Source organism: Pseudomonas sp. FW305-3-2-15-E-TSA4, from assembly GCF_058787295.1.
Map to the genome: position 1 here is coordinate 108,096 of NZ_JBYSZP010000009.1, position 57,671 is coordinate 165,766.

46 protein-coding genes, 1 other RNA gene and 1 pseudogene (1 of these 48 only partly in view) are annotated in these 57,671 nt (G+C 61.3%); 28 read left to right on the top strand and 20 right to left on the bottom strand.

The features are described 5' to 3' along the window. Nucleotides 1-500 precede the first annotated feature (500 nt). Entirely contained in the window at nucleotides 501-1,178 is a 678-nt protein-coding gene (locus AC3WMV_RS14270) for an alpha/beta family hydrolase (RefSeq protein WP_103368401.1), read from the bottom strand. A 95-nt stretch (nucleotides 1,179-1,273) separates the two neighbouring features. Between AC3WMV_RS14270 and ccoN (AC3WMV_RS14275) the strand changes: the two genes are divergently transcribed. The 8 genes from ccoN (AC3WMV_RS14275) to ccoP (AC3WMV_RS14310) all read left to right on the top strand — a co-directional run bounded on the left by ccoN (AC3WMV_RS14275) (nucleotide 1,274) and on the right by ccoP (AC3WMV_RS14310) (nucleotide 8,175). After that, nucleotides 1,274-2,698: a cytochrome-c oxidase, cbb3-type subunit I gene (gene ccoN / locus AC3WMV_RS14275; protein ID WP_103368400.1), complete on the top strand. Its 1,425-nt coding sequence runs from the start codon at nucleotides 1,274-1,276 to the stop codon at nucleotides 2,696-2,698. 10 nt (nucleotides 2,699-2,708) lie between these two features. Next, a complete protein-coding gene (gene ccoO / locus AC3WMV_RS14280) occupies nucleotides 2,709-3,317 on the top strand; it encodes a cytochrome-c oxidase, cbb3-type subunit II (RefSeq protein WP_003223389.1) in 609 nt (202 codons plus the stop codon). A gap of 5 nt (nucleotides 3,318-3,322) precedes the next feature. Beyond that, nucleotides 3,323-3,520 carry a cbb3-type cytochrome oxidase subunit 3 gene (locus AC3WMV_RS14285; protein ID WP_027613249.1) on the top strand — a complete coding sequence of 66 codons (198 nt, stop codon included), beginning with the start codon at nucleotides 3,323-3,325 and terminating at the stop codon, nucleotides 3,518-3,520. Then, nucleotides 3,517-4,467: a cytochrome-c oxidase, cbb3-type subunit III gene (gene ccoP / locus AC3WMV_RS14290; RefSeq protein WP_103368399.1), complete on the top strand. Its 951-nt coding sequence runs from the start codon at nucleotides 3,517-3,519 to the stop codon at nucleotides 4,465-4,467. The genes AC3WMV_RS14285 and ccoP (AC3WMV_RS14290) overlap by 4 nt, the downstream gene beginning before the upstream one ends. 485 nt (nucleotides 4,468-4,952) lie before the next feature. Beyond that, nucleotides 4,953-6,395, top strand: coding sequence for a cytochrome-c oxidase, cbb3-type subunit I (ccoN, locus tag AC3WMV_RS14295; protein WP_007969186.1), 1,443 nt, complete (start codon nucleotides 4,953-4,955; stop codon nucleotides 6,393-6,395). Further along, complete coding sequence (gene ccoO / locus AC3WMV_RS14300) at nucleotides 6,395-7,003, top strand: cytochrome-c oxidase, cbb3-type subunit II (RefSeq protein WP_024164411.1); 609 nt, start codon at nucleotides 6,395-6,397, stop codon at nucleotides 7,001-7,003. The genes ccoN (AC3WMV_RS14295) and ccoO (AC3WMV_RS14300) overlap by 1 nt, the downstream gene beginning before the upstream one ends. 6 nt (nucleotides 7,004-7,009) lie before the next feature. Beyond that, nucleotides 7,010-7,195 (top strand): CcoQ/FixQ family Cbb3-type cytochrome c oxidase assembly chaperone, encoded by a 186-nt coding sequence (locus AC3WMV_RS14305; protein WP_003175465.1) that lies wholly within the window; start codon nucleotides 7,010-7,012, stop codon nucleotides 7,193-7,195. Continuing rightward, nucleotides 7,192-8,175, top strand: coding sequence for a cytochrome-c oxidase, cbb3-type subunit III (ccoP, locus tag AC3WMV_RS14310; RefSeq protein WP_103368398.1), 984 nt, complete (start codon nucleotides 7,192-7,194; stop codon nucleotides 8,173-8,175). The genes AC3WMV_RS14305 and ccoP (AC3WMV_RS14310) overlap by 4 nt, the downstream gene beginning before the upstream one ends. Nucleotides 8,176-8,231: 56 nt before the next feature. Here ccoP (AC3WMV_RS14310) and AC3WMV_RS14315 read toward each other — a convergent pair whose 3' ends face one another. After that, entirely contained in the window at nucleotides 8,232-9,236 is a 1,005-nt protein-coding gene (locus AC3WMV_RS14315; protein ID WP_103368397.1) for a metallophosphoesterase family protein, read from the bottom strand. Nucleotides 9,237-9,620: 384 nt separating this feature from the next. On the opposite strand from AC3WMV_RS14315, the gene AC3WMV_RS14320 reads away from it, so the two are divergent. From AC3WMV_RS14320 to hemN, 8 genes and pseudogenes are all read left to right on the top strand, one after another. Further along, nucleotides 9,621-9,896 carry a type II toxin-antitoxin system Phd/YefM family antitoxin gene (locus AC3WMV_RS14320; RefSeq protein ID WP_178083309.1) on the top strand — a complete coding sequence of 92 codons (276 nt, stop codon included), beginning with the start codon at nucleotides 9,621-9,623 and terminating at the stop codon, nucleotides 9,894-9,896. After that, nucleotides 9,875-9,997: pseudogene (locus tag AC3WMV_RS14325) on the top strand (VapC toxin family PIN domain ribonuclease); the annotation flags it as partial. The gene AC3WMV_RS14320 and the pseudogene AC3WMV_RS14325, both read left to right, overlap by 22 nt. A gap of 222 nt (nucleotides 9,998-10,219) precedes the next feature. Then, nucleotides 10,220-11,635 carry a cytochrome c oxidase accessory protein CcoG gene (gene ccoG, locus AC3WMV_RS14330; protein ID WP_098967982.1) on the top strand — a complete coding sequence of 472 codons (1,416 nt, stop codon included), beginning with the start codon at nucleotides 10,220-10,222 and terminating at the stop codon, nucleotides 11,633-11,635. An 11-nt stretch (nucleotides 11,636-11,646) separates the two neighbouring features. After that, entirely contained in the window at nucleotides 11,647-12,186 is a 540-nt protein-coding gene (locus AC3WMV_RS14335; protein WP_103368395.1) for a FixH family protein, read from the top strand. 196 nt (nucleotides 12,187-12,382) lie between these two features. Next, nucleotides 12,383-14,833, top strand: a complete 2,451-nt coding sequence (locus AC3WMV_RS14340) for a heavy metal translocating P-type ATPase (protein ID WP_103368394.1) — start codon at nucleotides 12,383-12,385, stop codon at nucleotides 14,831-14,833. Nucleotides 14,834-14,855: 22 nt separating this feature from the next. Further along, nucleotides 14,856-15,068, top strand: coding sequence for a cbb3-type cytochrome oxidase assembly protein CcoS (ccoS, locus tag AC3WMV_RS14345; protein WP_007965536.1), 213 nt, complete (start codon nucleotides 14,856-14,858; stop codon nucleotides 15,066-15,068). Beyond that, a complete protein-coding gene (locus AC3WMV_RS14350) occupies nucleotides 15,061-15,744 on the top strand; it encodes a sulfite exporter TauE/SafE family protein (protein WP_103368393.1) in 684 nt (227 codons plus the stop codon). The genes ccoS and AC3WMV_RS14350 overlap by 8 nt, the downstream gene beginning before the upstream one ends. A 195-nt stretch (nucleotides 15,745-15,939) precedes the next feature. Next, nucleotides 15,940-17,322, top strand: coding sequence for an oxygen-independent coproporphyrinogen III oxidase (gene hemN, locus AC3WMV_RS14355; protein WP_103368392.1), 1,383 nt, complete (start codon nucleotides 15,940-15,942; stop codon nucleotides 17,320-17,322). Here the strand turns inward: hemN and AC3WMV_RS14360 are convergent. After that, nucleotides 17,319-17,801 carry a hypothetical protein gene (locus AC3WMV_RS14360; protein WP_103368391.1) on the bottom strand — a complete coding sequence of 161 codons (483 nt, stop codon included), beginning with the start codon at nucleotides 17,799-17,801 and terminating at the stop codon, nucleotides 17,319-17,321. The two genes, hemN and AC3WMV_RS14360, sit on opposite strands and share 4 nt — an antisense overlap. Nucleotides 17,802-17,956: 155 nt before the next feature. Between AC3WMV_RS14360 and fnr the strand changes: the two genes are divergently transcribed. Both fnr and AC3WMV_RS14370 read left to right on the top strand, forming a co-directional pair. Then, on the top strand, nucleotides 17,957-18,691 hold the full coding sequence (fnr, locus tag AC3WMV_RS14365) for a fumarate/nitrate reduction transcriptional regulator Fnr (protein ID WP_003223347.1): 735 nt from the start codon (nucleotides 17,957-17,959) through the stop codon (nucleotides 18,689-18,691). Nucleotides 18,692-18,769: 78 nt separating this feature from the next. Next, entirely contained in the window at nucleotides 18,770-19,318 is a 549-nt protein-coding gene (locus AC3WMV_RS14370) for an adenine phosphoribosyltransferase (protein ID WP_003223345.1), read from the top strand. A 110-nt stretch (nucleotides 19,319-19,428) separates the two neighbouring features. Here AC3WMV_RS14370 and AC3WMV_RS14375 read toward each other — a convergent pair whose 3' ends face one another. From AC3WMV_RS14375 to dnaX, 5 genes are all read right to left on the bottom strand, one after another. Further along, a complete protein-coding gene (locus AC3WMV_RS14375) occupies nucleotides 19,429-20,577 on the bottom strand; it encodes an acyl-CoA dehydrogenase family protein (protein ID WP_103368390.1) in 1,149 nt (382 codons plus the stop codon). A gap of 209 nt (nucleotides 20,578-20,786) precedes the next feature. Further along, the gene (gene recR / locus AC3WMV_RS14380; protein ID WP_007965550.1) at nucleotides 20,787-21,389 is read right to left on the bottom strand and encodes a recombination mediator RecR; all 603 of its coding nucleotides are present in this window, start codon (nucleotides 21,387-21,389) and stop codon (nucleotides 20,787-20,789) included. A gap of 66 nt (nucleotides 21,390-21,455) precedes the next feature. Then, on the bottom strand, nucleotides 21,456-22,490 hold the full coding sequence (gene curA, locus AC3WMV_RS14385; RefSeq protein ID WP_103368389.1) for an NADPH-dependent curcumin/dihydrocurcumin reductase: 1,035 nt from the start codon (nucleotides 22,488-22,490) through the stop codon (nucleotides 21,456-21,458). A gap of 263 nt (nucleotides 22,491-22,753) precedes the next feature. Beyond that, complete coding sequence (locus AC3WMV_RS14390) at nucleotides 22,754-23,092, bottom strand: YbaB/EbfC family nucleoid-associated protein (protein WP_003223337.1); 339 nt, start codon at nucleotides 23,090-23,092, stop codon at nucleotides 22,754-22,756. Between the two features lie 67 nt (nucleotides 23,093-23,159). Further along, complete coding sequence (dnaX, locus tag AC3WMV_RS14395) at nucleotides 23,160-25,241, bottom strand: DNA polymerase III subunit gamma/tau (protein ID WP_103368388.1); 2,082 nt, start codon at nucleotides 25,239-25,241, stop codon at nucleotides 23,160-23,162. A gap of 143 nt (nucleotides 25,242-25,384) precedes the next feature. Here dnaX and AC3WMV_RS14400 point away from each other — a divergent pair, with 143 nt between their 5' ends. After that, entirely contained in the window at nucleotides 25,385-26,134 is a 750-nt protein-coding gene (locus AC3WMV_RS14400) for a substrate-binding periplasmic protein (RefSeq protein ID WP_027613266.1), read from the top strand. A 121-nt stretch (nucleotides 26,135-26,255) separates the two neighbouring features. On the opposite strand, the gene AC3WMV_RS14405 is transcribed toward AC3WMV_RS14400, so the two are convergent. From AC3WMV_RS14405 to AC3WMV_RS14435, 7 genes are all read right to left on the bottom strand, one after another. Then, on the bottom strand, nucleotides 26,256-28,205 hold the full coding sequence (locus tag AC3WMV_RS14405; RefSeq protein ID WP_103368387.1) for a hypothetical protein: 1,950 nt from the start codon (nucleotides 28,203-28,205) through the stop codon (nucleotides 26,256-26,258). A 227-nt stretch (nucleotides 28,206-28,432) separates the two neighbouring features. Beyond that, nucleotides 28,433-28,529, bottom strand: an RNA gene (gene ffs / locus AC3WMV_RS14410) — signal recognition particle sRNA small type. A 111-nt stretch (nucleotides 28,530-28,640) separates the two neighbouring features. Then, entirely contained in the window at nucleotides 28,641-29,807 is a 1,167-nt protein-coding gene (locus tag AC3WMV_RS14415) for a zinc-binding metallopeptidase family protein (protein ID WP_103368386.1), read from the bottom strand. A gap of 252 nt (nucleotides 29,808-30,059) precedes the next feature. Continuing rightward, the gene (gene ligA / locus AC3WMV_RS14420; RefSeq protein WP_103368385.1) at nucleotides 30,060-32,417 is read right to left on the bottom strand and encodes an NAD-dependent DNA ligase LigA; all 2,358 of its coding nucleotides are present in this window, start codon (nucleotides 32,415-32,417) and stop codon (nucleotides 30,060-30,062) included. Nucleotides 32,418-32,564: 147 nt separating this feature from the next. Next, complete coding sequence (zipA, locus tag AC3WMV_RS14425; protein WP_103368384.1) at nucleotides 32,565-33,428, bottom strand: cell division protein ZipA; 864 nt, start codon at nucleotides 33,426-33,428, stop codon at nucleotides 32,565-32,567. Nucleotides 33,429-33,687: 259 nt separating this feature from the next. Continuing rightward, a complete protein-coding gene (smc, locus tag AC3WMV_RS14430; protein ID WP_103368383.1) occupies nucleotides 33,688-37,176 on the bottom strand; it encodes a chromosome segregation protein SMC in 3,489 nt (1,162 codons plus the stop codon). A 2-nt stretch (nucleotides 37,177-37,178) separates the two neighbouring features. Further along, the gene (locus tag AC3WMV_RS14435) at nucleotides 37,179-37,838 is read right to left on the bottom strand and encodes a GntR family transcriptional regulator (RefSeq protein ID WP_007961062.1); all 660 of its coding nucleotides are present in this window, start codon (nucleotides 37,836-37,838) and stop codon (nucleotides 37,179-37,181) included. A gap of 267 nt (nucleotides 37,839-38,105) precedes the next feature. Here AC3WMV_RS14435 and xdhA point away from each other — a divergent pair, with 267 nt between their 5' ends. The 4 genes from xdhA to guaD all read left to right on the top strand — a co-directional run bounded on the left by xdhA (nucleotide 38,106) and on the right by guaD (nucleotide 44,247). After that, nucleotides 38,106-39,560 carry a xanthine dehydrogenase small subunit gene (xdhA, locus tag AC3WMV_RS14440; protein WP_103368382.1) on the top strand — a complete coding sequence of 485 codons (1,455 nt, stop codon included), beginning with the start codon at nucleotides 38,106-38,108 and terminating at the stop codon, nucleotides 39,558-39,560. Then, a complete protein-coding gene (gene xdhB, locus AC3WMV_RS14445) occupies nucleotides 39,553-41,952 on the top strand; it encodes a xanthine dehydrogenase molybdopterin binding subunit (RefSeq protein ID WP_103368381.1) in 2,400 nt (799 codons plus the stop codon). Before xdhA ends, xdhB begins: the two co-directional genes overlap by 8 nt. 119 nt (nucleotides 41,953-42,071) lie before the next feature. Continuing rightward, the gene (gene xdhC, locus AC3WMV_RS14450; protein ID WP_103368380.1) at nucleotides 42,072-42,929 is read left to right on the top strand and encodes a xanthine dehydrogenase accessory protein XdhC; all 858 of its coding nucleotides are present in this window, start codon (nucleotides 42,072-42,074) and stop codon (nucleotides 42,927-42,929) included. Between the two features lie 13 nt (nucleotides 42,930-42,942). After that, nucleotides 42,943-44,247 (top strand): guanine deaminase, encoded by a 1,305-nt coding sequence (guaD, locus tag AC3WMV_RS14455; protein ID WP_103368379.1) that lies wholly within the window; start codon nucleotides 42,943-42,945, stop codon nucleotides 44,245-44,247. Nucleotides 44,248-44,429: 182 nt separating this feature from the next. Here the strand turns inward: guaD and AC3WMV_RS14460 are convergent, their stop codons facing one another. Continuing rightward, a complete protein-coding gene (locus AC3WMV_RS14460; RefSeq protein ID WP_103368378.1) occupies nucleotides 44,430-45,194 on the bottom strand; it encodes a GntR family transcriptional regulator in 765 nt (254 codons plus the stop codon). Nucleotides 45,195-45,553: 359 nt separating this feature from the next. Here AC3WMV_RS14460 and AC3WMV_RS14465 point away from each other — a divergent pair, with 359 nt between their 5' ends. After that, nucleotides 45,554-46,750, top strand: coding sequence for a benzoate/H(+) symporter BenE family transporter (locus tag AC3WMV_RS14465; protein ID WP_103368377.1), 1,197 nt, complete (start codon nucleotides 45,554-45,556; stop codon nucleotides 46,748-46,750). 37 nt (nucleotides 46,751-46,787) lie between these two features. Here AC3WMV_RS14465 and AC3WMV_RS14470 read toward each other — a convergent pair whose 3' ends face one another. Continuing rightward, a complete protein-coding gene (locus tag AC3WMV_RS14470; RefSeq protein ID WP_003223308.1) occupies nucleotides 46,788-47,132 on the bottom strand; it encodes a YggL family protein in 345 nt (114 codons plus the stop codon). Between the two features lie 235 nt (nucleotides 47,133-47,367). Here AC3WMV_RS14470 and dacB point away from each other — a divergent pair, with 235 nt between their 5' ends. Beyond that, complete coding sequence (gene dacB, locus AC3WMV_RS14475; protein ID WP_103368376.1) at nucleotides 47,368-48,828, top strand: D-alanyl-D-alanine carboxypeptidase/D-alanyl-D-alanine endopeptidase; 1,461 nt, start codon at nucleotides 47,368-47,370, stop codon at nucleotides 48,826-48,828. Nucleotides 48,829-48,986: 158 nt separating this feature from the next. Here the strand turns inward: dacB and AC3WMV_RS14480 are convergent, their stop codons facing one another. Further along, the gene (locus tag AC3WMV_RS14480; RefSeq protein WP_103368375.1) at nucleotides 48,987-51,374 is read right to left on the bottom strand and encodes a sensor domain-containing diguanylate cyclase; all 2,388 of its coding nucleotides are present in this window, start codon (nucleotides 51,372-51,374) and stop codon (nucleotides 48,987-48,989) included. Between the two features lie 148 nt (nucleotides 51,375-51,522). Continuing rightward, nucleotides 51,523-53,793, bottom strand: a complete 2,271-nt coding sequence (gene rlmKL / locus AC3WMV_RS14485) for a bifunctional 23S rRNA (guanine(2069)-N(7))-methyltransferase RlmK/23S rRNA (guanine(2445)-N(2))-methyltransferase RlmL (RefSeq protein ID WP_097087615.1) — start codon at nucleotides 53,791-53,793, stop codon at nucleotides 51,523-51,525. A gap of 533 nt (nucleotides 53,794-54,326) precedes the next feature. On the opposite strand from rlmKL, the gene rmf reads away from it, so the two are divergent. Further along, on the top strand, nucleotides 54,327-54,542 hold the full coding sequence (gene rmf / locus AC3WMV_RS14490) for a ribosome modulation factor (RefSeq protein WP_003223300.1): 216 nt from the start codon (nucleotides 54,327-54,329) through the stop codon (nucleotides 54,540-54,542). A gap of 245 nt (nucleotides 54,543-54,787) precedes the next feature. Here the strand turns inward: rmf and AC3WMV_RS14495 are convergent, their stop codons facing one another. After that, a complete protein-coding gene (locus AC3WMV_RS14495; RefSeq protein ID WP_103368374.1) occupies nucleotides 54,788-55,807 on the bottom strand; it encodes a quinone-dependent dihydroorotate dehydrogenase in 1,020 nt (339 codons plus the stop codon). 222 nt (nucleotides 55,808-56,029) lie between these two features. On the opposite strand from AC3WMV_RS14495, the gene AC3WMV_RS14500 reads away from it, so the two are divergent. Continuing rightward, complete coding sequence (locus AC3WMV_RS14500) at nucleotides 56,030-57,241, top strand: CmpA/NrtA family ABC transporter substrate-binding protein (protein ID WP_103368373.1); 1,212 nt, start codon at nucleotides 56,030-56,032, stop codon at nucleotides 57,239-57,241. A 15-nt stretch (nucleotides 57,242-57,256) separates the two neighbouring features. Then, nucleotides 57,257-57,671, top strand: partial view of an ANTAR domain-containing response regulator gene (locus tag AC3WMV_RS14505; protein WP_027613283.1) — the 5' portion only. The gene runs 161 nt beyond the window's last position; the window shows 415 of its 576 coding nt (coding positions 1-415); its start codon is at nucleotides 57,257-57,259; the stop codon falls past the right edge of the window.

The window sequence follows — 57,671 nt, forward strand, 5'->3', positions numbered from 1 at the left end:
GCAGTCAGTAAGAGAATAGTCGGCTGTCAGGCCGCCTTCGCGAGCAAGCCCGCTCCCACAGTGGGGCCGGGTGCATCAGCAAGGAACTGGTCGGCTGTCAGGCCGCCATCGCCAGCAGGCGGGCTCCCACACAAAGGCAAGAGCAGAACGCGCACCGCTCTTGCCCCTCACCACTCAACAGGATGAGCGCAAGCTCGGCTGCAGCTCTTGATCTTGATCCACGGGCGACATCGGAAGGCTGAGTGGAGGGATTCATCCGGGGGTGGGAGCGCAGCGACCGTTTGGCGAAGCCAAACACAGCGAGAGGAGGTGCAGCGAAGCAAACCGTAGGCGCTGCGCCCGGATGGAGCCCGGAGCGAAGGGACCCCGAGCTCCGGCGAGCGGGCCGGACGTAGGAGCAAGCCTTTTTGGTTACTTTTTCGGCGTCTGGAAAAAGTGACCCGCCGTAAGGGCGGAACCCTAAGCCGCCGTGACCGCAGCAACGGATATACACCCAAATTTCATCGAAGAAACGAAGCAACCTTCTGCGCAGCACTGGCCAAATGATCCGAATGCGTAAACCCGGAAACCTTCAACGGCTTCAAATCATGATCCCCAGAGGCCAACCAAAACACCTCAATACTCGGCGATAGATCATAAGCCTCGACAGCGTCCCGATTTCCGAGAGCATCCCGCTCCCCCTGAACAATCAACGTCCGAGTCCGCAAAGCAGCCAAATGCTCAACCCGCGGTTTCTCAGGTTTCCCAACCGCATAAAACGGATATCCAAGACAGACAAGCGCATCGGCGCCCAACTCGTCAGCTAAAAGACTGGCCATCCGCCCGCCCATGGACTTACCACCGATGGCCAAAGTCCCAGCGACATGACGTCGCACTTCAGCGAACACTTCGCGCCAGCACTCAAGCAGTTTCGGCGCCGGATTAGGCGGCCGTTTACTGCCATCCACCCGCCGCTGCGCCATATACGGAAACTCAAACCGCAACACATTCACCCCAAGTGCAGCAAGGCGCCCAGCCATATCCGTCATCCACTCACTGTCCATCGGCGCCCCTGCCCCATGCGCCAGGATCAAAGTCGCCGAAGCCTCGCCCGACGCGGCATCCCACAACCACCCATGATCCCGCACGCACTGCGCCCATTGATCCCCGTCAATACTGGCCTTGTGCTGTTTGTCCATGCTTGCCTCGCTTTTAGTCTGCCTATAACTCCAGGCGAAGGATTCGCGGCGTTTTCTGCGCGCGCTCACTTCGGCTGAACCGTGGATGGGGAACCATGAACACTTCTATCAGTACCGCCTACAACTACAAGGTGGTCCGCCAATTCGCCATTATGACGGTGGTGTGGGGCATCGTCGGCATGGGGCTCGGGGTTTTTCTCGCGGCCCAATTGGTCTGGCCTGAACTCAACTTCAATTTGCCCTGGACCAGTTTCGGCCGTCTGCGCCCGCTGCACACCAACGCGGTGATCTTCGCCTTCGGTGGCTGCGCGCTGTTCGCCAGTTCGTTCTACTCGGTGCAGCGCACCTGCCAGACGCAATTGTTCGCGCCGAAAATCGCCGCGTTCTGCTTCTGGGGCTGGCAGCTTGTGATTCTATTGGCGGCGATCAGCCTGCCGCTGGGTTACACCAGTTCCAAGGAATACGCCGAGCTGGAATGGCCGATCGACATCCTGATCACCATCGTCTGGGTCGCCTACGCCATCGTGTTCTTCGGCACGATCATGCAGCGCAAGACCAAGCACATCTACGTCGGCAACTGGTTCTTCGGCGCGTTCATCATCACCGTGGCGATCCTGCACATCGTCAACAACCTTGAGTTGCCGGTGAGCCTGACCAAGTCCTACTCGGTGTACGCCGGTGCGACCGACGCAATGGTGCAATGGTGGTACGGCCACAACGCCGTGGGCTTTTTCCTCACCGCCGGGTTCCTCGGGATGATGTACTACTTCGTGCCGAAACAGGCGGAACGTCCGGTGTATTCGTATCGTCTGTCGATCGTGCACTTCTGGGCGCTGATCACCCTGTACATCTGGGCCGGCCCCCACCACCTGCACTACACCGCGCTGCCGGACTGGGCACAGTCGCTGGGCATGGTGATGTCGCTGATTCTGCTGGCACCGAGCTGGGGCGGCATGATCAACGGCATGATGACCCTCTCGGGCGCCTGGCATAAGTTGCGCAGCGACCCGATCCTGCGCTTCCTCGTGGTGTCGCTGGCGTTCTACGGCATGTCGACCTTCGAAGGTCCGATGATGGCGATCAAGACTGTAAACGCCCTCTCCCACTACACCGACTGGACCATCGGCCACGTTCACGCCGGCGCACTCGGCTGGGTGGCGATGATCTCGATCGGCGCGCTTTACCACATGATCCCGAAAGTCTTCGGCAAAGAGCAGATGCACAGCATCGGCCTGATCAACGCGCACTTCTGGCTCGCGACCATCGGCACCGTGCTCTACATCGCCTCGATGTGGGTCAACGGCATCGCCCAGGGCCTGATGTGGCGCGCAGTCAACGAGGACGGCACGCTGACTTACTCCTTCGTCGAAACCCTGGTGGCCAGCCACCCTGGCTTCATCGTGCGTCTGGTGGGTGGGGCGATCTTCCTCAGCGGCATGTTGCTGATGGCTTACAACACCTGGCGCACCGTGCGGGCCTCGCAGCCTGCTGACGTCGTTGCTGCCGCGCAGATGGCCTGAGGAGTCCGCCATGAAACACGAAACGATTGAAAAGAACGTCGGCCTGCTGATGCTGCTGATGGTGTTCGCCGTGAGCATCGGCGGCCTGACCCAGATCGTCCCGCTGTTCTTCCAGGACGTCACCAACAAACCGGTAGAGGGCATGAAGCCCTATACCGCGCTGCAACTGGAAGGCCGCGACATCTATATCCGCGAAGGCTGCGTCGGTTGCCACTCGCAGATGATCCGGCCGTTCCGCGCCGAAACCGAACGCTACGGGCACTACTCGGTGGCCGGTGAGAGCGTATGGGATCACCCGTTCCTGTGGGGTTCCAAGCGTACCGGGCCAGACCTGGCCCGGGTCGGCGCGCGTTACTCGGACGACTGGCACCGCGCGCACCTGTACAACCCGCGCAACGTGGTACCGGAGTCGAAAATGCCGGCCTACCCGTGGCTGGTGACGCAAGCGGTCGACAGCAGCCACACCGAAACCAAGCTCAAGACCATGCGCACCCTCGGCGTGCCGTACACCGACGACGACATCAGCGGCGCGGTCGCCAGCCTCAAGGGCAAGACCGAAATGGACGCCCTCGTCTCCTACCTGCAAGTGCTCGGCACTGCGATCAAGAGCAAGAGGTGAGCACGATGATCATTGAAATGAGTGCAGGCCTGATTCGCGGCCTCGGCACCGTCGTGGTGTTCGTCGCCTTCGTCGGCCTGACGATCTGGGTGTTCAACCGCAAGCGCACGCCGGAGTTCGCCGAAGCGCGCCTGCTGCCGTTCGCCGACGAGCCGCAACCCGACATTACCCAAGCACCTGAAACAAGGAGTACCCGGCCATGACCACCTTCTGGAGTACGTGGATCTGCGTACTGACCATCGGCAGCCTGATCGGCCTGACCTGGCTGCTGATCGGCACCCGCCGGGGCGAAACCAAGGGCAGCGTCGACCAGACCATGGGCCACAGCTTCGACGGCATCGAGGAGTACGACAACCCGCTGCCGCAGTGGTGGTTCATGCTGTTCGCCGGCACGCTGGTGTTTTCCGTGGGCTATCTGATCCTGTATCCGGGCCTGGGCAACTGGAAAGGCATCCTGCCCGGCTACGAGGACGGCTGGACCGGCGTGCACGAATGGGAAAAGGAAATGAACAAGGCCGACGCCAAATTCGGGCCGATCTTCGCCAAATTCGCTGCCATGCCGGTGGAGGAAGTGGCGAAGGATCCGCAGGCGCTGAAAATGGGTGGCCGGTTGTTCGCCTCCAACTGCTCGGTGTGCCACGGTTCCGACGCCAAGGGCGCGTTCGGCTTCCCTAACCTGGCCGACAAGGACTGGCGCTGGGGCGGCGATGCCGAGACCATCAAAACCACCATCATGGGTGGCCGGATGGCGGCGATGCCGGCCTGGGGCGAAGTGCTCGGCGAGACGGGTGTGAAGAACGTCGCCGCATATGTGCGTCACGAACTGGCTGGCCTGCCGCTGCCTGCCGACAGCAAGGCTGACCTGCAAGCCGGACAGCAAGCGTTCAGCACCACCTGCGTAGCCTGTCATGGGGCAACCGGCCACGGCACTGAAGCCATGGGTGCGCCGAATCTGACGCACCCGGCCGGATTTATTTATGGCACGAGTCTGACGCAGCTTGAGCAGACCATCCGCCACGGTCGCCAGGGCCACATGCCAGCGCAGAACGAACTGCTGGGCAACGATAAAGTGCAATTGCTAGCTGCCTATGTGTACAGCCTGAGCCATGGATTGAATACAGATAAGCTGATTACTGAAGACAACAAATAGTAATCATTGCACACACCTCTGCCGCACCATTCTCGGTGCGGCAGCATCCCGCCCCTTTGCGACGCATTGTCGCACCCCGTCACACCCTCTCCTTTCGGTTCCCCGGATTCGGGTCTACGCTTGCTCGATGCGGACTGGCTTGTGCTGGTTCCAGGTCAACGCTGACTGCTGTGTTCTGCGAACCGGCTGACTGATGTGGCCGCAAACGCCGGTAGATACCGGCTGTCGTGCCATTTACCGTCCGTCACCCGAACTGAGCGTTTGAACACACCCCGTTACAAGCGACCTGATCCCCTCGCTTTTTTCGTCCGCTGCGACATTTTGTCCGAGGCCAATTTTGACCTTACGCGGCGTATGGAAAGGCCGCAGAATCAGCGTTGGAAAGCATTGACCCAGGTCATGGCGCGTTGCAATGACCCCCTGCTCTCTGCATACTTGCGGCCGATTTTAATCCTAATAAAACACCCAAACCGTGGAACCTTAGAATGAGCACAGCAATCAGTCCGACTGCTTATAACTATAAGGTAGTCCGCCAGTTCGCCATCATGACGGTGGTCTGGGGGATCCTTGGCATGGGGCTCGGTGTCTTCATCGCCTCGCAACTGGTCTGGCCGGAGTTGAACTTCGGTCTGCCGTGGACGAGCTTTGGACGCCTGCGCCCGTTGCACACAAACCTGGTGATTTTCGCCTTCGGTGGTTGTGCACTGTTTGCCACTTCCTACTATGTCGTGCAGCGAACCTGCCAGACGCGACTGATCTCCGACAGCCTTGCCGCCTTCACCTTCTGGGGCTGGCAGGCGGTCATCGTCGGCGCCATCATTACCTTGCCGCTGGGTTACACCACCACCAAGGAATACGCCGAACTGGAATGGCCGCTCGCCATTCTGCTGGCCATTGTCTGGGTCTCCTACGGGCTGGTGTTCTTCGGCACCATCACCAAGCGCAAGACCAAACACATCTATGTCGGTAACTGGTTCTACGGCGCGTTCATCGTCGTGACCGCAATGCTGCACATCGTCAACCACGCCTCCCTGCCCGTGAGTTTCTTCAAGTCCTACTCCGCCTACTCGGGCGCGACTGACGCGATGATCCAGTGGTGGTACGGCCACAACGCCGTGGGCTTTTTCCTGACCACCGGCTTCCTCGGGATGATGTACTACTTCGTGCCGAAACAGGCCGAACGTCCGATCTACTCCTATCGCCTGTCGATCGTGCACTTCTGGGCACTGATCACCCTGTACATCTGGGCCGGTCCGCACCACCTGCACTACACCGCACTGCCGGACTGGGCACAGTCGCTGGGCATGGCGATGTCGATCATCCTGCTGGCGCCAAGCTGGGGCGGCATGATCAACGGCATGATGACCCTCTCGGGCGCCTGGCATAAGCTGCGCACCGACCCGATCCTGCGCTTCCTCGTGGTGTCGCTGGCGTTCTACGGCATGTCGACCTTCGAAGGTCCGATGATGGCGATCAAGACCGTCAACTCGCTCTCGCACTACACCGACTGGACCATCGGCCACGTTCACGCCGGCGCGCTGGGCTGGGTGGCGATGATCTCGATCGGCGCGATCTACCACATGATCCCGAAACTGTTCGGTCGTGCGCAGATGCACAGCGTCGGCCTGATCAACGCGCACTTCTGGCTCGCAACCATCGGTACCGTGCTGTACATCGCCTCGATGTGGGTCAACGGCATCACTCAGGGTCTGATGTGGCGTGCAATCAACGATGACGGCACCCTCACCTACTCGTTCGTCGAAGCGCTGCAGGCCAGCCACCCGGGCTACATCGTCCGTGCCCTGGGCGGTGCTTTCTTCGCCAGCGGCATGTTCCTGATGGCTTACAACGTCTGGCGCACCGTGCGCGCCTCGAACGCGGCTGAAGCCGAAGCCGCCGCCCAGATCGCTGTTGTTGGAGCTCACTGATGAAGCATGAAGCTGTCGAGAAGAACATTGGCCTGCTGGCCTTCTTCATGGTCATCGCCGTCAGCATTGGCGGCCTGACCCAGATCGTTCCGCTGTTCTTCCAGGACGTCACCAACAAGCCGGTCGAAGGCATGAAGCCGCGTTCGGCACTGGAACTGGAAGGCCGCGACGTCTATATCGCCAACGGTTGTGTCGGCTGCCACTCGCAGATGATCCGTCCGTTCCGCGCTGAAACCGAACGCTACGGCCACTACTCGGTCGCCGGTGAAAGCGTCTGGGACCACCCGTTCCTGTGGGGTTCCAAACGGACCGGCCCGGATCTGGCTCGCGTGGGCGGTCGTTACTCCGATGACTGGCAGCGTGCGCACCTGTACAACCCGCGCAACGTGGTACCTGAGTCGAAAATGCCGGCTTACCCGTTCCTCGTGGAAAACAAGCTCGACGGCAAAGACACGGCCAAGAAAATGGAAGTGTTGCGCACGCTCGGCGTCCCTTACACCGACGAAGACATCGCCGGTGCAAAAGATGCCGTGAAGGGCAAAACCGAAATGGACGCGCTGGTGGCCTACCTTCAGGGCCTGGGCACCATCATCAAAAGCAAACGGTGATTCTTCATGGATATCGGGATGATTCGCGGCCTGGGCACCGTCGTCGTGATGGTGGCCTTCATCGGTTTGGCGTTGTGGGTATTCAGCCCCAAGCGCAAGTCGGAGTTTGAAGACGCAACCTTGCTGCCTTTTGCGGATGATCCCGAAGCCATCAAGCACGTCGAGCAAGCTTCTAGGAGTAACAAAGAATGACTACATTCTGGAGTCTGTACGTCACAGTCCTCAGTCTCGGTACGATCTTCGCCCTGACCTGGCTGCTGCTGTCGACCCGCAAGGGCCAGCGCAGCGAACAGACGGACGAAACGGTCGGCCACTCCTTCGACGGGATCGAGGAGTACGACAACCCACTGCCGAAATGGTGGTTCATGCTGTTCGTGGGCACCATCGTGTTCGCCCTGGGTTATCTGGTGCTGTACCCGGGCCTGGGCAACTGGAAAGGCCTGCTGCCGGGCTACAACTACCTCGATAACGACAAGCAGACCGCGTTCGCCAACGGCCAGACCGGCTGGACCGGCGTGCATGAGTGGGAAAAGGAAATGGCCCGCTCGGACGCCAAGTTCGGTCCGATCTTCGCCAAGTTCGCGGCGATGCCGATCGAGGAAGTGGCCAAGGATCCGCAAGCACTGAAGATGGGCGGCCGTCTGTTCGCCTCCAACTGTTCGGTATGCCACGGTTCCGACGCCAAGGGCGCCTATGGCTTCCCGAACCTGACCGACGCCGACTGGCGCTGGGGCGGCGAGCCGGAAACCATCAAGACCACCATCATGGGCGGTCGACACGCGGTGATGCCGGCCTGGGCCGAAGTCATTGGCGAACAAGGCGTAGCCGATGTCGCAGCCTTCGTGGTGACCCAGCTCGATGGCCGCAAACTGCCGGAAGGCACCAAGGCTGACCCGGCCAACGGCCAGAAACTGTTCGCCGCCAACTGCGTGGCCTGCCACGGTCCGGAAGGCAAAGGCACCCCGGCGATGGGCGCGCCTAACCTGACCCACCCGGCCGCGTTCATCTACGGTTCGAGCTTCGCGCAACTGCAGCAGACCATCCGTTACGGCCGTCAGGGCCAGATGCCGGCGCAGGAACAACTGCAAGGCAATGACAAGGTGCACCTGCTGGCAGCGTACGTGTACAGCCTGTCCCACGGTGAAAAAGCGCCGGAGGCCGAGGCGCAATAAGGCCAGGGCTTGATGTAATGAAGAATCCCCCGCCAGTGCTCTGGCGGGGGATTTTTTTATGGGTTACTGGCCCAGATCGACTTCACCGGCACGGTGGCCACCGGCGTACGTTTGCGCCACTGATTGTCCTCGACCAGACTCACCTCCAATTGCTTGCGATCCTTGGAAAAAGTGGCGGTCAGGTACGTCTGCTGAGAAGCTGAACCGCTGAGAAACATCGGCACGCTCCCCATATAGGTCTGGCTACCACCCTCGTCGTGGAAGTGGCCGGCGAACATCGCCGTCACCTGATACTTTTCAATCATTTCGCGAAAGCGCTTCTCTTGATCCCAACTGCCTTTCCACTCATAGGGCTTGTGCATGTTGATAATGATCGCGTAGCCCTGCGCTCGCGCTATTCGCAAATCATTTTCCAGCCAGTCCAGCGACGCCGTGATATCGAATGTGGTCGGATTCAACGCGTGAGAAATCTTCACCGCATAAGTGGGTTCATTGTTCAACTGCACCAGATGCACTTCACCCACATTCTTTGAATAAGCCAGACTACCCAGATAGTGTTTATTCACAAAGCTGCCGGTGACTTCCAGATCAAATTCATCGACTTTACCGACATGATGATCACGGTAATCAACAATACTGCCCGCTGCGCAACTTTCACTGAAACAGTCATTCACGTTGTTCTGGTAGTCGTGATTGCCCAATCCGTAGAGCACGTGATCGCCAAAGTGTTTCTTCAGCATCGAACCGATGAAAGAGCGCTGCCAGCCGTGGCCAAACGCGGTCATGTCACCGTTGATCATCAATGGCACCGCAGCCTGCCCGCCCATCTCGGTGCGGAACTGGGCAATGCTCGCGAACTGGGTTTCCACCAGCCATTTCGCGCGTTTTTCGAAATCCGCGCTCGACTCATCCTCGCCACTGTCCGACTTTTCTGTCCACGGGTATTGCGGGTCTGATGCAAATACCATGTGCTGCGGCATACCTTCGTTGGCACTGGCGAGAGAAGTCAGGGACACCAGACACAGACAAGCGAAAAGCTTTTTAACTTCCTTGATTTTCATAACACTCCATTATTCCGTTAAATTTAAAAACATGAACATGCAACTAACACGCTGCAGAACAGCCAATAAGTTATTCGAAAAAAACAAGAAAACAAAACCCATTAATTAACTAATGATATTTCTGGAATATTAAAATTGCCTTCGAAATTAATACTTTGAGACACAAGCCTGATGGACTCGATTCGCTATGCTCTGTAGGGTCGTCCACAGCCCGTTGCCCCTCATCGGAGCCACTTCAAGGATGAAGACGCTATGTTGAATGACGACAAAAACCCTATCCCGCCACGGACCGACCAGCGGACGGCTGAGTTCTGTCTTCCTCGATTGCCGCCCCCAGGCGAAGTAGTAACGTTGCTGCATCTTTATTGCGAGAGGTCAACCATGATGGCAATCACCACCATCTCCAGCGGTGAATTCAATCAGGACACCAGCAGCGCCAAAAAGGCTGCGCGTCTGGGACCAGTGATCATCACCGACCGTGGCAAGGCCTCTCATGTCCTGTTGAGCATTGAGGAATATCAGAAACTGAGCGGCGCAAACACGAGCATTGTCGATTGGTTGGTCATGCCGGAGGCTGCCGACATCGATTTCGAAACCGACCGCGCAGTCATCATTAATCGCCCCGTGGATTTGTCCTGGCCAATGAAAGCGATGCATTGATAGCTGCCACGGCCCTGGTGCATGGACTCACAGTGGTCACGCGCAATGTCGGTGATTTCCGCTCGAGCGGCGTCGCCCTGATCAACCCGTGGGAACATTGAATTAGCCGCCACTCCAAAACCGTCCATACTCAACAAGTCAATTGATCTGCATCAGGCTTTGCTGCATTCGCTACACCAATAATGCTTTTTCCCCAACGCGACCAAAGGTCGCACCCTTGAGTTAGAGCGACAGGCGTATCATTGCGCCACTGCGACACCCCTTTCTGACCGCGGTCGGCACGTATCGACCGAGGCATTTGTCCACTGCCGTGGGATGCAATGATGAGCAACCAGATTCCGGTACACGACGTCACACCACCGAGCAAAAACGCGAACAACAGCGTCGATCTTTACGCCTCTCGAGAAAAAATCTACACCCGTGCTTTCACCGGCCTGTTCCGCAATCTGCGGATGATCGGCGGCGCCGCGCTGTTCCTGTTGTATTTCGGTACGGTGTGGCTGAACTGGGGCGGGCATCAGGCGGTGTGGTGGAACCTGCCGGAACGCAAGTTCTTCATCTTCGGCGCCACGTTCTGGCCGCAGGACTTCATCCTGCTGTCCGGACTGCTGATCATCGCGGCGTTCGGCCTGTTTTTCATCACCGTTTACGCCGGCCGCGTCTGGTGCGGCTACACCTGTCCGCAAAGCGTGTGGACGTGGATTTTCATGTGGTGCGAGAAGGTCACCGAAGGCGACCGCAACCAGCGGATCAAGCTCGATAAAGCGCCGATGACCGGCAACAAATTTCTGCGCAAGCTCGCCAAGCATTCATTGTGGTTGCTGATCGGCTTCGTCACCGGCATGACCTTCGTCGGCTACTTCTCGCCAATCCGCGAACTGGTGTTCGAATTCTTCACCGGTCAGGCCGATGGCTGGTCGTATTTCTGGGTCGGTTTCTTCACCCTCGCCACCTACGGCAACGCCGGCTGGCTGCGCGAGCAGGTGTGCATCTACATGTGTCCGTACGCACGTTTCCAGAGCGTGATGTTCGACAAGGACACCCTCATCGTTTCCTACGATCCGCGTCGCGGCGAAAGCCGTGGCCCGCGCAAGAAAGGTGTCGACTACAAGGCCATGGGTCTGGGCGACTGCATCGATTGCACCATGTGCGTTCAGGTGTGCCCGACGGGTATCGACATCCGTGACGGCCTGCAGATCGAGTGCATCGGTTGCGCCGCGTGTATCGACGCCTGCGACGCGATCATGGACAAGATGGATTACCCGCGCGGCCTGATCAGCTACACCACCGAACACAACCTGTCCGGCCAGAAAACCCATAAACTGCGGCCACGCCTGATTGGCTACGCTGTGGTGCTGCTGGCGATGATCAGCCTGCTGGTGACCGCGTTCTTCATGCGCTCGCTGGTCGGTTTCGACGTCAGCAAGGACCGCGTGCTGTACCGCGAAAACGCCGAAGGCCGGATCGAAAACGTCTACAGCCTGAAGATCATGAACAAGGATCAGCGCGACCACACCTACGTGCTGGAAGCCGCCGGCCTGCCGGATCTGCGCCTGCAAGGCAAACGCGAGATCAAAGTGCCGGCCGGCGAAATCTTCAGCATGCCGGTGGAGTTGTCGAGCGCACCGGAACAGTTGCCGTCGAGCACCAACGAGGTGAAATTCATCCTCAAGGATGCCGACGATGATAGCGTCCACGTTGAAGCCAAGAGCCGATTCATCGGCCCACAAACCCGTTGAGAGAACTGAACATGCCCGCAGCAAACGCCGCCAGCCCTTGGTACAAGCACCTTTGGCCATGGATCATCATCGGGATTCTGGCCTGTTCGGTGACCTTGACCCTGTCGATGGTGACCATTGCGGTGAACAACCCGGACAACCTGGTCAACGACAACTACTACGAGGCCGGCAAAGGCATCAACCGCTCACTGGATCGCGAGCTGCTGGCGCAGGATCTGAAGATGCGCGCCAGCGTGCATCTGGATGACCTGACCGGCGAAGTTGACCTGCGCCTGAGCGGCGACAGCCAGCCGAAAACCCTGGAACTGAACCTGATTTCGCCGACCCAGCCGGAGAAGGATCGCAAGATCGTCCTGACCCGCAGCGAAACCGAAGCCGGCCGTTACATCGGTCAGTTGGGCGACAAGGTCGAAGGCCGGCGTTTTGTCGAATTGCTGGGCACGCAGGACGACCACGTGTGGCGCATGTTCGAAGAGGAACAGGTCAGCCACGACAAGGATCTGCTGCTCGGTGACGAACCGCTGCAGGGCGCCGAAGACCTGGATAAATAAACTGCAGAAGCCCCTCATCCGGAGGGAGAGGGGACTGATTTCGGCCGCTCGCATGCCTTGTGTATGGCAGTGACGATATCCGTGGATGCACCTCTTTTCCGGCCTCCATCAATCGGCTCCCTCTCCCTCCGGGAGAGCGCTGGGGTGAGGGCAAGCGGACAACCCCAATGCAAGGGCTTACCCCCTCAACGATGCCATGACCACCCCACTCCCCTGCTACCACTGCGCTCTGCCCGTCCCGTCGGGCAGCCGCTTCACCGCCGTCGTGCTCGGGGAGTCCCGCGAGTTCTGCTGCCCCGGCTGTCAGGCCGTGGCCGAAGCCATCGTCGCCGGTGGTCTGGAAAGCTATTACCAACATCGCAGCGAAGCCTCGGCCAACCCCGAAGCACTGCCGGTGCAATTGACCGATGAACTGGCGCTGTACGACCGCGCCGACGTGCAACAACCCTTCGTCCGTCACGCGGGCGAACTCGCCGAAACCACCCTGTTGATGGAAGGCATCAGTTGCGCCGCCTGCGGCTGGCTGATCGAGAAACACCTGCGCAGCCTGCCGGCGGTGGCCGAGGCGCGGCTGAACCTGTCCAACCATCGCCTGCACGTGCAATGGGCCGACGCACAATTGCCGCTGAGCCAGATCCTCGCCGAGCTGCGCCACATCGGTTACGCCGCCCACCCCTATCAGGCCGACCGCGCCAGCGAGCAACTGGCCAGCGAAAACCGTCTTGCGTTGCGTCAGCTCGGTGTCGCCGGGCTGCTGTGGTTTCAGGCAATGATGGCGACCATGGCGACCTGGCCGGAATTCAACATCGACCTCAGCCCCGAACTGCACACGATCCTGCGTTGGGTCGCGCTGTTCCTGACCACGCCGATCGTGTTCTACAGCTGCGCGCCGTTCTTCAAGGGCGCCATGCGCGATTTGCGCACCCGACATCTGACCATGGATGTCTCGGTGTCGCTGGCGATCGGCAGTGCCTACATCGCCGGGATCTGGACCTCGATCACCGGCATCGGTGAGCTGTATTTCGATGCGGTCGGGATGTTCGCGCTGTTCCTGCTCGCCGGCCGCTATCTGGAACGCCGCGCCCGCGAGCGCACCGCCGCGGCCACCGCGCAGCTTGTGAACCTGTTGCCAGCCTCGTGCCTGCGCCTCGACGCCGACGGCCAGAGCGAACGCATCCTGCTCAGCGAACTGCGCCTGGGTGACCGGGTGCTGGTGCAACCGGGTTCGATCCTGCCGGCGGACGGCAAGATCCTCGATGGCCAGTCGAGCATCGACGAATCGCTGCTGACCGGCGAATACCTGCCGCAACCGCGCACGCTGGGCGATGCGGTCACCGCTGGCACGCTGAATGTCGAAGGCGCACTCACCGTCGAGGTACTGGCACTGGGTCAGGACACGCGCCTGTCGGCCATTGTCCGCCTGCTCGATCGCGCCCAGGCCGAGAAGCCGCGACTGGCAGAAATCGCCGACCGCGCCGCGCAATGGTTCCTGCTGTTGTCGCTGATTGCGGCCGCAGCGATCGGCCTGTTGTGGTGGCAGCTGGACTCGTCGCGGGCGTTCTGGATCGTGCTGGCGATGCTGGTCGCGACCTGCCCTTGCGCGCTGTCGCTGGCAACCCCGACGGCGTTGACCGCCGCCACTGGCACCCTGCACAAACTCGGTCTGTTGCTGACGCGCGGCCATGTGCTGGAAGGCCTGAACCAGATCGACACGGTGATCTTCGACAAGACCGGCACCCTCACCGAGGGGCGGCTGGTTTTGCGTTCGATCCGTCCACTGGGCACGCTGAACAGCGACCAGTGCCTGAGCCTTGCCGCCGCATTGGAAAATCGTTCGGAACACCCGATTGCCCGCGCCTTCGGTCGTGCGCCACTGGCGGCTGAAGAAGTGCACAGCACGCCGGGACTCGGCCTCGAAGGGCTGGTTGGCACACAGCGTTTGCGCATCGGTCAGGCAGAATTTGTCTGCGCCCTCAGCGGTTCGCCGCTGCCGGCGATGCCGGATGAACCGGGTCAGTGGCTGCTGCTCGGCGATGACTCGGCAGCGCTGGCGTGGTTCGTTCTCGACGACCGCCTGCGCGACGATGCGCCCGCCCTGCTCGCCGCCTGCAAGGCCCGTGGCTGGCGCACGCTGCTGTTGTCCGGCGACAGCTCGCCGATGGTCGCCAGCGTCGCCGCCGAACTGGGTATCGACGAGGCCCGAGGCGGTCTGCGTCCGGACGACAAATTGCAGGTGCTGCAACAGCTTCATCAAGAAGGACGCAAGGTCTTGATGCTCGGCGATGGTGTGAACGACGTGCCGGTGCTGGCTGCTGCCGACATCAGCGTGGCCATGGGGTCGGCCACCGATCTGGCGAAAACCAGCGCCGACGCGGTGCTGCTGTCCAACCGCCTCGACGCGCTGGTGCTAGCCTTTACCTTAGCGCGCAGAACCCGTCGGGTAATCATCGAGAACCTGCTGTGGGCGGCGCTGTACAATGGCCTCATGTTGCCGTTCGCCGCCCTCGGCTGGATCACCCCGGTGTGGGCTGCGGTCGGCATGTCGATCAGTTCGTTGACCGTGGTGCTCAACGCCCTGCGCCTGACTCGCCTGCCGAGCGCGCCGGTCGCCGGCACCCGTTCAGAAACCCGTCCGTTGCCGGCCTGAGCCGCTCGGGCCTGGAGTACCGATGCCAGCTCTTTACGTGATGATCCCGGCCGCCCTGCTGATCGTGGCCATCGCCGTGTACATCTTCTTCTGGGCGGTGGACAGCGGGCAGTACGACGACCTCGACGGCCCGGCCCACAGCATCCTGTTCGATGATCAGGACCCGAACCACACCGCCGCCGTGGACGAAGCTAAAGCCGACAAACCGCAGGACAAGGCGCCACCCCATGCTTGAGCTGGCGCCGCTGCTGGTTTCCGCGCTGATCCTCGGCCTGCTCGGTGGCGGGCATTGCCTGGGCATGTGCGGCGGCCTGATGGGCGCGCTGACCCTGGCGATCCCCAAGGAACAGCGCAGCCGACGCTTTCGTCTGCTGCTGGCGTACAACCTCGGACGGATCCTCAGTTACGCGACCGCCGGTTTGCTGATCGGCCTTGCCGGTTGGGCGGTGGCGAACAGCCCGGCGGCGATGGTCATGCGAATTCTCGCCGGGTTGCTGCTGATCGCCATGGGCCTGTATCTGGCCGGCTGGTGGAGCGGCCTGACCCGCATCGAAAGCCTGGGTCGTGGTTTGTGGCGTTACATTCAGCCGGTGGCCAATCGCTTGCTGCCGGTGTCGACACTGCCCCGTGCGTTATTGCTCGGCGCGCTATGGGGCTGGCTGCCGTGCGGACTGGTTTACAGCACGCTGCTGTGGTCGGCGAGCCAGGGCAATGCGCTGGACAGTGCGTTGTTGATGCTGGCGTTCGGGCTGGGCACATGGCCGGTGCTGCTGGCTACCGGGCTGGCGGCCGAGCGGGTTACGGCGTTGCTGCGTAAACGCAGCGTGCGCATGGCCGGCGGTCTGCTGGTGATCCTGTTCGGCATCTGGACCCTGCCGGGGCCGCACCAGCACTGGCTGATGGGCCACTGACCGGCGGCGCGGCCTTCGCCAGCAGGCTCGCTCCCACAGGTTTTGTGTACGCCACAAATCTCCTGTGGGAGCGAGCCTGCTCGCGATGGGGCCGCGTGACTTATACGAATCCTCCCCGTTGATACAAATCAAGATGCCCCGCCGCGCCCTCCCCTAGACTCGCCACACTGCCAGCCTATCCGGGGGAATGCCCGCATGCTCGACGCCATTCGTTGGGACACTGATCTGATCCGCCGCTACGACCTGGCGGGGCCGCGCTACACCTCGTATCCGACCGCCGTGCAATTCAACAGCCAGGTCGGCACCTTCGACCTGTTCCACGCCCTGCGCGACAGCCGCAAGGCGTTGCGCCCCTTGTCGCTGTATGTGCACGTGCCGTTCTGCGCGAACATTTGCTACTACTGCGCCTGCAACAAGGTCATCACCAAGGATCGCGGTCGCGCACAGCCGTATCTGCAGCGGCTGGAGCAGGAAATCCAGTTGATCGCCTGTCACCTGGAACCGGCGCAGAAAGTCGAGCAACTGCACTTCGGCGGCGGCACTCCGACCTTTCTCAGCCACGACGAACTGCGGCAGTTGATGGCGCACCTGCGCAAACACTTCAATCTGCTGGATGACGATTCCGGCGACTACGGTATCGAGATCGACCCACGCGAGGCCGACTGGTCGACCATGGGGCTGTTGCGCGAACTCGGCTTCAACCGGGTCAGCATCGGCCTGCAAGACCTCGACCCGGCGGTGCAACGGGCGGTCAATCGCCTGCAAAGCCTGGAAGAAACCCGCGCGGTGATCGACGCCGCGCGCACCCTGCAATTTCGCTCGATCAACATCGACCTGATCTACGGCCTGCCGAAGCAGACCCCGGAGAACTTTGCGCGCACCGTCGAGGAGGTCATCAGCCTGCAACCGGACCGGCTCTCGGTGTTCAATTATGCGCACTTGCCGGAGCGCTTCATGCCGCAGCGGCGGATCAACAGCCACGAGCTGCCGAGCCCTGCGCAGAAACTCGAAATGCTTCAGCGCACCATCGAACAACTGACTGCCGCCGGCTACCGTTACATCGGCATGGATCACTTCGCCCTGCCCGACGACGAGCTGGCGATTGCCCAGGAAGAGCAGACCCTGCAGCGCAACTTTCAGGGCTACACCACCCACGGTCATTGCGACCTGATTGGTCTTGGGGTGTCGGCGATCAGCCAGATCGGCGACCTCTACTGCCAGAACAACAGCGATCTGAACCAGTACCAGAACACCCTCGCCGCCGCGCAACTGGCAACCAGCCGTGGCCTAGTGTGCAATGCCGACGATCGCCTGCGCCGCGCGGTGATCCAGCAACTGATCTGCAATTTCAGCCTGGAATTCGCCGAAATCGAGCAGGCGTTCAACATCGATTTTCAGGGTTACTTCGGCGCGCTGTGGCCGCAACTGCAAGGCATGGCCAACGATGGATTGATCACGCTGGAACGCGAGCGCATCGAGGTGTTGCCGGCCGGGCGTCTGCTGGTGCGTTCGGTGTGCATGGTGTTCGACGCGTATCTGGAACAGCAGAACCGCCAGCGCTTCTCGCGGGTGATCTAGTTTTTCGTCAGCAGTGAGCCGAGTTTGAGGTTCTGCTCGGAGGTGAGGCCGGACTGATCCATGACTTTGGACAGGGCCAGATTGGCGCTGATCAGCCCGGTATTCAGGGCGGCGATGGCACCGCGCAGCGCGGCGAGCATATTGACCTTGGCTTCGTTGGTCAGTGTTCTGTCGGACATGACCGCCGCCATCCGGGCTTTCTTCTCGGCGATCTCTTTTTGCAGTTTGCGGATCATCTTCAGCAACTGCTGGACGTTCTCGGGCAAGCCGCTGTCTTCGATGTCGCTGTTCTCACCACCGACGCTGAAGGATTTTTCGATCGAGGCGCCGGACAGCGACACTTTGACGCCCTCGACCAAGGTCGGGATTGCCAACGGCGCAGAGGCGGCATTCTGCTCGCTGTCGGTGCCTGTCCTGGCGGTGCTCGGCACAGACGCAACGCCGCTGCTACCGGGGTTCAGCGTGTCAATGGCGGCCATCGAAGCGATTCCTTGCATGCGTGGTGATACCCCTTTATCGGCCACTTGCCCTGCGGCTTAACGCCCGTGGGACAAACTCGCCGCAGACTGGCCTGAATGTCCTCCCGTGGGTTACCCTTACGGCTTATGTGTGTTTTCCCACAAGGATTTAAGAAATGTCCGAGCCAGTCAAACTGCGCGCTCACAACCAGGCCCATTGCAAGGATTGCAGCCTGGCCCCTCTCTGCCTGCCACTTTCTCTGAATCTGGAAGACATGGATGCGCTGGACGAAATCGTTAAACGTGGCCGCCCGTTGAAAAAGGGTGAGTTCCTGTTCCGCCAGGGCGACACCTTCGATTCCGTTTATGCAGTACGCTCCGGCGCCCTGAAGACCTTCAGCCTGAGCGACAGCGGCGAAGAACAACTGACCGGTTTCCACTTGCCGAGCGAACTGGTCGGCCTGTCCGGCATGGACACCGAGAAACACCCGGTGTCGGCCCAGGCCCTGGAGACCACCTCGGTCTGTGAAATTCCTTTCGAACGCCTTGATGAACTGGCCCTGCAACTGCCGCAGCTGCGCCGTCAGTTGATGCGGGTGATGAGCCGCGAGATCCGTGACGACCAGCAGATGATGCTGCTGTTGTCGAAAAAAACCGCCGACGAGCGCATCGCCACGTTCCTGGTCAATCTGTCGGCCCGCTTCCGTGCTCGCGGGTTCTCGGCCAACCAGTTCCGCCTGAGCATGTCGCGCAATGAGATCGGCAATTACCTGGGCCTGGCGGTGGAAACCGTGTCCCGGGTATTCACCCGCTTCCAGCAGAACGAACTGATCGCCGCCGAGGGCAAAGAGATCCACATCCTCGACCCGATCCAGCTCTGCGCCCTGGCCGGCGGCTCGCTCGAAGGCTGATCTCGATCCGCGGTTGAGCGAAGCGTTTCAGCCGCGGGTATACTGCGCCGTTTGCAGCCCTGCCAGGACACCTCGACGATGGTCTTCGACTCCTTCGACATCAAATCCCTGATCCGCCCCGTGATCGACTTCCCGAAACCGGGCGTGATCTTTCGCGACATCACCCCGCTGTTCCAGTCGCCCAAGGCCCTGCGCCTGGTGATGGACAGCTTCGCCCACCGTTATGTGGAAGCCGATTTCACCCACATCGGCGCGATGGATGCGCGCGGTTTCCTGATCGGTTCGGTGTTGGCCTACCAGCTGAACAAGCCGCTGGTGCTGTTCCGCAAGCAAGGCAAACTGCCCGCGGACGTGCTGGCCGAAGGTTACGCGACCGAGTACGGCGAAGCGTTCCTCGAAGTGCACGCCGACAGCCTGTGTGAGGGCGATTCGGTGGTGATGTTCGATGATTTGATTGCCACTGGCGGCACGCTGATCGCCGCGGCCAACCTGATACGCCGCATGGGCGCGCGGGTGCATGAGGCGGCGGCGATTATCGATCTGCCGGAGTTGGGGGGTTCGCAGCGTCTGGAAGATATGGGCATCCCTACCTTCTGCCTGACGCAGTTTGCCCTGACTGATAAGTAAGTAGCGCCTGTCAGACCGCTTTCGCGAGCAGGCTCGCTCCCACATTTGGAATGCATTCTCCTGTGGGAGCGAGCCTGCTCGCGAAGGGGCCGGCCGCCTCAACGCAGAACCTAAAGCCCCATCTGCTTGCTGATAATCTCGTTCATCACCTCCCGCGTCCCGCCGCCAATCGACAGAATGCGGTTATCCCGATACAGCCGCTCCACCAGGCTTTCGCGCATGTAACCCAGGCCGCCAAGAATCTGCACTGCCTCGGTGGTAATCCGGTCCGAGGTGTCCGTGGCGACGTTCTTGGCCATGGAAATCTCCTTGATCACGCTCTGCCCCGCCGCCATTTTCGCCGCCTGGCGGTAGGTGAACTCGCGCGATACTTCCAGCGCCGTGGCCATTTCGGCCAGCCGATGCTTGATCACCTGGAACTTGCCGATCGGTTTGCCGAACGCCTCACGCTCGCGCGCCCACTTCAGCGCCTCTTCGAGCGCGAGCTGCGAGGTCATGTTGGCCATCAGCGCCAGCGCCAGCCGTTCACTCTGGAAATTGCCCATGATGCAGGCGAAGCCCATGTTCTCGGCGCCGACCAGATTGCCCACAGGCACCCTGCAATCGTCGAAGAACAGTTCAGCGGTGTCCGAGGCCCACCAGCCCATTTTCTTTAGCTGGCGGCCTACGGTGAAGCCTGGGGTGCCCTTCTCGATCAGCAACAGGCTGATGCCGCCGAAACCCGGCGCCCCGGTGCGCACTGCGACGGTATAGAAGTCGGCGCGTACGCCACTGGTAATGAAGGTCTTGCTGCCGCTGACCCGGTAGACGTCGCCGTCACGCACGGCGCGGGTTTGCAGGTTGGCGACGTCGGAACCGCCGCCGGGCTCGGTGACCGCCAGCGCGCTGATTTTCTCGCCACTGAGCACTGCCGGCACCACGCGCTCGCGCACCTCGGGCCGGGCCCATTTGACGATCGGTGGCAGGCCGATATCCAGCGATCCAAGGCCGGCGACCAGACCACCGGAACCGCAGCGCATCAGTTCTTCGCTGGCGGCGATCTTGGCGAACACATCACCTTCGTGGCTGCCGCCCAGCGCTTCTGGATAACCGATGCCGAGAATTCCCGCCGCCCCGGCCTTCAGGTACAGCTCACGGGGAAAGCTTTCGGCTTCTTCCCACGCATCGATGTCCGGCAGGATCTCGCGCTCGACGAAACGTCTGACGCTGTCGCGGACCATTTGGTGGCTGGGGTCGAAGTAATCCTGGAAAGCAGGCATCGGCGAACTCCACTGAGGGGTTTACCGAACTTAACCGAGCGCTTGCTTGGTTTTCAATAAGTTTGTGTGAATCAGTCAGACCGAGGTGCGCCCATCGCTGGCAAGCCAGCTCCCACAGGTTTTTTTGGTGTGCACAACATTTGTGAACGACCGAAGTCACTGTGGGAGCTGGCTTGCCAGCGATGGGGCCAGTTCAGGCAACACACCTGTCAGAGGGAAATCGGCTTACGCCCGGCAAACGAATGGGCCAGTGTCCCGCCATCCACCAACTCCAGCTCCCCACCCAACGGCACACCGTGGGCAATCCGCGAGGCGATCAGGCCTTTGTTGGCCAGAAGTTGAGCGATGTAATGCGCAGTAGCTTCACCTTCCACCGTCGGGTTGGTGGCGAGGATGACTTCGGTAAACGTGCCCGCCTCTTCAATGCGCGCCATCAACTGCGGAATACCGATAGCTTCCGGCCCCAGGCCGTCGAGCGGCGACAGGTGGCCCTTGAGCACGAAGTAGCGCCCACGGAAACCCGTTTGCTCCACCGCATAAACGTCCATCGGCCCTTCCACCACGCACAGCAGCGTGTCGTCGCGGCGCGTGTCGGCGCATTGCGGGCACAAATCGTCTTCGGTCAGCGTGCGGCACTGACGGCAGTGACCCACCCCTTCCATGGCCTGGCTCAAGGCCTGGGCCAGGCGCGTGCCGCCGCTGCGATCACGCTCGAGCAACTGCAACGCCATGCGCTGGGCGGTTTTCTGACCCACGCCCGGCAAAGTGCGCAGGGCGTCGATCAGTTGGCGAATCAAAGGGCTGAAGCTCATTGGTAAAAAGTCCGACAAAACAACGAGACGCGGTTTATACCCGCGCCTCTGGCCAGCGTCAAATGCTCAGTCCTGGGCAACCTTCACCACCAGTTTGCCGAAGTTGCGTCCCTCCAGCAGACCGATGAACGCCTCGGGTGCCTGCTCCAGACCTTCCACCACGTCTTCGCGGAATTTGACCTTGCCGTCGCGCACCCACGGCACCATGTGGCTGATGAATTCCGGCTGGCGGTCACCGTAGTCGTCAAACACGATGAAGCCTTGAATCCGCACGCGCTTGGTCAGCAACGTACGCTGCAATATCGGCAGACGATCCGGGCCTTGCGGCACCTCAGTGGCGTTGTAACCGGCAATCAGCCCGCACAGCGGGATTCGCGCCTTGGGATTGAGCAACGGCACCACGGCATCGAACACATGCCCGCCAACGTTTTCGTAATAGATGTCGATGCCGTTCGGGCAGGCCTTGGCCAATTGTTCGGCAAAGTCCGGCGCCTTGTGATCGATGCAGGCATCAAACCCCAGTTCTTCGACCACGTATTTGCATTTGTCGGCTCCACCGGCCACACCCACGGCGCGCAGGCCCTTGATCTTCGCCACCTGACCGACCACTGAACCGACCGCACCGGACGCTGCAGCCACCACCAGGGTCTCGCCTTCTTTCGGCTGACCGATGTCGATCAGCCCCATGTACGCGGTCATCCCCGGCATGCCCAACACGCCGAGCGCCATCGACGGGCTCGGCAGGCCGGACGGAATCGGCATGATGTTGCGGCCGTCGCTGATGCTGTGGCTCTGCCAGCCGGTGAGGCCGACCACCAGATCGCCCTGATGGAATTTCGGATGACGGGAATTCTCGACACGGCTGACAGCGCCACCGGTCATCACTTCGCCGATTTGTACCGGCGCGGCGTAGGACGGTGCATCGCTCATGCGCCCGCGCATGTACGGGTCCAGCGACAGGTACAGGGTTTTCAGCAGCACCTGGCCGTCTTCGAGATCAGGCAACGCTTCGCGCTCCAGACGGAAGTTTTCCGGAGTCGGCGCGCCGACCGGGCGCGAGGCGAGGACGAAGCGTTGGTTGAGGGTCAGAGGGTCGGACATGTCAGCGTCTCCTGTGAATGATGAACTCGGGGGTATAGGGAGCAGACCTTTGTGGCATTGGGGCGTTCGATGTTTATTCAGTTGTACCGAGGTGAGTTCATTCGCGAGCAGGCTCGCTCCCACAGGGAAATGCATTCCAAATGTGGGAGCGAGCCTGCTCGCGAAGGCGGCATCAAAGACACCGCACCTCCAGGAGCCAGAAACAAAAATGCCAGGCGCGATGCCTGGCATTTTGTGTAGCTCATCCAACCCGCATTGGCGAATCAGAATGGCAGTTTCATACCTGCTGGCAGGTTCATGCCGGCGGTCATGCTGCCCATTTTTTCCTGGCTGTTGGCTTCGATCTTGCGCACGGCGTCGTTGACGGCGGCGGCGACCACAGCTTCGAGCATTTCCTTGTCGTCTTCGCTCAGGCCTTCAACCAGGCTTGGATCGATGCTGACGCTTTTCACGTCGTGACGACCGGTCATTACCACGGTGACCATATCGCCACCAGCCTTGCCGGTGACTTCGGCGTTGGCCAGTTCTTCCTGCATCTTGGCCATTTTTTCCTGCATCTGCTGTGCCTGCTTCATCAGGCCGGCCATGCCACCTTTCATCATGGGAATCACCTCAAAAGTACTTGGATCAAAACAGCGCCCGGCACTTAACGCCGAACGCCCTCTGTTATTAGCCTTGGGCGACCAAGGCGTCGACAGGTTCAATAGTATCGTGTCGCACCACTGCACCGAACTGCTGGACCATCTGCTGGATGAACGGATCACCGTGGATCGATTCTTCCGCCTCGCGCTGACGGTTGGCCCGGCGACGGGACGCGGCCTGCGCCGGGGTTTCCTGCTCGGGCTTGATCAACTCGATGGTCAGGGTCAGCGTGCGACCGTGGAACTGGTTCAACGCATCGTTCAGGCGCCGCTGTTGCGTGGCGTTGAACAGCGCGCTGTGCGCCGGGTCCAGGTGCATCAGCCAGTGGTCGCCATCGACCGCGATCAGCGTGCAGTTGGCGGCGATGCTGCCGGTCATGCCCGAGATCGGCAATTGCGGGAACAGCTCCAGCCATTGCAACGCCAGACCGGTGGCCGGCGCGGCGGCAGGCTCCGGCTCGGGTTCCGGGGCTGGCTCGGCAGTGTGTTCGCTGGCCAGATCGTCGAGGTAGCTGTAGGCCGAATCCATGTCCGGCTCAATGTAGTCTTCGTCCAGCGGCGGCTCATCGTCGAGGTCCATGCCTGGAGTGGCGGCATCGACTTCGGCGACCGACGGCTCAGGAATCGGCGCGGCAGCCCATTCCGGCGCATCCGGCACCACGCTGTCCGGGGTCGGCAGCGGCATCGGCGGCAACTCGGGCTGCTCGCTGGCGGTTTCCAGTACCGGCTCGACGGCTGGTTGCTGCACCGGCTCAGGTTCTGGCTCGGGTTCGACCGGGTCGTTCCACGGCAGGTCGACCAGCGCTTCGGCGACGACCGGTTCAGGTTCTGCTTCTGGCGCAGGTGCCGGCGCAGCCACCACCACAGGCGCTGGAGCCGGCGCTGGCGCAACCACCGGTGCAGGCGCAACAGCCGCAGCGACTACCGGCGCAGGCTTGGGCGCGGCAGCCACTGAGTTTACGGAATCAACTGTGGCCTGGCTGATCCCCACTGGCTTTAGCGGTTGCCTCGGGGCGTCCGCCGTATCCGCCGGCCGGAAGGCCAGCATCCGCAGCAGGACCATCTCGAAACCACCACGCGGGTCCGGCGCCAGCGGCAAGTCGCGGCGACCGATCAGGCCCATCTGGTAATAGAACTGCACGTCTTCGGCCGGCAGCGCCTGAGCCAATGCCAATACGCGGTCACGGTCGCCATGACCGTTGTCGACACCTTCAGGCAAGGCCTGGGCGATGGCGACGCGGTGCAGCACGTTGAGAATTTCCGAGAGCACGCCGTTCCAGTCCGGGCCTTGCTCGGCCAGGTGGCGCACGGCTTCGAGCAACGCCTTGGCGTCGCCTTCGATCAGTGCATGCAGCACGTCGAAGACCTGGCCGTGATCCAGCGTGCCGAGCATCGCCCGCACATCGGCGGCCAATACCTTGCCTTCACCGAAGGCGATGGCCTGGTCGGTCAGGCTCATGGCGTCACGCATCGAGCCGTCAGCGGCGCGGCCCAGCAACCACAGCGCGTCGTCTTCAAACGGCACGTTTTCGGCGCCGAGCACGTGGGTCAGATGCTCGACCACGCGCTCGGGCGTCATGTTCTTCAGCGAGAACTGCAGGCAACGCGACAAAATCGTTGCCGGAAGTTTCTGCGGATCCGTCGTCGCCAGGATGAACTTGACGTACGGCGGCGGCTCTTCGAGGGTTTTCAACAGCGCATTGAAGGAATGGCTGGAGAGCATGTGCACTTCGTCGATCAGGTAGACCTTGAAGCGCCCACGGCTCGGCGCGTACTGCACGTTGTCGAGCAGCTCGCGGGTGTCTTCGACCTTGGTCCGGCTCGCGGCGTCGATCTCGATCAGGTCGACGAAGCGCCCTTCATCGATCTCGCGGCACACCGAACACTCGCCGCAAGGGCTGGAAGTGATACCTGTCTCACAGTTCAGGCATTTGGCAATGATCCGCGCAATGGTGGTCTTACCGACCCCGCGGGTACCGGTGAACAGGTACGCGTGGTGCAGCCGCTGGCTGTCCAAGGCATTGATCAGAGCCTTGAGCACATGGGTCTGGCCGACCATTTCGCGGAACGAGCGCGGACGCCATTTACGTGCAAGAACCTGATAACTCATCGAAAACCGTCGCAACGAAGGAAGCTGAAGCGGCTAATGCTAGCGGAGCAAGGGCAAAATTGCATCCGGTGTGCTCGTCTAATCTGGCTAAGCTGCTGTTGGCGGGGAAATTTCGCTCGTGATCGGGACTCATCGGAGCATGTATGCGTTGGGCCTTGGGAGCTTTGTTGGGGATCAGTCTGAGCGTGAGCGCGGCCGAACCGCCGCTGCGCTTCGTCGTGGCCGACAGCTGGGCGATGCCGATGGTGCAGATCGACCACGGCCGCCCGACCCAGGGCATCCTCCACGACATCATGCTCAGCCTTGCGACGCAGGTCGGCGTGCCGGCCGAATTCCACGTCCTGCCGCGCGCCCGGGTGCAGAACGCCATGGAGCACGGTGAAGTCGACGTGCGCTGCTATGCCGCACAATCGTGGCTGCCGAATCAGTCCGGGGACTATATCTGGAGCCTTCCGCTGCTGTTCCAGCGCGATTTGCTGATCAGCCGCGACGCTCAGCCGCCCCGCGTCGACCCTGCCGACCTGCCCCGCCAATCGATCGGCACCGTGCTCGGCTATACCTATCCGACCCTGCAACCGCTGTTCGACGCCGATCGCCTGCAACGCGAGGACGCGCGTAATCAGGAACAAGTGCTGGAAAAACTCCTGGCCGGCCGCTACCGCTATGCGGTGAGCAATCAATGGACACTCGACTGGTTCAATCAGCGTCTGCTGCCCGGGCAGCAACTGCACGGCGTCGCGGTGCTGCAGGAGCAGCATGTGGGCTGCTACGTGAGGAATGATCCTCAGGTGCCGGTGCAGCGAATCTTGCGCACGTTGTTGCGGATGAAAATGTCGGGGGAGATTGATGACATCATCCGGTTGTATACCGGGTCCGCTGAAGCCACCCCATAACCCATTGTGGGAGCGGGCTTGCTCGCGAAGGCGTTGTGTCAGTCACCTGATTCGTTAACTGGCACACCGCCTTCGCGAGCAAGCCCGCTCCCACAGGGGGACATTTCCGACAGAGAATTATTCAGTAGCCGTGCGACTCGCGGAACTTCTGGTAGTCGTGAAATTCGATCCATTCGACCACATCGTACGGCAGGTAAAGCTGCTGCCGGGCGCGGGAGATGGCGATGTACACGGCGCAGATCCGCTGATCGAACGCGTAGGCGTCCTTGAACTGCACGTTGGTCAGCAGCTCGGGCGTCAGCAGAACGCGGTCGAACTCCATGCCGCCCGCCTCGTGCGCCTGCATCAGCAGGCAGCTTTTGCCGGGGCCGCCGATCATCCGGTTGAGCCGGGTCAAGTCAGCGACCTTGAAGCCCTTCTCCAGTTCGGCCTCGACCCACAGAAACGCCTCGTCGAACTGGTTGGCATCGCGCACCTGCTGCCACTTCGGCAGATCGCTGAAATAGCGATGCGGGCCCTTCTCGCTGTGTTCGGCACTGTAGAAGTCGACCCTGAACAGTTCGATGGCGGTGATCATGAAGTGCTCGAGGTCGCGCTGGGCTTTCGTGTCGGCAAAGCTGAACAGGCAATTGGCATCGTGCAGTTGCATGGCCCACTTCATGGTGTCCCAAGGGGACGCCGTCAGCACCACGCAACCTTCGGGCGGGACAAAGCCCTGCGGATAAAACTCGATGCCGACGTCAGCTTCACGCGCGCCTTCGAACGGCACCTTGCTCTTTTCCGAGTGCCGGGAAATCAGCGGATTGACCAGACGCTCGACGTTTCGTCCCGAGCGTACCGAGTAGGTGATATCGCTCTGGCGCACCTCACGCTTTCTCTTCACCAGATCACGCTCGGCGTGCTGGTACTCATCGCCCAGCGTGATCAGCACCTGTCGGCCACGCTCGATAATCTGCAGCAGCGAAGCGGGAATGTCCTGACTCTCGTCGATCAGCACGTGGGTATAACGCGGCGGCACCACGCAGCCCGCAAGGCTTGCACGCTTGATCAGCAACAAGGCTTCAAAGCCGCTCTGCCGGCCCCACGCCGGGTTGGCCTCAAGGTAAGTCCAGACGCGGCTCGAATACTCCAGCAACACTTTGGACTCAAGGCCGGACAAGGACAGTTTGAAATACGGCAGATGATGCGCCGACAGGCTGTAGTCCCGGGAGTGGCAATAGCGCTCGAGGGTTTCCAGGCAGACGTTCAGGGTGCGTTGCGCGTCATGCTCGCGAAAGCCGAGGATGTTCAGCTCCTGCGCCAGACTCTGTTTACTCGCGACTCGGCCGGCGGCGCTTGCCGGCTGTGGCTTGCGCCCATAAATCAGCCCGCGCGCGAACGCCTCAAAGGTGATGCCTGGCTTGCGTTCACTGGCAACGCCCATGCGCTGGCACAGGGTCGCGAGTTTTTCCGGGGTGCGTGCCAGCAACAGGGTTTTCCCCGGGTCCAGGCACTCGGTCAAGGCACCGACCAAGTGGCTTTTGCCGATCCCGGCATAGCCTTGCACGTGCAGGTCTTCATCGAGGTTGGCGCGGAAGGTTCTGACCAGTTTGTCCTGCGCGGCGCTGAGCCAGCGCTCGCGGTGCGCGGGGCTGATCATCTGCTGGCTGAACGGATTGTTGATCGCGTGGTGGCGCGTCTTGAACTCGTCATCCCACTTGCCATCGGGCAGCAGGTAATCCTGCGCCGCCACCTCTTCGGCCAACAGCAATCGCAGGTTCAATCCCCTGATGGCGTTCAGGCCGAAGTACAACTGGCGCGGGTCGAACAGCCGTTGCGCCTCGGACAGCAGCCCTGCCCCGCCATCGACCGCCCAGGCGATCAGGCGCGCAAGCACCTTCTCCGCCGCTGCGGCGGTGAGATCCTTTTCGGTGGCCTGAGCCAGATTCTGGATGACCAGCACGGCGGCCAGCTGCGCATCCGTCAACTCGCCGAGGGTTTTTGCGCCATCGGGCTGCAACAGGCTGGCGCAGGTCTCATCCGTCACGGGCAAGTACACGGCGGTGGATAAATCGTGATGTTCCGGGTGCATACAACCTCGTAGCCAGGGCGCGAACTTGTCAAAGACGCGCGCAGCAAGACGGTGGAGTATGCCACTGTTCAACCTTGGTGACTGAACAGGCATCGGGGGCAGCCTTCGCGAGCAGGCTCGCTCCCACAGGGGCTGGCGTGAAAGCCCAAATCGCGGGCATAAAAAAACCGCAGTGGGCGAAACCCATGCAGTTCTGTTGAAGCGTTCTTCGTTCGTTAAGGTGGTAACCCCACCAGCCACACCCCGGCACACAATGTTCCCGCTGTGGCTGCTGCCTTCCGGCTCTGACCAGGTTCACGGGTAATCGTTGCGGGGGGACCGATGGGGTCACCATAACGACACTCACCTGTCGGCGAGCCGCGCCATTGTACCTATCTGAAGCGAAGTTACAACCGTTGGTTTCAGATTAAAAATATGAAGGGCTTCAAGCACTTGCTATTGCGCCTGCAACACCTCGTCCGCCTTGCCGCCCGCCTGCTGGATCACCAGATGGATGAAGTGCAACTTGGCAATCGCCGCCGCCGGCAGCACGAACGGGTAGAAATCCGGCTGCCCCATGCTGCGTGACAGCTCGTTGAGCATGCCCGCCAGTTCGATCCACGCATTGACGAACGACAGGAACGCCGCGCCGCCGGGGTGCTCCGGGTCGTACAGCGTGCTGGACGGGAACGGCTGGTAGTCGAAGTCCATTTCCCGCGCGCTCATGCCGAAACCCAGCGCGGTATCCACCGCATCCATCATGTGCAGGTAATGCGCCCAGGTTTCGGCCCAATCTTCCCATGGGTGCATGGTCGCGTAGGCGCTGACGTAGTGTTGCGGCCAGTCCAGCGGTGCGCCTTGCTGGTAGTGACGGTCGAGCGCTTCGGCGTAACTGGCGCGCTCGTCGCCGAACAGGGTGCGGAAAGGTTCAAGCCACGGCCCATTGGCGATCAGACGATCCCAATAATAATGCCCGACCTCATGCCGGAAATGCCCGAGCAGCGTGCGATAGGGTTCATGCATTGCCGCCCGCACCTGCTCGCGATGGGCGTCGTCGGCTTCTTTGATATCGAGGGTGATCAGACCGTTGGCGTGGCCGGTCATTGGCGCGTTGCCTTCGAGGTCGACGCCGATGAAGTCGAAGGCCAGACCGGTGGCCTCATCCACGGTTTTCGGGATGACCGGCAGGCCGAGGGTGATCAGTTGCGCCACCAGCCGGCGCTTGGCGATTTCGACTTTGCGCCAGCGTTCGGGGTTTTCCGGCACTGAGAGGTCGGGGATGGTGCGGTTGAGGCTGCAGGCGATGCACAGGCTGTCGTGGCCGTTATCCGGCAGCAACCAGTTGCACGCGGCGGGAGTGTCGAGGTTGGCGCAGCGACGAAACAGCCCGGCGTCGGGATCGGCATCGAGTGTCCAACTGCCGTCCTGTGGCCCGGGCTGCAACGAGGTCAGGCGACTTTCTTCAGGCTGATAGCCCAACAAGGCGCTGCAAGCCAGACACTGACTGTTGCGAAAGAACAGCGACTGGCCGCAGCGGCACGGCCAGATTTTGCTGTTGCGTGAAGATTCGCCCATGAACGGCGCGACGATGCGAGAACTGAGCTGCTCGAAAAAGCGGTACATGGCGATCTCTCCCTGGGGCTTGCCAAGACTAGATCATTGCCGAGCCGACATCGTTCCGAATACTCCACGGCTATTGGCCGATACCACCCTTGTGGTGAGGGGATTTAGCGAAACGTCGCACCGCCCCGATGGGTTGCGAAGCAGTCCCAGAACCCTACCACTCAGTTGAATCAGACAAACTGTGTGCTCAGGCTTTACGACTGCTGCGCAGCCGGTCGGGGATAAATCCCCTCACTACAGGTTTGAGCCCTATCAGGCAGAAATGCCATGGGTTTTGAGGAACGCGATAAACGCCTCTTCATCCATCACCTTCACCCCCAGCTCATTGGCCTTGGTCAGCTTCGAGCCAGCACCCGGCCCTGCAACCACGCAATGAGTTTTCGCCGATACCGAGCCGGCGACCTTGGCGCCGAGGCTCTCCAGGTGTTCTTTGGCCACATCGCGGCTCATCAACTCGACCTTGCCGGTCAGCACCCAGGTTTCGCCGGACAGCGGCAGGCCCTCAACGACTTTCTTCTCGCTCAGCCAGTGCATGCCGAAATCCCGCAGCTGTTTCTCGGCGGCCTCGGCGATCTGCCGATGCTCGGGCACAGCAAAAAACTCGCGCACCGAATTGGCCTGCTTCTCCGGCAGCGCCTGACGCATGTCCAGCCAGTCGGCATTCATCACCGCCTCCAGCGAACCGAACCTGTCCGCCAGTTTCTGCGCGCCGCCCGGGCCGACAAAGGGAATGTGCAGCTTGTCGAGCAGACCACCGAGGGTGGTGCTGGCGGCAAATTCGGCGCCGAGTTCACCCTGATCCTGAATCTGCAGGCCATGCCCCAACAACTCGGTGATCACCTGCTGGTTGTGTGCATCCTCGAAGAAGCTGTGAATCTCGTGGGCCACTTCCAGGCCGATGTCCGGCAGGTAGGTCAGCACTTGCGGCAACGCCTGCTGCACGCGCTCCAGCGAACCGAGCGAGCGCGCCAACACCTTGGCCGTCTCCTCGCCGACATCGGGAATGCCCAGCGCATAAATGAACCGCGCCAGTCCCGGTTGCTTGCTGTCTTCAATCGCCGCCAGCAGCTTGTTGCTGGAGACCTCGGCAAAGCCCTCCAGATCGACAATGTCGTCGAACTTCAGCGCGTACAGATCGGCCGGCGAGCTGACCAGACCTTCATCGACCAGTTGCTCGACGCTCTTGTCGCCAAGGCCCTCGATGTCCATCGCCCGGCGCGAGACGAAATGAATGATCGCCTGCTTCAGTTGCGCACCGCAGGCCAGACGGCCGACGCAGCGGTACACCGCACCTTCACTGATGGTTTCCTTGCCTTTGCTGCGCTTGACCAGTTGCGTGCGCTCGACATGGGAGCCGCAGACCGGACAATTCTCTGGAATCGCTACAGGACGAGCATTCTCCGGGCGACGTTCGGTGACCACTTGCACCACCTGCGGGATCACGTCACCGGCGCGACGGATGATCACCGTGTCGCCGATCATCAGGCCCAGGCGCGCCACTTCGTCCATGTTGTGCAGGGTCGCGTTGGCGACGGTGACGCCGGCGACCTTGACCGGTTTCAGCCGTGCCACCGGAGTGACGGCGCCGGTACGGCCGACCTGGAATTCCACGTCGAGCAGTTCGGTGAGCTCTTCCATGGCCGGGAATTTGTGCGCAATCGCCCAGCGCGGTTCGCGGGCACGGAAGCCCAGCTCACGCTGATCGGCGATGCTGTTGACCTTGAACACCACGCCGTCGATTTCATAAGTCAGCGAGTTACGTCGCTCACCCATGTCGCGGTAGTAATCCAGGCACTCGCCGATGCCTTTGGCCAGCTTCAGCTCGTGGCTGATCGGCATGCCCCACTTCTGCAATTGCTTGAGGTTGCCGATATGGGTGTCGGAAATATCGTGGGAGACCTGACCGATACCGTAGCAGCAGAATTCCAGCGGGCGGTTGGCGGTGATCTTCGAATCCAACTGACGCAGGCTGCCAGCAGCGGCGTTGCGCGGGTTGGCGAAGGTCTTGCCGCCGACTTCCAGTTGCGAGGCGTTGAGGCGCTCGAAACCGGCCTTGGACATGAACACTTCCCCGCGCACTTCGAGGGTCGCCGGCCAGCCTGTGCCGTGCAGCTTCAACGGGATGTTGCGCACGGTGCGCACGTTGACGCTGATGTCTTCACCGGTGGTGCCATCGCCACGGGTGGCGCCGCGTACCAGTACGCCGTCCTGATACAGCAGGCTGACCGCCAGGCCATCGAGTTTCGGCTCGCAGCTGTATTCCACCGCCGCGCCGCCACCGAACAGATCACCGGCCGGCAGATCCAGACCTTCGGTCACCCGGCGGTCGAATTCGCGCATGTCGGTTTCTTCGAAGGCGTTGCCGAGGCTGAGCATCGGCACTTCGTGACGCACCTGGGTGAACGCGGTCAATGCCACGCTGCCGACACGCTGGGTCGGCGAGTCGTTGGTGATCAATTCCGGATTGGCCGCTTCCAGCGCCTTGAGCTCGTGGAACAACCGGTCGTACTCGGCGTCCGGAATGCTCGGCTCGTCGAGGACGTGGTAACGGTAGTTGTGCTGATCGAGTTCAGCGCGCAGCTCTAGAATGCGGTTTTTGGCGGCGGTCATGGGTGTTCTCTCATAAAGCAAAAGAGCAGCCGAGGCTGCTCCAGTTTCATCATTCAAAGATCGCAGCCTCGTTGCACTCGACAGCTCCTACAGGGATCGCGTTCCTCTGTAGGAGCGGCCGAAGGCTGCGATCTTTTGATCTTGGCCTTAGCGCTTCTGGGTCAGGGCGCGGCGTTCGAATTCGACGATGCGCTGACGGTAGTGCTCGATAGTCTGCGCGGTCAGCACGCTGCGCTGGTCGTCTTTCAGCTCGCCGTTCAGTTCCTGGGACAGCTTGCGCGCTGCCGCCACCATCACGTCGAAGGCCTGCTTCGGATGACGCGGGCCTGGCAGGCCGAGGAAGAAGCTCACCGCCGGGGTGCTGAAATGGTCGATGTCGTCCAGATCGAAGATACCAGGCTTGACCGCATTGGCCATGGAGAACAGCACTTCACCGTTGCCGGCCATGCTTTCGTGGCGGTGGAAAATATCCATCTCGCCAAAACGTAGACCGCTTTCCAGAATGTTCTGCAACAGCGCCGGGCCTTTGAAGCCGGCGGCGTCGCGGCAGATCACGCTGATCACCAGGACTTCTTCGGCTTGCGGCTGATCCTTGTCGGCCACCGCAGGCGCATGCTTGCTGTCGTCGACGAAGTCATCATCACGACTGCTGAAGCTCGGGCCGCCGTCCAGATCCAGATCGAGGTTCAGGTCGCCCTGGGCCGGACCATTGCTGCCGCGCTTGCCACGTTTCGAACCGGATTCGCGAGGCTCGCGTGCTTCGCGGGCCGGCATGCTCACCGACGGCAGATCGTGTTCGTCCAGTTGCGGCTCTTTGTGCGTATCCAGTACGCGGGCCGGGCCCAACAGCTCGGCGCTGGTGTCCTCGTCCGGCAGGTTGGACAGACTTCGGTCAAGACGGAATTTCAGTTTTCCCTTGCCGCCGCGCATACGGCGCCAGCCATCGAAAAGAATACCGGCTATCACAATGATGCCGATGACGATCAGCCACTCGCGCAGACCGATTTCCATGTAATCCCGTGCCTCTATAAAAAATGCTGAAAAATAAGGGGTTTACATTGTGCAAACCGCTTTAAAACGTGGCGCCAACTCTATGTTCTGACAGGCGTTTTGCCCACGTATACGAAAAATTGACATTAAACTAGCACGACCAAAGACAACTTTACACCGTCTGTCACATTGGCTTGCGCGAATATGTCGATTGGCCAGCAAGTCGAAGTCGGTAAAAAAGTCCTACAGACTACTCATACCCTTCCGACACCACGCTGACTCAGGCGTCCACCATCGCCATCGCCTCCTCGACATCCACTGCAACCAGTCGCGAACAACCCGGCTCGTGCATCGTCACGCCCATCAGTTGATCGGCCATTTCCATGGCGATCTTGTTGTGGGTGATATAGATGAACTGCACGGTCTGCGACATTTCTTTAACCAATCGTGCGTAGCGTCCAACGTTAGCGTCATCCAGTGGCGCGTCAACTTCATCGAGCATGCAGAACGGCGCCGGATTCAATTTGAAGATCGCAAAAACCAGTGCCAGTGCGGTCAGGGCTTTTTCCCCGCCAGAGAGCAAATGGATGGTGCTGTTCTTCTTTCCTGGCGGCCGCGCCATGATCGTCACCCCTGTATCGAGTAGATCTTCGCCCGTCAGTTCCAAATACGCGCTGCCACCACCGAAAACTTTCGGAAAAAGCGCCTGTAAACCGCCATTGATCTGATCAAAGGTATCTTTGAAGCGGTTACGGGTTTCCTTGTCGATCTTGCGAATGACGTTTTCCAGGGTCTCCAGTGCTTCGACCAGATCCGCGTCCTGCGCATCCAGATAACGTTTACGCTCGGATTGTTGCGTGTATTCGTCGATGGCCGCGAGGTTGATCGCGCCCAGGCGCTGAATCCGCGCATTGATCCGTTCGAGTTCTTCTTCGGCGGCGCGTTCACTGGCCTCAGGCGTCAAGGTCGCGAGCACGCCATTGAGATCGTAGCCGTCTTCGAGCAATTGATCCTGCAACGCCTTGCGCCGCACGGTCAGCGCTTGCCATTCCATGCGCTGTTGTTCGAGCTGGCCACGGATCAGTTGCGATTGCTGCTCGGCCTGGGTCCGGCGCTTTTCCGCCTCGCGCAGTTCGCGGTCGGCGTCTTCCAGCGCGATCTGCGCAGTCTTCAGCTCTTCGTCGACGGTCATGCGTTTGTCGAGCAGCTCTTCGAGTTTCAGGCGCAGCTCTTCCAGCGGTGCCTCGCCCTCCTCCAGATTCAGACTCAACTGCTCACGCTTTTCGGTCAGGCGCTCGGCCTGCATCTCCAGACGTTCCAACGCCTGGCGCGTGGAATCGTGCTGCGCGCGCAACGAGCCGAGACGCACCGCCAGTTGATGGGCATGATCCTTGTGCTGGCGGGCTTCCTGGCGCACGCGATCAAGGCGTTCGCGCAGGCTGTCACGCTGGGCCAGCAGCAACTCGCGCTGCTCGGTGTCCAGCGCCATGGCGTCGAGCGCTTCCTGCAATTGCATGCGCGCTTCGCCGATCTGCTCGTGTTCCAGTTCGCGTTGCTCGCCGAGTTCGATCAACTCTTCATCAAGGCGGGTGCGGCGCAGCGTCAGCTGTTCAGCCTTGGCTTTACCGGCGGACAACTGGGCTTTCAATTCACCTTGGGAGCGGGCTTCGTCCTGCAGCAAACGGCGCAAATGCTCACGGCCGTTTTCCTGCTGCCGCTGTTGCGCCCGCAGGGTTTGCAGACGGATTTCCATGGCTTCGACCGTGGCTTCACGCTCTTCGCGTTCGGCCTGCAACGTCTCGATTTCCTGGCCACGGGCGAGCATGCCGCTCTCGGCTTCACTGGCGCGACGCACCCGCAGGAAGTGTCGGCCTACCCAGTAACCGTCGCGACTGATCAGGCTCTGCCCGGCACTCAACTGGCCGCGCAGGGCCAACGCTTGCTCAAGGCTATCGACCGGTTTGACCTGGCCGAGCCATGGCGACAGATCGATCTGCGCCTCGACTTTATCCAGCAGGCTGCCCGCCACTCGCACACCATCGCTGGCGGGGCTGAGCAGGCGCAGATCGCCTTGGGTGAAACCGGACAGATCGAAACCGTTGAAGTCGTCCACCAGCACCGCTTGCAGATCGGCGCCGAGCACGGTTTCCACCGCCAGCTCCCAACCGGCCTCGACCTTCAAGCCTTCGGCCAGACGCGGCCGTTCGGCGAGGTTGTGTTCCTTCAGCCATTCGGCGGTGCCGGTGCCCGGATCGAGTGCAGCCTGCTGCAAGGCTTCCAGCGACGCCAGCCGCCCGTTGAGCCGTTGCAGATCGCCCTGCGCCTGCTGCTGCGCGGTCAATGCCTGCTGCAATTCCTGACGCAGTTGTTCAAGCTTTTCGACCTGCGCTTCTTCGCTGGTCTGCAAATCTTCGAGGGTCGCTTCGGATTCGGCGAGCTGCTCGTTGAGCGCCATGATCGCCGCGTCTTCCGGGTCGGCGGAAAGCAGATCGCGCTCTTCGGCGAGACGCTTTTGCCGATCGGCCAGACGCTCCATGCTGGTTTCCAGCTGCTGGATCCGCGACTGCTGCACTTCAGCCTGACGCCGGGGTTCGGCGGCGGTCAGGTTGAAGGTGTCCCACTGCTCCTGCCAGCCGTGCATGACGCTTTCGGAATCTTCCAGCGCAGCGGCGGCTTCTTCGGCAGCGGCGCTGGTGACTTCCTGCTCGGGGGTGAGCGTGTCCAGCTCTTCGCCGAGGGTCAGCAGCAGCGTGCGGTCGTGGCCCAGGTGCGATTCGGTTTCCAGACGCGCGCGCTCGGCTTCTTTCAGATCGTCCTGCAACTGGCGCAAGCGCTGCTGGCCGTGCTGGATGCTCTGCTCGACCCGGGCGATGTCGCCGCCGACCGAATAGAAGCGGCCCTGCACCAGATTGAAGCGCTCGGACAGTTCATGGTGCCCGTCGCGCAGCCGCTCGATAGCCGCATCGGCATTGCGCTGCTCGGCGACCAGCGCTTCGAAACTGACTTCCTGGGTGCCGATGATCGACTCGCGCTGGCCGACCTGATCGTTCAGATCCTGCCAGCGCAGGGCCGACAGTTGCGCCTTGAGCTGGCGCTCTTCGCTCTTGTATTCCTGATACTTCTTGGCGGACTCGGCCTGCCGGTGCAAACGTTCGAGCTGACGCTCAAGCTCTTCACGCAGGTCGGTCAGACGCGCAAGGTTTTCGTGGGTGCGGCGGATGCGGTTTTCGGTCTCGCGCCGACGCTCCTTGTACTTGGAGATGCCCGCCGCTTCTTCGATGAAGTTGCGCAGGTCTTCCGGTTTGGCTTCGATCAGCTTGGAGATCATCCCCTGCTCGATGATCGAGTAGCTGCGCGGGCCGAGGCCGGTGCCGAGGAAGATGTCGGTAATGTCGCGACGACGGCACTTGGCGCCGTTGAGGAAATAGCTGTTCTGGCTGTCGCGGGTGACTTTGCGGCGAATGGAGATCTCGGCGTAAGCCGCGTACTCGCCGACCAGGGTGCCGTCGGAGTTGTCGAACACCAGTTCGATGCTCGCCTGGCTCACCGGTTTGCGGCTGGTCGAACCGTTGAAGATGACGTCGGTCATCGACTCGCCACGCAGGTTCTTCGCCGAACTTTCGCCCATTACCCAGCGTACGGCGTCGATGATGTTCGACTTGCCGCAACCGTTCGGCCCGACGACCGCCGCCATGTTACTGGGGAAGTTCACCGTGGTCGGGTCGACGAAGGACTTGAACCCCGCCAGTTTGATGCACTTCAGCCGCACGCTCAGGCAACCGTCAGGGCGGAGACCACCAGATCGCAGCTGCGCTGGGCGTAAGCCGTCAGCACGATGCGGATCTGCGGCAAATCACGGGCGAGCACAGCGGCCAGCAGGCGTTCGAACAGCTCGAGGAACTCGCTCATTTCGGCCTTGCGCTGTTCGAGGGCGAGGAAATACGCACGGCTCATGGCCGGCTGCAGGTTCTCGACGGTCTCTTGCAGGTACGGGTTGTTGGCAAACGGGTACGCAGCGCGCATCACGGCGAAGCTGTCGTCGACGAAGGTGCGGATGTCCTGACGCTCGTAGCTGGCGGTCAGGCGCTGCTGGATCTGCACGAACGGCGCCATGTCGGCCTGGGTCTGCCAGCCATTGGCGACCGCATTGCCGAGCAGGATGTACAGCTCGCTCATCAGCGTGCACAGGCTCTGCACCTTGTGTGCGGTGAGTTCGGTGACATGGGCGCCACGTCGCGGCAGGATCGCGATCAGGTGACGGCGTTCGAGGATCAGCAGGGCTTCGCGGACCGATCCGCGGCTGACATTGAGGGCCAGCGTGACCTTCTGTTCCTGAATGCGCTCTCCCGGCTTCATTTCGCCGCGAATGATGCGTTCGGCGAGGTGGTGAGCAATTTGCTCGGCGAGGCTGTCCGGCGCCTTGAACGTCATGGTTGTCCTTCAAACTCTTCGATCTGCACAAGCGGCGCAGTGTAGCGCAAATGCAGGTGCATGGCGGAGTGCCCGCACGGCGCTTTTTGGCACGATTCAAGCAAAAAGGCAGTGAATCCGCTCAGGGTCAATACTCAATAGAGCACGCGTTAATCGACAAAACCGTTTTTCCTGACCTTTAAGTCAGAAAACCATTGACCGAAAAGTCAGACCTGCTAAATTCGGCTCAAGTCGGTTAACAACAATAATGAGTCTGCGAGGCCTTCCGTGATCCAGTTTTTACTTAACCAGGAACTCCGTAGCGAGCACGCCCTGGACCCGAATCTGACCGTGCTCAATTACCTGCGCGAACACGTGGGCAAGTCCGGCACCAAAGAAGGCTGCGCCAGCGGCGACTGTGGCGCCTGCACCGTGGTGGTCGGCGAGTTGCAAACGGATGACGCCGGCCGCGAACACATTCGCTATCGCAGCCTCAACTCGTGCCTGACCTTTGTGTCGTCGCTGCATGGCAAACAACTGATCAGCGTCGAAGACCTCAAGCACCAGGGCGAACTGCACAGCGTGCAGAAAGCCATGGTCGAGTGCCACGGCTCGCAGTGCGGCTTCTGCACCCCCGGCTTCGTCATGTCGCTGTTCGCCCTGCAAAAGAACAGCGATGCACCGGATCCGGCCAAGGCGCACGAAGCGCTGGCCGGCAACCTCTGCCGCTGCACCGGCTACCGGCCGATTCTCGCCGCCGCCGAGCAATCCTGCTGCGGCAAACAGCCGGACCAGTTCGATGCCCGCGAAGCCGAGACCATCGCCCGCCTCAAAGCCATCGCCCCGACCGATATCGGCGAACTCAACAGTGGCGACAAGCGCTGCCTGGTGCCGCTGACCGTCGCCGATCTGGCCGATCTGTATGACGCTTACCCACAAGCGCGGCTGCTGGCCGGCGGCACTGATCTGGCGCTGGAAGTCACCCAGTTCCACCGCACCCTGCCGGTGATGATTTACGTCGGCAACGTAGCCGAAATGAAGCGCATCGAAAGCTTCGACGACCGCATCGAAATCGGCGCCGCCACCGCCCTCTCCGACTGCTACGAAGCGCTCACTGCCGAGTACCCGGACTTCGGCGAACTGCTGCACCGCTTCGCCTCGCTGCAGATCCGCAACCAGGGCACCCTCGGCGGCAACATCGGCAACGCCTCGCCGATCGGTGACTCGCCACCGTTGCTGATCGCCCTCGGCGCGCAAGTGGTGCTGTGCAAAGGCGAAACCCGGCGCACGCTGAACCTGGAAGATTACTTCATCGACTACAAGGTCACCGCCCGTCAGGAAAGCGAATTCATCGAAAAAATCGTCGTCCCGCGCGCCACCGCCGAACAGCGTTTCCGCGCCTACAAGGTTTCCAAGCGTCTGGACGATGACATCTCCGCCGTCTGCGCCGCCTTCAATCTGCGCGTGGAAAACGGCGTGATCAGCGATGCGCGCATGGCGTTCGGCGGCATGGCCGCGATTCCGAAACGCGCCGCCCATTGCGAAGCCGTGCTGCTCGGCCAGCCGTTCAACAACGCTGTGATCGAACGCGCCTGCGCTGCGCTGGCCGAAGACTTCACGCCGCTCTCGGACTTCCGCGCCAGCAAGGAATATCGCCTGCTCAGCGCGCAGAACCTGCTGCGCAAATACTTCATCGAACTGCAAACACCGCACATCGAGACTCGGGTGACCGCTTATGTCTAACCATCACGCCGTAGAGAAGACTCAAGCCGAACTGGCGGAACTGTTCGCCAGGGACCTGACCACCGGTGTCGGCCGCAGCGTCAAGCACGACAGCGCCGCCAAGCATGTGTCCGGTGAAGCGCAGTACATCGATGATCGTCTGGAATTCCCCAATCAGCTGCACGTGTACGCACGGCTGTCGGACCGCGCCCACGCGAAAATCATCAGCATCGACACCAAGCCCTGCTACGCCTTCGAAGGCGTGCGCATTGCGATCACCCACGAAGACGTGCCGGGCCTCAAAGACATCGGCCCGTTGCTGCCGGGCGATCCGCTGCTGGCCATCGATGACGTGCAGTTCGTCGGGCAACCGGTGCTGGCCGTGGCCGCGAAAGACCTGGAAACCGCACGCAAAGCGGCGATGGCGGCGATCATCGAATACGAAGATCTCGAGCCGGTGCTGGACGTGGTCGAAGCCTTGCGCAAACGCCACTTCGTGCTCGACAGCCATACCCATCAGCGTGGCGATTCGGCCTCGGCATTGGCCACCGCCGAACACCGCATTCAGGGCACGCTGCACATCGGCGGCCAGGAACACTTTTATCTGGAAACCCAGATCTCCTCGGTCATGCCCACCGAAGACGGCGGCATGATCGTCTACTGCTCGACGCAGAACCCCACCGAAGTGCAGAAGCTGGTGGCCGAAGTGCTCGACGTGTCGATGAACAAGATCGTCGTCGACATGCGCCGCATGGGCGGTGGTTTCGGCGGCAAGGAAACCCAGGCCGCCAGCCCGGCGTGCCTGTGCGCGGTGATCGCGCACCTCACCGGTCAGCCGACCAAGATGCGCCTGCCACGGGTCGAAGACATGCTGATGACCGGCAAGCGCCACCCGTTCTACGTCGAGTACGACGTCGGCTTCGACAGCACCGGGCGTCTGCACGGGATCGCCATGGATCTGGCCGGCAACTGCGGCTGCTCGCCGGACCTGTCAGCGTCAATTGTCGACCGGGCGATGTTCCACTCGGACAACTCTTACTACCTCGGTGACGCGACCATCAATGGTCACCGCTGCAAGACCAACACCGCGTCGAACACTGCCTACCGTGGTTTCGGCGGCCCGCAAGGGATGGTCGCCATCGAAGAAGTGATGGACGCGATTGCCCGTCACCTCAACCTCGATCCGCTGGCGGTGCGCAAGGCCAACTACTATGGCAAGACCGAGCGCAACGTCACCCACTACTACCAGACCGTCGAGCACAACATGCTCGAAGAGATGACTGCCGAACTGGAAGAAAGCAGCCAGTACGCCGAGCGCCGCGAAGCGATCCGCCGCTACAACGCCAACAGCCCGATCCTGAAAAAAGGCCTGGCGCTGACCCCGGTGAAATTCGGCATCTCCTTCACCGCCAGCTTCTTGAACCAGGCCGGCGCGCTGATCCACGTCTACACCGACGGCAGCATCCACCTGAACCACGGCGGCACGGAAATGGGCCAGGGCCTCAACACCAAAGTCGCGCAGGTGGTGGCCGAAGTGTTCCAGGTGGAAATGGATCGGGTGCAGATCACCGCGACCAACACCGACAAAGTGCCGAACACCTCGCCGACTGCGGCCTCCAGCGGCGCTGACCTCAACGGCAAGGCCGCGCAGAACGCCGCCGAGATCATCAAGCAGCGTCTGGTGGAATTCGCCGCGCGGCACTACAAGGTCAGCGAAGAAGACGTGGAATTCCACAACGGCCATGTGCGCGTGCGTGACCACATCATGACCTTCGAGGCGCTGATCCAGCTGGCGTATTTCAATCAGGTCTCGCTGTCTAGCACCGGCTTCTACAAGACCCCGAAAATCTACTACGACCGCAGCCAGGCCCGGGGTCGGCCGTTCTACTACTTCGCCTTCGGCGCGGCGTGCTGCGAAGTGATCGTCGACACCCTGACCGGCGAGTACAAGATGCTCCGTACCGACATCCTCCACGACGTCGGTGCCTCGCTGAACCCGGCGATCGACATCGGTCAGGTCGAGGGTGGTTTCGTCCAGGGCATGGGCTGGCTGACCATGGAGGAGCTGGTCTGGAACAACAAGGGCAAGCTGATGACCAACGGCCCGGCCAGCTACAAGATCCCGGCCGTGGCGGACATGCCGCTGGACCTGCGGGTGAAGCTGGTGGAAAACCGCAAGAACCCGGAAGACACGGTGTTCCATTCCAAGGCTGTGGGTGAGCCGCCGTTCATGCTCGGGATTGCCGCGTGGTGCGCGATCAAGGACGCGGTGGCGAGCCTCGGTGACTATAAGCATCAGCCGCAGATCGATGCGCCGGCGACCCCGGAGCGGGTGTTGTGGGGCTGTGAGCAGATGCGCCAGCTCAAGACTGTAAAAGCGGTCGAAGCTGAAACCGAGTTGGCTCCGCTCTAGGACCGAGGCGCGGCCATTCGCGAGCAGGCTCGCTCCCACAGGGAGAATGCATTCCAAATGTGGGAGCGAGCCTGCTCGCGAAGAGGCCCGAACAGACAACGACAGATGTCGAGGTGAACATGTACAACTGGATCGACGCCCTCGCCGACCTGCAGAACCAGGGCGAACCCTGTGTTCTGGTGACGATCATCGAAGAACTCGGCTCGACTCCGCGCAATGCCGGCTCGAAAATGGTCGTCAGCGCGAAACAGACCTTCGACACCATCGGTGGCGGGCATCTGGAATACAAAGCCATGCAGATCGCCCGCGAAATGCTTGCCAGCGGCAAGCAGGACACCCATCTGGAGCGCTTCAGCCTGGGTGCCAGCCTCGGCCAGTGCTGCGGCGGCGCCACCGTGCTGCTGTTCGAACCGATGGGCCAGGTGCAGGCGCAGATCGCCGTTTTCGGCGCCGGGCATGTCGGCCGCGCGCTGGTGCCGCTGCTCGCCAGCCTGCCGTGTCGAGTGCGCTGGATCGATTCGCGGGAAGAGGAATTCCCCGAACAGATCCCCCACGGCGTGCGTAAAATCGTCGCCGAAGAGCCTGTGGATGAAATCGACAACCTGCCCGCCGGCAGCTACTGCATCGTCATGACCCACAACCATCAGCTCGACCTGGAACTCACTGCCGCGATCCTCAAGCGCAACGACTTCGCCTACTTCGGCCTGATCGGTTCGAAGACCAAACGGGCCAAGTTCGAACATCGCCTGCGGGATCGCGGTTTCGACAGCGGCGTCGTGCAACGCATGCGCTGCCCGATGGGCATTGGCGACGTCAAAGGCAAACTGCCTGTGGAAATCGCCATCTCCATAGCCGGCGAAATTATCGCCACCTATAACGCCAATTTCGGCCAGCACAGCGCCAGCGCCGAACCGATTGCCAGACTGCTGCCGGTTTCGCGGCGCAGTCAGGCCGCCAAACTCAAAGCCTCAAACTGATTAGAGAACCCTCATGCCTCTGACTCGCAAAGCCTACCGCGCCGCCATCCTGCACAGCATCGCCGACCCCGCCGAAGTCGGGATCGAAGCCTCCTACGAATATTTCGAGGATGGCCTGCTGGTGGTCGATGGCGGCAAGATCAGCGCCCTCGGCCACGCCAGCGAACTGCTGCCGACCCTGCCGGCGGACATCGAGATCACCCACTATCAGGACGCGCTGATCACCCCGGGCTTCATCGACACCCACATCCACCTGCCGCAAACCGGCATGGTCGGGGCCTACGGCGAGCAACTGCTGGACTGGCTCAACACCTACACCTTCCCGTGCGAAAGCCAGTTCGGTGACAAGGCCCACGCCGATGAAGTGGCGGATATTTTCATCAAGGAACTGCTGCGCAACGGCACCACCACCGCGCTGGTGTTCGGCAGCGTGCACCCGCAGTCGGTGAACTCGTTCTTCGAGGCGGCCGAGAAACTCGACCTGCGGATGATCGCCGGCAAGGTGATGATGGACCGCAACGCGCCGGACTATCTGACCGACACCGCCGAATCGAGCTACGTCGAGAGCAAGGCGCTGATCGAACGCTGGCACGGCAAGAGCCGCCTGCACTACGCGGTCACCCCGCGTTTCGCCCCGACCAGCACCCCGGAGCAACTGACCCTCGCCGGCCAACTGTTGACCGAATATCCGGATCTGTACATGCAGACCCACATCAGCGAAAACCTCAAGGAAATCGAGTGGGTCAAGGAACTGTTCCCGGAGCGCAAGGGTTACCTCGACGTTTACGATCACTACAAGCTGCTCGGCGAACGCTCGGTGTTCGCCCACGGCGTGCACCTGTGCGACGACGAATGTGCACGTCTGGCGGAAACCGGCTCGGCGATCTCGTTCTGCCCGACCTCGAACTTCTTCCTCGGCAGTGGTCTGTTCAACCTGCCGATGGCCGAGAAGCACAAGCTCAACGTCGGTCTCGGCACTGACGTCGGCGGCGGCACCAGTTTCTCGCTGCTGCAAACCCTGAACGAAGCCTACAAAGTCATGCAGTTGCAGGGCGCGCGGTTGAGTCCGTTCAAGTCGCTGTACCTGGCGACGCTGGGCGGTGCGCGGGCGCTGCGTCTGGAAGACAAGATCGGCAACCTGCAACCGGGTTCAGACGCCGACTTCCTGGTGCTGGACTACAACGCCACGCCACTGCTCAGCTATCGCCTGAAACAGGCCAACAACATTGCCGAAACGTTGTTTGTGCTGATGACACTGGGCGATGACCGCACGGTGCAGCAGACGTATGCGGCGGGGGCTTTGGTGCATCAGCGCTGAGTTTTTTCAAGGCATAAAAAATCCCCCAGCGCTTTTCAGCCTGGGGGATTTTTGTTGCCTGTCAGATTGCTATCGCTGGCAAGCCAGCTCCCACAGATTTCTCGGTGTATCGCAGATTCGGTGAACCCCACAAATCCCTGTGGGAGCTGGCTTGCCAGCGATTGGAGCGACTCGGTGTCAGCTCAAAGCTTGGCGCTTGGGCGCCCAGACTTCTTGGTCTGCAACAAATGCGAGAACACCGCATGCAGATCATCCGACGCACTTTCCTCATCGAGGTTGAGCTTGCTGTCGATGTGATCCATGTGATGCATCATCAGGTCCACCGCCAGCTCACCGTTGCGCGCTTCGATGGCGTCGATCAACTGGGTGTGCTCGTCGTAGGAGCAATGCGAGCGGTTGCCGCTTTCGTACTGGGCGATGATCAGCGAGGTCTGCGAGACCAGACTGCGCTGGAAGCTGATCAGTGGCGCGTTCTTCGCCGCTTCGGCCAGTTTCAGATGGAATTCGCCCGACAGACGGATACCGGCGCCGCGATCGCCACGGGAGAAACTGTCGCGCTCGTCGTTGACCATCTGACGCAGTTCGGCGATCTGCTCGGCGGTGGCGTGCTGCACGGCCAGCTCGGTGATCGCGCGCTCCACCAGACGGCGGGCCATGAACACTTGACGCGCTTCTTCAACGCTCGGGCTGGCGACGACCGCGCCACGGTTCGGCCGCAACAGCACCACGCCTTCATGGGCCAGACGCGAGAGTGCGCGGCGAATGATGGTGCGGCTGACCCCGAAGATTTCCCCCAACGCTTCTTCGCTCAATTTTGTACCGGGCGCCAGACGCTGTTCGAGGATGGCCTCGAAGATATGCGCGTAGACAATATCGTCCTGGGTTCCGCTGCGGCCGGCTTTGCCTGCTCGCGGTTGTTTCTTGAGGGGTTGCAACTGTTCGTTCATGGGCACTCGAGTCGGGAGAACTGCGGCGAATAGACCGTGACTGTAATACGGCACAGTAGGTCGCTGGCAAGTATCGCGTAAAAAACAGCGCGATTGTACACAATGAATGGTGGCAACACGACTGTACGGCTGTTTGTGACCACGGCTGTATTGCAACGATCCGTCAGGTTTGAGTTTAGGCTTGATCGCAGAATCCGCAGCCAGAACACAAATCCCCCTGTGGGAGCGGGCTTGCTCGCGAAAGCGGTGTGTCAGGCGACATCTGCCTTGAATGACCCACCGCTTTCGCGAGCAAGCCCGCTCCCACAGGGTTCAGCGTTGCTACGGACATCTCCATCTGTATAAGGAACACCGCCGTCATGAACGACGCCACCTACACCCGCCTGCGCCCCCTCGCCGACACTTCGCCTTCGGCGATCGTTGCCGGTTTCATCGCGATGATGACCGGCTACACCAGTTCGCTGGTGCTGATGTTCCAGGCCGGGCAAGCGGCGGGCCTGAGCAGCGGGCAGATTTCCTCGTGGATCTGGGCGATCTCGATCGGCATGGCGGTGTGCTCGATCGGCTTGTCGCTGCGTTATCGCACACCGATCACGATTGCCTGGTCGACACCGGGTGCAGCCCTGTTGATCACCAGCCTCGGTGGCGTCAGTTATGGCGAGGCTATCGGTGCCTATATCACCTGCGCGGTGCTGGTGACGATTTGCGGGCTGACCGGCAGCTTCGAACGCCTGGTGAAAAAGATCCCCGCGTCGCTGGCGGCAGCGTTGCTGGCGGGGATTCTGTTCAAGATCGGCAGCGAAATCTTCGTCGCCGCGCAACACCGCACCGGGCTGGTGCTGGGGATGTTCTTCACTTATCTGCTGGTAAAACGTCTGTCACCGCGTTACGCCGTACTCGCCGCATTGCTGATCGGCACCGCACTGTCGGGCTTCATGGGTCTGCTGGATTTCAACGGTTTCCATCTGGAACTGGCGACGCCAGTCTGGACCACGCCGCACTTCTCGCTGGCCGCAACCATCAGCATCGGCATTCCGTTGTTCGTGGTGGCGATGACTTCGCAGAACATGCCCGGCATCGCCGTACTGCGCGCCGACGGCTACAACGTGCCCGCCTCGCCACTGATCACCAGCACCGGCATCGCCTCGCTGTTGCTGGCGCCATTCGGCTCCCACGGCATCAACCTCGCGGCGATCAGCGCAGCCATCTGCACCGGGCCGCACGCCCATGAAGATCGCAACAAACGCTACACCGCCGCGGTCTGGTGCGGGATTTTCTACGGGATTGCCGGGGTGTTCGGCGCCACATTGGCGGCGCTGTTTGCCGCGTTGCCGAAAGAACTGGTGCTGTCGATTGCCGCGCTGGCGCTGTTCGGCTCGATCATCAACGGCCTGAGCATTGCCATGACCGAAGTGAAGGAACGCGAGGCGGCGCTGATCACCTTTATGGTCACGGCGTCGGGGTTGACGCTGTTTTCCATCGGCTCGGCGTTCTGGGGGATTGTCGCGGGGGTTTTGACGTTACTGATTTTGAATTGGCGCAAAGCCCAGGCATAAAAAAACGGCGACCCTCAGGTCGCCGTTTTTTTCAGTATCACTTGGCCGCGTTGATCGGCTTTTCCGGATACCAGACGTCCAGCAGCGGGCTGACGGTCATGCCGGTCAGTTCGCTACGGTTTTTCAGCCAGGCTTCAACGGCAGCGCGCTGCTCTTCGTTGACCGAGCCACGCTTCTGCAGGCAAACCAGACCGAAGTCATCGCCGCCAACATAACCCAGACCGTTGGCTTCCATGGCTTCTTTGATGAATGCTTCGAGGAAAGCGTCAATGGCTTCTTCGGACAAGTCTTCTTTGAAGTCCAGGTTCAGTTCGAAACCCAGCTCTTGGAATTCATCAACGCACAGTTTTTTGCGCAGACGCTGGGAACGGTTAGTCGCCATTGGAACAATCCTCTTAAGTAATAACGGCCGGCACTTTACCAGTTTAAGCGGTCAATTGCCCGACTCTCTGGGCGCGGTGGTCGACCGCCTGTAAAAAAAATAACGAAATGGCCGCCTCGGGCAAGGCACAAGCTGTTACACCTTGGGGCATAATGCCGACACTTTCATGACCACTGAGGGCTTTTTCATCCATGCCCTCGTTATTTCTCCCCTCTTCTGCAGGGTTTTATTTCATATGATCAAATCGTTGCGTCCTCTGTTTCTTGCCGGCCTTCTTCTGCCCCTGGCCCTGCCGGTTGCCGCTGCCACTATCAATACCGCCCTCACCCCTAACGTCGAAAAAGCCCTCAAGGCCAGCAAGCTGCAGCCGACTGCGCTGTCGCTGGTGATGATTCCGCTCGACGGCCCGGGCAATCCGACCGTGTATAACGCCGACGTCTCGGTCAACCCGGCCTCGACCATGAAACTGGTCACCACCTACGCCTCGCTGGAAATGCTCGGCCCTAACCATCAGTGGAAAACCGAGTTCTACACCGACGGCGACCTCAGTGGCGGCATTCTCAACGGCAACCTGTACCTCAAGGGTGGCGGCGATCCGAAGCTGAACATGGAAAAACTCTGGCTGCTGATGCGCGACCTGCGCGCCAACGGCGTGACCCAGGTCACCGGCGATCTGATCCTCGACCGCAGCTTCTTCATCCAGCCGCAACTGCCCGAGTTCAACGACGACGGCAATGACGAGAACAAGCCGTTCCTGGTCAAACCCGACTCGCTGCTGGTCAACCTCAAGGCCCTGCGCTTCGTCGCGCGCAATGACGGGGGCCGGGTGCTGATCTCGGTGGAGCCGCCGATTGCCAGCGTGCGCATCGAAAACACGGTCAAGGCGCTCAACTCCAAGCAGTGCACCGGTGGCGTGCGCTACAACCCGGTGACCCAGCCTGATGGCAGCGTGACCGTGACCGTCGCCGGCCAGTTGGGCGATGGCTGCAGCTCGCAGACTTATCTGTCGCTGCTCGACCACGCGACCTACACCGCCGGTGCCGTGCGCGCGATCTGGAAAGAACTGGGCGGCAGCATTCAGGGCAAGGATCGCCTCGCCGCGACCCCGAGTGGCGCCAAGCTGCTGGCCCGCGCCTACTCGCCGGATCTGGCGGAAATCATCCGCGACATCAACAAATACAGTAACAACACCATGGCTCAGCAGCTGTTCCTGAGCCTCGGTCAGAAGTACCGCAACGAAGCCGACGGTGACGACGCCAAGGCCGCACAACGCGTAGTCCGCCAGTGGCTGGCGAAGAAAGGCATCACCGCGCCGCACCTGGTGATGGAGAACGGCTCCGGGCTGTCGCGCGCCGAACGCGTCAGCGCCCGCGAGATGGCCAACATGCTGCAAGCCGCCTGGCATAGCCCGTACGCCGCCGAGTACATCAGCTCTATGCCGATTGCCGGCACCGACGGCACCATGCGCAAACGCCTGAAGACCACCGCGATGCGCGGCGAGGCCCACGTCAAGACCGGCACCCTGAACACCGTGCGCGCCATCGCCGGCTTCAGCCGCGACGTCAACGGCAACACCTGGGCGGTGGTGGCGATCCTCAACGACAAGGCCCCGTTCGGCGCGTCGTCGGTGCTGGATCAGGTGCTGCTGGATCTGTACAAGCAGCCGCGCCTGCCGCAGACGGCTTCGGCCCTGTAAACCACCGTCGAACCTGTGGATGCAACTCTCTGTGGCGAGGGAGCTTGCTCCCGCTGGGCTGCGCAGCGGCCCCAATGATTTTGTGAGCGCTACGCACTCAAGCGGGAGCAAGCTCCATCGCCACAAAACAGGGTTCCAAAGGGGATTGGTGTAACGGCTCAGCTCATCTGCTCGACCCGATCACGCCCGCCTTGCTTCGCCGCATACACCCCCGAATCCGCGCGCAGCAGCAGCGCATCCGCGCCCTCCCCCGGGCGCCAGCTGGCGATGCCGAAACTGGCCGTCACCACCCCGACCACATCCACCGGCGCACTGCGCAGGCCTTGCCACAACTCCACCGCCAGCATGTACGCATGCTCACCGTCGATGTCCGGGCACAGCACCATGAACTCTTCACCACCGAGACGACAGAACACATCAGTCCGCCGTAAACGATGGCCGATGCGCTCGCACACCGCCTGCAGCACCCGATCACCGACGGCATGGCCGTACTGGTCGTTGATGCGTTTGAAGTGGTCGATGTCGAGCATGATCACCGACAGCTCACCGCCGCCGCGCTCGACCCGGGCCATTTCGGTAGTCAGGCGTTCCTGGAAGTAGCGGCGGTTGTGGATACCGGTCAGCGAGTCGGTGACCGATAGCGCCCGCAATTCCTCCTCCACCCGTTTCAAATCGGAAATGTCCGAGATGTAGCCGTGCCACAGCACGCCGCCGCCCGGCAGCTCTTCCGGCGTCGCCTCGCCGCGCACCCAGCGCAGGCCGCGCTCGGGCAACTGCACACGGTATTCCTCGCGCCATGGGCTGAGGCTGTCCGCCGAAGCACGGATCGAGCTGCGCACTCGCGAGACGTCTTGTGGATGGATGCGGGTGAAAATCGCCTCGGCATTGAGCAGCAACACGTCCGGCTCCAGCTCGTAGATCTCGCGGATGCCATCGCTGGCGTAGATCACGCTGAAGCGCCCGTCGAACTCCATCTTGAATTGGTAGATGCCGCCGGGCACGTGCGCGCTGAGCTTTTTCAGCAATACATCCCGCGCCGCCAGCGCCTCGTGCACGCGCTTGCGCTCGGTGATGTCGATGCAGATCGCCAGATGCCCGACCCACAAACCCTGCTCATCGAGCACCGGGGTGGCGAGCATGTTCACCGGCAGATAACTGCCGTCGCTGCGCACCAGCGTCCACTCGCGAGCCTCGTGACCGCCGACCTCGCCGCCCTCGACCAACATCGCGTGGCAGGTCGGAATGCTCTTGCCGTAACGCGCACTCAACTCCGCCGAACGCGCCGCCAGCTCTCGCGGCAGATGCAGGTTTTCCAGGGTCATGTGCCCGACCACATCGGCGCTGCTGTAGCCGAGCATCTGTTCGGCGCCGGGGTTGAAGGTGTTGATCACCCCGCGCAGGTCGGTGGCGATGATTGCCACCTGGGTCGCGGCATTCAGTACCCCGCGCAACTGACCGTGGGTGCCGCGCAATTCCTGCTCGCGGGCGTGCAGTTCCTGGGTGCGCAGTTCGACCATGCGCAAGGCGCGCTGGCGTTGACTGACCAGCACGTAAAGCAGTGCGCTGAGCAACAGACTCAGCAGCGCCCCCAGCACCACCAGGCTGCTGATTGACGAATGGTTGGCCTGCAGAAACGCTTCGCTGGGCTGCATATCCACTTGATAGTCATGGTCGGCCATGCGCAACAGACGTGTGGCGGACAGATCACTGGCCCCAGCCTGGTTGGCGGACTCGTAGAGCACTTCATGCTGTTCATCGGTGGACAGGTCGAGAATGCGTACATTGAGGAAATCCTGGTGCTCCTCCGGCAGTCCGTCGGCCAGCAACTGCTGCATGCTGATCACCGCCATCACATAGCCTTGCGGCGGCCCTTTCGGCGCCCCTTCACGAGTGACCGGCGCCAGCAGCAAGACGCCCCGGGCATACGCCGGATCAATCCCCACCAGATGCAATGGTTGCGACACCACCATGTGCCCGGTGCGGTCGGCGCGTTCCAGCGTCGCCCGGCGCAGCGGCTGCGCCAGCAAGTCGTAACCCAGCGGTGTGGGCAAGCGGCTGAGGCTCTGGGTGTAGATCACCGGTACGTATTCGGGGCGATCAGCGGCGGTCTGCAACTGATCGTCAGCGTTCAGTTCACGAAAGGTAAAAGTGCTGAAGCCTTCGTTACGCACGGCCTGTTCGACCGCCGGGCGTTCGGCACGGCTGACTCGCGGCGCATAGGAATAGGCCTGGGTGCGTAATAGAAGCGGTTTGGCATAGCCGTCGAATTCATTACGTGAGACCGAATCGGAGTTGGCGAAGAAACGGCGCAGGCCGTCGAGACGCTGTTCCTGATCCTGGAAACGCTCTTCGATACGGCTGTAACGCTCATTGGCCAGCAACTGGAAGCGTTGGCGCAGTTGATGGTGAAACTGATTGAGGGTGGCCCAGGCGAGCAGCCCCGTGAGAATCCCGCCGGCGAGCAATACCAGCAGCGCGACCAGCCAGGCCGAGACGTCTTCGCTGATAAAACCCAGAATCTTTGGGCGCACGGGGTGCAACGACATAGGGGCAACTCACGACGCCATTGTTTCGGGGGGAAAACCCCATTGGCCATGAGTTGAGTTATAGCTATTAGCCATTAATTTGGCTAGCGCTGATCGGATCCAAGAGCCTTTAAAAATCAAGGCTCTGTGGATCCAACCCGCCCAAGCGTCAACGAGCCGTGATTTTCCAGGCGCGGTGGATCTTGGTGTTACGCGCAAAATCCGGATCGATGGTCTGCGCGCTGATTTCCTCGACCGCGTAACGTTCGGCCAGGTTCTCCTCCAGCTGGAACTTGCGGAAGTTGTTGGAGAAATACAGCACGCCACCCGGCGCCAGACGTGCCATGGCCAGGTCGATCAACTGCACCTGATCACGCTGCACGTCGAAGATGCCTTCCATGCGCTTGGAGTTGGAGAAGGTCGGCGGGTCGATGAAGATCAGGTCGTACTCGTCGCGGCTGCTTTCCAGCCACGCCATCACGTCGCCCTGCTCCAGACGGTTCTTGTCGGAGAAGCCGTTCAGCGACAGGTTGCGCCGCGCCCAGTCGAGGTAAGTCTTCGACAGGTCGACGCTGGTGGTGCTGCGGGCACCGCCCTTGGCCGCATGCACACTGGCGGTCGCGGTGTAGCAGAACAGATTGAGGAAGCGCTTGCCGGCGGCCTCTTTCTGAATGCGCATACGCATTGGCCGGTGATCGAGGAACAGCCCGGTGTCGAGGTAGTCGGTGAGGTTCACCAGCAGCTTGACGCCACCTTCGCTGACCTCATTGAACTTGCCTTGCGCCGCCTGACGCTCGTATTGCTTGGTGCCGCTCTGACGCTCGCGGCGTTTGACCACCACGCGGCTCTTGTCGACGTTCAGCGCCTGCGGGATCGCCGCCAAGGCGTCGAACATGCGCGCCGAGGCCTTTTCCGGATCGATCGACTTCGGCGCGGCGTATTCCTGCACGTGCACCCAGTCGTGGTACAGGTCGATGGCCATGGCGTATTCCGGCATGTCGGCATCGTAGACGCGGTAGCAGTCGATGCCTTCGCGCTTGACCCACTTGCTCATCGCCTTGAGATTTTTCTGCAGGCGGTTGGCAAACATCTGCCCGCCTTCGCTCAGGCGCGGCTGCTCGACCACCGGCGCCGGGGCTGGCGTCGGTTTGATCGGGTTGCCGTTCTTGTTGAACTTGCGCTCTTGCGGCTCGTTCGGGGTCTGATCGTAGGCTGCTTGCTCGCGCTCGGCCTGACGCTGTTCCGGAGTCCGCCGCTCGCCGGTGACGAACTGGTCCGGCAGCACCTTGATCAACAACAGCTTGCACGGCAGCGCGCCGTTCCAGAACGAATACTGTTTGTGGCTGCGAATGCCCATGCGCTTGCCCAGATCCGGGGCGCCGGTGAATACCGCCGCTTCCCAGTTCAGGCAGGCCTGACGCAGGCGCTCGCCAAGGTTCTGATAGAGGTAAAGCAGGCTGGCTTCGTCACCCAGACGCTCACCGTACGGCGGGTTGCAGATCACCAGACCTTTCTGGTTCTGGTCCGGACGCGGCTCGAAGGTCGCGACTTCGCCCTGATAGATCTTGATCCACTCGCTCAGACCGGCGCGTTCGACGTTATTGCGGCCCGGCTGAATCAGCCGCGGGTCGGCTTCGTAACCGCGAATCCACAGCGGCGGCTTGGCCAGACCGGCAGCGGCGCGTTCGACCGCTTCTTCATGGAGTTTTTTCCACAGCGCCGGAACGTGGCCGAGCCATGCGGTAAAGCCCCACTGCTCGCGGCGCAGGTTCGGCGCCATGTCGGCGGCGATCATCCCGGCTTCGACGAGGAACGTACCGACACCGCACATCGGGTCAGCCAGCGCGCCGCCTTCGGCCGCAATGCGCGGCCAGCCGGAACGGATCAGGATCGCTGCCGCGAGGTTTTCCTTCAGCGGCGCCGCGCCCTGCTGCAGGCGGTAACCGCGCTGATGCAGGCTGTGGCCGGAAAGGTCGAGGGACAGGATCGCTTCGCCGCGATCCAGGCGCAGGTGAATGCGCAGATCCGGGTTGAGCTTGTCGATCGACGGACGGTCTCCTTGCGGGGTACGGAGTTTGTCGACGATGGCGTCTTTGACTTTCAGCGCACCGAAGTGGGTGTTGTCGATGCCCGAGCCGTGGCCGCTGAATTCGACGGCCAGAGTGCCGTCGGCGAGCATGTGATCCTGCCACTCGACGTCAAGCACGCCGTGGTACAGGTCTTCAGCGTCTTTCATCGGGAAGCGCTTGAGCACCAGCAACACCCGGTTGGCCAGACGCGACCACAGGCACAGGCGATAAGCGGTTTCCATGGTCGCCATGCCACGCACGGCGGAGGTGTGCTCGCGGGCGTCTTCAAGGCCAAGCCCGACGGCTTCCTCGATGAGCAGGCCTTCAAGGCCTTTGGGGCAAGTGAGGAAGAGTTCGAAACGGTCGGACATGGTATTTCCAGAGCCTTTGGCTAGTGAACCGGCAACGCATTGCCGATCCGGTTTTCAATCAGGCGCTTTTCTAAAAGAGCGCCCGCGTGGCACGAAGGTGTGCCGTTCCATCCCCGCTGCTCGGGTTAAAAGAGCTTAGATGCAAGGACAGGTATTAAAGTTGATGAAACAAAATGACTCAAAGCAACCCTTCGTCGAATATTACCCCAGCGTAAACGTGGGTCATTCTCACTAAAGGATTAACCCCATCATCCAGTGCGGGGCCGATCATACCGGGGTTTGCTGAAAAAACGTTCATGAAACCCGTCGTTACTTATGGCTGTAGCACTATTTTCGTTACGTCCTTATGACAAAACGATCATTCCCTCGGTGTGACTCATTGGTTAGAACTGACCACAGGTTGACGTCGCAACGGCGTCAACACCTTGGCTCGCCACGCCGGCAGCGAGCCGCCCAACGGCAGAGTTTTTTTCTGCCAGACCTCGGTTGAGGTCAACGCGACGAAAACAGTCAACAAGTGAGGGAAACACCCTATGAGAAGACTTAAGCGTGATCCGTTGGAAAGAGCATTTTTGCGCGGATATCAATATGGCGTTGGTGGCAAATCCCGCGAGCTTTGCCCATTTACTCTACCGTCGGTACGCCAAGCCTGGATCAACGGCTGGCGAGAAGGACGCGGCGACAACTGGGACGGTATGACCGGCACTGCGGGAATCCACAGACTCAACGAACTTCACGCCGTCGGCTGACACAGGGCACTTATTGCAACACGACAATCTGAATTTTTAGCGACTTACCATGCACGTCCTTCCCGGACGGCGGGCTACGGCCCAGGGGCTCCTTCGAGGAGCCCTTTTTTATGCCTGACACACTATTTATTTGTGCAGGAACACAAAACCTGTGGGAGCGAGCCTGCTCGCGAAAGCGACGTGTCATTCAGTGAAGTGTTAGCTGAACGGACGCCTTCGCGAGCAGGCTCGCTCCCACAATGGGATCAGCGTAAGGCAGCGATCGCGTCTACCGATTCGCGAATCAGCGCCGGGCCCTTATAGATGAAGCCCGAGTAAATCTGCACCAGGCTCGCCCCCGCCGTGATCTTCTGCGCCGCATGCTTGCCTTCGGTGATGCCACCGGCCGCAATGATCGGCAACCGACCACCCAGCTCCGCCGCCAACACCTTCACGGTATGCGTGCTCTTGTCACGCACCGGGGCGCCGGACAGACCACCGGCCTCGTCACCGTGCTCCATGCCTTCGACGCCAACGCGACTCAGGGTGGTGTTGGTGGCAATCACTGCGTCCATCCCGCTTTCGATCAGCGCCTGAGCCACCTGCGCCGTTTCTTCGTCGGTCATGTCCGGAGCGATCTTGATCGCCAGCGGTACGTGCTTGCCGTGACGCAGGGCCAGTTCGGCGCGGCGCGTGGCCAGATCCGCCAGCAACTGCTTGAGCGAATCACCGAACTGCAGACTGCGCAGGCCCGGGGTGTTCGGCGAGCTGACGTTGACCGTGACATAGCTGGCGTGGGCATACACCTTGTCCAGGCAAATCAGATAGTCGTCCACCGCGCGCTCGACCGGAGTGTCGAAGTTCTTGCCGATGTTGATCCCCAGCACGCCCTTGTATTTGGCCGCCGCGACCCGCGCCAGCAGGTTATCCACACCGAGGTTGTTGAAGCCCATGCGATTGATGATCGCCTCGGCTTCCGGCAGACGGAAGATCCGTGGTTTCGGGTTGCCCGGCTGCGGACGCGGGGTCACGGTGCCGACTTCGACGAAACCGAAACCCAGTTGCGAGAAACCGTCGATGGCCGCGCCGTTCTTGTCGAGACCGGCCGCCAGACCCACCGGGTTCGGGAAGTCCAGGCCCATGACCGTCACCGGCACGTTCGCCGGTTTCTTGCACAGCATGCCGTTGAGGCCCAAACGCCCACCCGCGCCGATCAGATCCAGCGACAGATCGTGGGAGGTTTCCGGGGAAAGTTTGAACAACAGCTGACGGGCCAGGGTGTACATGGGCGGCGATGACTCGGGCGGCGAAAAGAGGCGGCGATTATAGCCGGGCAACGTCCCCCGGCGCGAGGCACACAGGTAAATCAGCCTGACTGGCATATGCCTTGCACTTTCAGGGTATCAGCCCACAGGCCAATGGCGGCGTGCGGGCACGGACAATGGCGTCGTTCGCAGGTTTTGCCTTAGCAAAGCCTGGGACGGCGTTTTTTTTGAGGGTGGCTTTATATGAGTGATTCATCCGTCGGGCCGCTGGCCTGGGTCAACGGCAGTGATGCTCCGGAAAAAAGCGTGATCAACCTCGGCTTCATGGCCCTGAGCGATTGCGCCTCGGTGGTCGTCGCCGCAACACAGGGCTTCGCCCAGCCCTACGGTCTGACGATCAACCTCAAGCGCCAGGCGTCCTGGGCGACCTTGCGCGACAAACTGGTCAGCGGTGAACTGGATGTCGCCCACAGCCTGTACGGGCTGATTTACGCGGTGCACCTGGGCATCGGTGGCGTGGCGCCGAGCGACATGGCGGTGCTGATGGGCCTGAACCAGAACGGCCAGAGCCTCAACCTGTCTCACGGTTTGCAGCAACTGGGCGTGACCAGTCCTGAAGCACTCGATCGGCAGGCGCACCAAACCCGCGCAAAACTGACCTTCGCCCAGACCTTTCCCACCGGCACCCATGCGATGTGGCTGTATTACTGGCTGGCGAGTCAGGGCATTCATCCATTGCAGGACGTTGACAGCGTAGTGGTACCGCCGCCGCAAATGGTCGCTCACCTGCAAGCCGGGCGCATCGATGGCTTCTGCGTCGGTGAGCCGTGGGCGGCCAGCGCCGTGCAACAGGATCTGGGGTTCACCCTCGCTACCAGCCAGAGCATCTGGCCTGACCACCCGGAAAAAGTCCTTGGCTGCACCCGCGCGTTCGTCGAGCAATACCCCAACACCGCCCGGGCGCTGGTGATGGCGATCCTCGAGGCCAGCCGCTTCATCGAGCAAAACCCGGAAAACCGCCGCAGCACCGCGCAGCTGCTGAGCGCCCCGGAATACCTCGACGCCCCGCTGTCCTGCATCGAACCGCGTTTTCTCGGTGATTACGCCGATGGCCTCGGCAATCGCTGGCAGGACCCGCACGCCTTGCGCTTTCACGGCAACGGCGAGGTGAATCTGCCGTACCTGTCCGACGGCATGTGGTTCATGACCCAATTCCGCCGTTGGGGCCTGTTACGCGAGGATCCCGACTACCTCGCGGTGGCCCGCCAGGTTCAGCAACTGGACATTTACCGCGAAGCAGCCACCGCCGTCGGGGTCGCCGCGTGGGGCAAGGAGATGCGCAGCAGCCAGTTGCTTGATGGCAAAGTCTGGGACGGCAGCGATCCGGCTGGTTACGCCCGCAGTTTCAAGCTGCACGCCCTGAGCGACAGCACTGCCCTTCTCGCCCGCCGCTGACAGGAGACCGCCAACATGCTGCGCATTCTGCTGATCAACGACACCGCGAAAAAAGTCGGGCGCCTGAAGGCCGCGCTGACCGAGGCCGGTTTCGAGGTCATCGATGAGTCCGGTCTGACCATCGACCTGCCGGCCCGCGTCGAAACAGTGCGCCCGGACGTGATCCTGATCGATACCGAGTCGCCGAGCCGCGATGTCATGGAGCAAGTAGTGCTGGTCAGCCGCGACCAGCCCCGGCCGATCGTGATGTTCACCGACGAACATGACCCGGGGGTGATGCGTCAGGCGATCAAGTCCGGGGTCAGTGCCTACATCGTCGAGGGCATTCACGCCCAGCGCCTGCAGCCGATTCTCGATGTGGCCATGGCGCGCTTCGAAAGCGATCAGGCCTTGCGCGCGCAACTGCTGGCCCGCGACCAGCAACTGGCGG

Bases quoted from the DNA above. Each gene is read 5' to 3' on its own strand.
- ccoN (WP_103368400.1), top strand. From the start codon at position 1,274: ATGAACACTTCTATCAGTACCGCCTACAACTACAAGGTGGTCCGCCAA.
- AC3WMV_RS14370 (WP_003223345.1), top strand. From the start codon at position 18,770: ATGGTCTTCGACTCCTTCGACATCAAATCCCTGATCCGCCCCGTGATC.
- ccoS (WP_007965536.1), top strand. From the start codon at position 14,856: ATGCCAGCTCTTTACGTGATGATCCCGGCCGCCCTGCTGATCGTGGCC.
- AC3WMV_RS14340 (WP_103368394.1), top strand. From the start codon at position 12,383: ATGACCACCCCACTCCCCTGCTACCACTGCGCTCTGCCCGTCCCGTCG.
- AC3WMV_RS14375 (WP_103368390.1), bottom strand. From the start codon at position 20,577: ATGCCTGCTTTCCAGGATTACTTCGACCCCAGCCACCAAATGGTCCGC.
- rmf (WP_003223300.1), top strand. From the start codon at position 54,327: ATGAGAAGACTTAAGCGTGATCCGTTGGAAAGAGCATTTTTGCGCGGA.
- AC3WMV_RS14305 (WP_003175465.1), top strand. From the start codon at position 7,010: ATGGATATCGGGATGATTCGCGGCCTGGGCACCGTCGTCGTGATGGTG.
- AC3WMV_RS14415 (WP_103368386.1), bottom strand. From the start codon at position 29,807: ATGTACCGCTTTTTCGAGCAGCTCAGTTCTCGCATCGTCGCGCCGTTC.
- AC3WMV_RS14400 (WP_027613266.1), top strand. From the start codon at position 25,385: ATGCGTTGGGCCTTGGGAGCTTTGTTGGGGATCAGTCTGAGCGTGAGC.
- AC3WMV_RS14320 (WP_178083309.1), top strand. From the start codon at position 9,621: ATGGCAATCACCACCATCTCCAGCGGTGAATTCAATCAGGACACCAGC.
- AC3WMV_RS14360 (WP_103368391.1), bottom strand. From the start codon at position 17,801: ATGGCCGCCATTGACACGCTGAACCCCGGTAGCAGCGGCGTTGCGTCT.
- dnaX (WP_103368388.1), bottom strand. From the start codon at position 25,241: ATGAGTTATCAGGTTCTTGCACGTAAATGGCGTCCGCGCTCGTTCCGC.
- ccoG (WP_098967982.1), top strand. From the start codon at position 10,220: ATGAGCAACCAGATTCCGGTACACGACGTCACACCACCGAGCAAAAAC.
- xdhC (WP_103368380.1), top strand. From the start codon at position 42,072: ATGTACAACTGGATCGACGCCCTCGCCGACCTGCAGAACCAGGGCGAA.
- AC3WMV_RS14315 (WP_103368397.1), bottom strand. From the start codon at position 9,236: ATGAAAATCAAGGAAGTTAAAAAGCTTTTCGCTTGTCTGTGTCTGGTG.
- ccoO (WP_003223389.1), top strand. From the start codon at position 2,709: ATGAAACACGAAACGATTGAAAAGAACGTCGGCCTGCTGATGCTGCTG.
- xdhB (WP_103368381.1), top strand. From the start codon at position 39,553: ATGTCTAACCATCACGCCGTAGAGAAGACTCAAGCCGAACTGGCGGAA.
- AC3WMV_RS14335 (WP_103368395.1), top strand. From the start codon at position 11,647: ATGCCCGCAGCAAACGCCGCCAGCCCTTGGTACAAGCACCTTTGGCCA.
- curA (WP_103368389.1), bottom strand. From the start codon at position 22,490: ATGTCCGACCCTCTGACCCTCAACCAACGCTTCGTCCTCGCCTCGCGC.
- zipA (WP_103368384.1), bottom strand. From the start codon at position 33,428: ATGGAAATCGGTCTGCGCGAGTGGCTGATCGTCATCGGCATCATTGTG.
- ccoN (WP_007969186.1), top strand. From the start codon at position 4,953: ATGAGCACAGCAATCAGTCCGACTGCTTATAACTATAAGGTAGTCCGC.
- dacB (WP_103368376.1), top strand. From the start codon at position 47,368: ATGATCAAATCGTTGCGTCCTCTGTTTCTTGCCGGCCTTCTTCTGCCC.
- ccoP (WP_103368399.1), top strand. From the start codon at position 3,517: ATGACCACCTTCTGGAGTACGTGGATCTGCGTACTGACCATCGGCAGC.
- AC3WMV_RS14285 (WP_027613249.1), top strand. From the start codon at position 3,323: ATGATCATTGAAATGAGTGCAGGCCTGATTCGCGGCCTCGGCACCGTC.
- hemN (WP_103368392.1), top strand. From the start codon at position 15,940: ATGCTCGACGCCATTCGTTGGGACACTGATCTGATCCGCCGCTACGAC.
- AC3WMV_RS14390 (WP_003223337.1), bottom strand. From the start codon at position 23,092: ATGATGAAAGGTGGCATGGCCGGCCTGATGAAGCAGGCACAGCAGATG.
- AC3WMV_RS14270 (WP_103368401.1), bottom strand. From the start codon at position 1,178: ATGGACAAACAGCACAAGGCCAGTATTGACGGGGATCAATGGGCGCAG.
- rlmKL (WP_097087615.1), bottom strand. From the start codon at position 53,793: ATGTCCGACCGTTTCGAACTCTTCCTCACTTGCCCCAAAGGCCTTGAA.
- AC3WMV_RS14480 (WP_103368375.1), bottom strand. From the start codon at position 51,374: ATGTCGTTGCACCCCGTGCGCCCAAAGATTCTGGGTTTTATCAGCGAA.
- AC3WMV_RS14350 (WP_103368393.1), top strand. From the start codon at position 15,061: ATGCTTGAGCTGGCGCCGCTGCTGGTTTCCGCGCTGATCCTCGGCCTG.
- fnr (WP_003223347.1), top strand. From the start codon at position 17,957: ATGTCCGAGCCAGTCAAACTGCGCGCTCACAACCAGGCCCATTGCAAG.
- guaD (WP_103368379.1), top strand. From the start codon at position 42,943: ATGCCTCTGACTCGCAAAGCCTACCGCGCCGCCATCCTGCACAGCATC.
- AC3WMV_RS14405 (WP_103368387.1), bottom strand. From the start codon at position 28,205: ATGCACCCGGAACATCACGATTTATCCACCGCCGTGTACTTGCCCGTG.
- AC3WMV_RS14495 (WP_103368374.1), bottom strand. From the start codon at position 55,807: ATGTACACCCTGGCCCGTCAGCTGTTGTTCAAACTTTCCCCGGAAACC.
- ccoO (WP_024164411.1), top strand. From the start codon at position 6,395: ATGAAGCATGAAGCTGTCGAGAAGAACATTGGCCTGCTGGCCTTCTTC.
- AC3WMV_RS14500 (WP_103368373.1), top strand. From the start codon at position 56,030: ATGAGTGATTCATCCGTCGGGCCGCTGGCCTGGGTCAACGGCAGTGAT.
- recR (WP_007965550.1), bottom strand. From the start codon at position 21,389: ATGAGCTTCAGCCCTTTGATTCGCCAACTGATCGACGCCCTGCGCACT.
- ligA (WP_103368385.1), bottom strand. From the start codon at position 32,417: ATGACCGCCGCCAAAAACCGCATTCTAGAGCTGCGCGCTGAACTCGAT.
- AC3WMV_RS14465 (WP_103368377.1), top strand. From the start codon at position 45,554: ATGAACGACGCCACCTACACCCGCCTGCGCCCCCTCGCCGACACTTCG.
- AC3WMV_RS14470 (WP_003223308.1), bottom strand. From the start codon at position 47,132: ATGGCGACTAACCGTTCCCAGCGTCTGCGCAAAAAACTGTGCGTTGAT.
- AC3WMV_RS14435 (WP_007961062.1), bottom strand. From the start codon at position 37,838: ATGACGTTCAAGGCGCCGGACAGCCTCGCCGAGCAAATTGCTCACCAC.
- AC3WMV_RS14460 (WP_103368378.1), bottom strand. From the start codon at position 45,194: ATGAACGAACAGTTGCAACCCCTCAAGAAACAACCGCGAGCAGGCAAA.
- ccoP (WP_103368398.1), top strand. From the start codon at position 7,192: ATGACTACATTCTGGAGTCTGTACGTCACAGTCCTCAGTCTCGGTACG.